The sequence below is a fragment of the Veillonella atypica KON genome, assembly GCF_002959915.1.
GTDB lineage: Bacteria > Bacillota > Negativicutes > Veillonellales > Veillonellaceae > Veillonella > Veillonella atypica.
This window is the reverse complement of sequence record NZ_PPDE01000003.1, coordinates 115,343-173,013: the sequence shown is the minus strand read 5'-3', so window position 1 is coordinate 173,013 and position 57,671 is coordinate 115,343. Positions and strand designations below refer to the sequence as shown.

Genomic DNA, 57,671 nt, shown 5'->3' with positions numbered 1-57,671 from the left:
CGCCTCATGGAAATTCCTCTCGCCGAAGAACTCGGTGTGAGCAGAACCCCTATCCGCGAAGCTATTCGCAAACTCGAACTTGAAGGATTTGTCGTTATGGTTCCACGCCGTGGTACCTATGTGGCGAATATTTCATTAAAGGATATTACACAAGTATTCGAAATTCGTTCCGCCCTTGAAGAATTGGCCGCTGGCCTTGCAGCAGAGCGCATTACAAGCGATGAAATAGAAACGCTAGAGCGCATGCTCGTAGAAATCGGCGACCACATGGAAAATAAAGATATGGATAGTGTAGTGGCTGCAGACGTAGCATTTCATGAAGTTCTCTACAAGGCTTCTCGTAATGAACGTTTAGCAGACATCGTTCACAACTTGCGAGAACAAACATACCGCTTCCGCAGTTTTTCCATGAACCAACCAGGTCGTTTACGGAAAACTTGGGAGGAACATCGACTCTTGGTCGAAGCCATCGCATCCCATAATGCGGTACAAGCGCGCAAACTAGCACGCGTCCATATGGAACATTCTGAACAAACCTTATTACAAGGTATGGAGGATGCCAAATCCTTTAGTACAGAGAATATATAACATATAATAATCACATAATTGGATACCTGTTACACGCATACATAGATATAAATTGTATTTATGTATGCGTGTTTGTTATATTCTATAGAAGAATATCGCATTTTTTGGTACAATAGATACAAATTCTATAGTGTTATTAAAGAAAGGTGAGTTTTATGGAAGCCCTACTCAATGATGCAGTCTCCACGGTCAATACGTACCTGTGGAACTACTTGATCATCTTTATTCTCATCGGTGCTGGTCTATTCTTTACGATGACCACTGGTGCCGTCCAAATCCGCATGTTTAAGGAAATGGTTCGCCTTGTCGCTTCTGGCGCTGGTTCTAAAACAGAAAAGAACCATGTATCCTCATTCCAAGCATTCTGCGTTAGTACCGCATCTCGCGTAGGTGTTGGTAACATCGCTGGTATCGCTATCGCCGTTGTACTTGGCGGTCCTGGCGCCGTGTTCTGGATGTGGGTTATCGCCCTTATCGGTGCTGCTACTGGCTTTATTGAAAGTACACTCGCTCAAATTTACAAGGAACCTGTTGCTAAAGGCGGTTTCTACGGCGGTCCAGCCTACTATATCCGCTACGGTCTTAACAACAAATTCCTAGCTGTTTTATTCGCTATTTTAATCAGCATTACCTATGGTTGGATTTACAATTCTGTACAAGCCAACACATTGGCTGCATCCCTTCAAATTTTCAACTTTGATGTAGCCTATACTGGTGTTGTTGTAGCCGTACTTGTTGGTCTTATCATCTTTGGTGGTATCAGCCGCGTTGCCAAAGCATCTGAAATCATCGTTCCAATCATGGCTGTTCTTTACATTGCGACTGCCTTATTCGTAGTCATCTCCAATATCAGCCAATTCCCTCATGTAATCTATACAATCGTTACATCTGCATTTGAACCATCTGCAGCCGGTGGTGGTCTATTAGGTGCTACTGTAATGAACGGTATTAAACGTGGTCTATTCTCCAACGAAGCCGGTGAAGGTTCTGTACCAAACGCAGCTGCAACAGCCGCTGTTAATCACCCTGTAGAACAAGGTCTTGTTCAAGCATTCGGTGTATTCCTTGATACATTTATTATCTGTACAGCATCCGCGTTTATCGTTCTCATGGTTGGCGACTATAGCACAACAGGTCTTACTGGTGTAGCACTTGTGCAACATAACCTAGCTCAAGAGCTCGGTTCCTGGGCACCTACTGCTGTTGCTGTATTCATCGTAATGTTCTCCTTTAGTTCCCTTATCGGTAACTACTATTATGGTGAAATCAACATCAGCCACTTAACAGACAAAAAATATTGTCTCCATTTATTCCGTATCGGCGTAGTCCTAATGACATTCATCGGCTCTATCGCATCTCTTGATCTCGTGTGGAACTTAGCCGACTTATTCATGGCGTTCTTAGTGTTAACAAACATTAGCTCCATCGTTCGCATGGGACGCACCGCAGGTCTTGCGCTTGATGATTACATCAAACAGCGTAAAGCCGGTATCGATACGCCTGTATTTAACCGTTCCGTTCTTAATCATACATTCGGTGTTGTATGGTGGGGTGAAGGTCAAACTACAGATTCCTCTGTACCTGCTACACCTGTAGAAGATACAATCGAAAAATAATATATACCGATTCTTAGGGTCTTTATTCTTTGGAATAAGGACCCTATTTTTTGTGAAAGCTCTAACTATTTACAATCATATCCAACTATAGAATATAGTTAACATTGTATGTAGGGTATTCATTCGTCCATGTCGAATACAATAAATAGCAAGACATTTAAACGATCCATTGATTCTGAATTATCAGGAGGACTTGTATATGCAAAACTATAATCCTTATGAAAACATGTTAAACACACTCGATGTAGCGGCCGAAAAACTGGGCTATACTAGAAATGATTATGAAGTACTACGCCATCCAGAGCGGGAACTAAAGGTATCCGTTCCACTACAATTAGATAATGGTGAAGTTCGCGTATATGAAGGCTATCGTTGCCAACACTCCACATTGCGAGGCAGTGCCAAGGGCGGTCTCCGTTTCCATCCAGATTCCGATGAAAACGAAGTGCGTGCATTAGCAGCTTGGATGACTATAAAAAATGCTATCGCTAACATCCCTTATGGTGGTGGTAAAGGCGGTATCAAGGTTGACCCTAAAACATTGAACCCTCGTGAATTAGAACGGTTAACGCGTAACTTTGTACGTCGCATTGCACCTATTATCGGTGTTAACACCGACGTTCCTGCGCCAGATGTAAATACGAATGCCCAAATTATGAGCTGGATTGTTGACGAATATAGCACATTAAAAGGCGAATGGAGCCCAGGCATCGTTACGGGCAAACCTATCGAAGTAGGCGGTTCCCTAGGCCGTAATGAAGCCACAGGTCGCGGTTGCCTTATCGCATTGCAATGCTATTTAGCTAAAAAAGGCTTAGACATTAAAAATATGACTGTTGCTGTGCAAGGTTTTGGTAATGTCGGCTCCGTAGGTGCTCGCCTTATTGCAGAAGCAGGTGCTAAGGTCGTAGCTATCGGCGATGTAGCTGTTAATCTATACAATCCAAATGGACTCGATGTTGAAAAAGCTTATGAATACGCTAATTCTCATGGTCGTTCCTTAGTTGGTTACTCCGAACCAGGTATGACTACGATTACGGGACAAGAATTATTAGCACAAGACGTAGATATTCTCTATCTAGCAGCCCTTGAAAATCAACTTAACAAGGACAATATGGAACATGTACGCGCTAAGATTATCTTAGAAGGTGCTAATGGACCAACCACCAATGATGCGGACAAATACTTCTTTGAAAAAGGTATCGATATCATTCCTGACGTACTTGCTAATGGTGGTGGTGTAGTTGTATCCTACTATGAATGGGTACAAAACAAAGCAGGCTTCTACTGGTCCCTCGAAGAGGTAAATGAACGTCTAACTAGAAATATGCAAAACAGCTTTGAAGCAGTATGGCAAATGCAACAAAAATACAATGTGGCACCTCGCCTAGCTGCATACATGATAGCTCTCGAACGACTTGTCATCGAAGCGACACTTCGTGGCTACAATTGCTAAGGTTATTCTCCAACAATTTCATATAGCAAAAGGACTGGCTTTCCATTGTGAAAGTCAGTCCTTTTATGTTACATGCTATGTAGTTATTTAATGGCGTTCATCAAAGCGGCTACTGTACGGCGAGATGCGAGAGCTTTCACCAATGTAGCACCTACGACACCAGGAATCGTTTGACCAATCAATAAATTGATCACCAACGCCCAGTACGGCACGCCTACGAGTGGGCTAAGCCACAATGGTACACATAATGCAGGAACTAAGATGATTGGCAGCATCGCCCACCACGCGCTAAGTCCAGCACGGCGCATCAATACGATGATACCGGTCGTCAAAATACCAACACCAAAGCCCCCTACCATATCAAGGATACCAAGGCCACCGAACAAGAAATTAGAAATGAGGTTACCTATGCCCATAGGAACAATTAAGAACGGAAAGGCATAAGCAAGTGCATATAAAGATGTGGCTATACGAATTTGGTACGCACCAAAGGAAATACCTTGGGTGAGATAAATAAGAACAATGTACAATGCTACTACCATAGCAGAAATAGTCAATTTTCGTGTAGAGATCATGCACTCACCTCCTTTTCAATAAAAAAGAGCATGGCAAAACTACCATGCTCGAATGTGCTTATGATTTCCGTAGTTTTGTTTAGAGACAGGATGGTTGCAAACTGTCTTATGTAGTTGTTCGCCGTTTGGCTCGATATTTATCATAACATAAATCATTTGTTACGGCTAGGTGTTATTGTGGTGATAGAATTGATTGCTTTCGCACCCGCTCCAGCTAGCTTAACGGTCTTCGGCCGAGGGCCTTGACCTACTAAAGTCGCTCTGCAAAAGCAATCAATTCTACTGCATAACGGTTTATGCTCAATTGCATTCTTTACATTATGCTAACATCCGCCACCAAACGGCGAACATCTAATTTGACGAGTTTTCGGATGAGGGCCTCGACCTACTAAAGTCGCTCTGCGAAAGCAATCAATTCTATTGCATAACGGTTTATGCTCAATTGCATTCTTTACGTTATGCTAACATTGGTCCGCCAAACGGCGCTCAACTAATATGATGGGTCTTCTATACCGTTTGCTCGGAAGGCTTCTTGGCGGTCGATGCAGGTGCCGCAATGGCCACATGGGCGGTCACCGCCTTCGTAGCAGGACCAGGTGAGTTGGTATGGTACGCCAAGGCGTAGGCCTTCGCGGACTACGTCGGCTTTGTTGCTATTGATGAATGGTGCTTCAAGGGAGCATTCTTTGCCGGAGCCTTCAAAGATGGCATCGCCCATGGATTTATAGAAGGTTTCGGTGCAGTCTGGGTATGCATTGCCGGCCGCATCGTCGGCATGGGCGCCGTAGTAGATATAGCCACAATCGAGGGATAGTGCTAAGGATGCTGCAGCGGATAGGAACAGACCATTTCTAAATGGCACATAGGTGCTAACAGGTCCTTCCCCATGTTCGTCTTGTTGTTCTTTATAGGAACCAGTAGGAACGGCCTCTGTAGACTGCGTCAATAGGGATGAGTTACTGAATGCAAACAGTTTTGTTACATCCATCGTCTTTCCTTCTATGCCATAGTATGCTAGTACGTTGGCCGCTGCCTCTAATTCCTTGCTATGTTTTTGGCCGTATTGTATGGATAAGGGCACTACGTTTTCTTTGCCAAATCGCTCAATGGCGAGCGCCAAACATGTTGTGCTATCTACGCCGCCGCTAAATAATACAACGGCTTTTTGCTTTTGTGCCATCGTTCCTCCTTATGAAAGCCTCATCCGAAGATGAGGCTTTGTTCGTTAATATAGATATATGGATCTAAGCTTTCACCATATGACATATTATAATTCAATATCGAGTTCTACAGGACAGTGGTCACTGCCGAAGATTTGTTGATGGATTTTAGCCTCTTTAATCTTATCATCTAAGCGTTTAGATGTAATAAAGTAATCAATTCTCCATCCTACGTTTCTATCACGGGCCTTGCCCATGTAAGACCACCAGCTATATTCATCAACCGCATCAGGATACAAGTAACGGAATGTATCGGTAAAACCAGATTCCAACAATTCTGTCATCTTAGCCCGTTCTTCGTCAGAGAAGCCTGCGTTCTTACGGTTTGTTTTAGGGTTTTTCAAATCGATTTCATTGTGAGCCACATTGAGGTCGCCACAGAGAATAACCGGTTTCTTCTTATCCAATTCTAATAGGTATGCACGGAACGCATCTTCCCAAGTCATACGATAATCTAAACGCGCCAATTCACGTTGACTATTCGGCGTGTAGCAGCAAACGAGATAGAAATTATCGTATTCAGCAGTAATGACACGGCCTTCTTGGTCATGTTCTTCAATGCCGATACCATTTGTCACCGCAATCGGTTTAATACGTGTAAATACAGCGGTTCCACTATAGCCTTTTTTCACTGCGCTATTCCAAAATTGTTCATAACCTGGTAATTCTAATTCAATTTGATGGGGTTGTAATTTTGTTTCTTGCAAGCAGAAAATATCTGCATCTAATTCGTTAAAGGAATCGATAAAGCCTTTTGTTACGGCTGCACGCAATCCATTTACATTCCAAGATATTACTTTCATTGATACTCCTTATAAGGCATTTATATACAATATTATTTGTGAAAGCTAGCTTTCACGAGCATGTTTATGTTTTCGATCATGCTTAGCTTGAGCGCGTGCTTGTCGCGATGCTTCATTGGCTTTCATTTCGTTTTCCTTACGATATCTAAAGTAATTCGCCACAACGGATAACAAAAAGATAATCATAACCGTTACATTGAATAGACCAGCGCCGTAGGTATACAAATGATAGCATAAATAAGCAAATGCAACGACCGATAAAATATGATTTAACATTCTCATAATGTTTCAACCCCCGTTTGAATTGGGAATTCATCATAGGTTACCCAATCACTAGAACTACCTACATACAACGCAGAGTTAAGTCCCGCTTCACTCATAACAAGTAAAGCATTACATGCGGTAACACCTGATCCACAATAGGTAACAACAGGTTTTTGTTGATAGATTTCATTGTAGAACTCATTTTCTAATTCCTTAATAGACCGAGGACCTTCCGAAGTATAGCCACTTTCATAAAAATGGTTAACAGCCCTCGGAATATGTCCTGTCATGCCATCCATAACATCGACCACCGAACCATCATAACGTTCTGGGGCGCGGGCATCGATGATAACATGAGAACCAGACTTACTCGCCTCTAATACCTCGTTACGACTCATGGTCATATCCGTTTGCAATGTATAGTTAAATGTCGTTGGTTCTGTAGGCAAAGGGGTAGGATCCTTAGTCAACAAGTGACCTTCTTTCACCCATCTTTCAATACCGCCAGATAGAACGCGGACATCTTTAAGGCCCATGTAGCGCAAGGTCCACCAAAGGCGACCAGCCAAGAAAATCCAAGAATCATAGACAACGACCTTAGAGTTTTCATTAATACCAAATGTCTCGAAGGTTTTCGCCAATTGCTCCATATCCGGCAACGGATGACGTCCCCCATGTTCACCGATAGGGCCGGTCAAATCCTTATCTATATCGACGGGAAAAGCGCCTTTAATATGACCTCGTTTATAATCTTGAAACCCTCTTGCATCGAGGATGATAACCTCATCCATGATAGGTAATAATTCGTTAGGAGTAATGAAATTAGACATAATGACTCCTTTCATGTGATTATATCGAAAAATACAAATCTGTTAATACCATTATATACGAGAGGAGTATAGAATACAATCAGCAACGGTTATTATACAAAAAAGAGGCTATAAAAGCCTCTTTAATATTATATCTTATCTATTTTTTGTAACTCATCGCCAATGCGCTTTACGATACCTGTTACCAAAGCATTACCCATAAAGAACATTCTCATCCGATCTGATACTTCTTCAACCTCACCCTTTGCATTGAGTTTAAATTTTGTCCAATCATCAGGAAAGTCTTGTAAACGCTCTGCTTCAATAGGTGTAATCAAGCGATAATTTCCATTGATTTTTAATAGATGAGTTGAGCGATTGACACTACCTTCCGATGTAAGCATTGTTCGACCTGGCAAATCTAAGGAATCATATTCACTCATGCCCCCCTCTGCATAGGTATACTCATGACCATCTGCTGAGGTGCGTGTCAACTTTTTAGGCCCCCGGAGATATTTGAACTTTTCAAGTTTATCTCCAGTAATATAATACTTAGCATCAACCGCTTCTTCTGGAACAACGATTTTCCCCATTGTAATTGGTGGCTCAACAATTGGATTGGTTTCAATAGTATAGTAATATCCATTAGTCATCAATCCAGAATTCCAAAATTTACCATCATTGAAAGTTTCGGAAACCTCGGCAATATCGCCTACTAACTGATTCGCATGAATTCGTTTTTTAACAGCTGTTCCTTCTACTGGGAACTGACGACCAAATAAACCATCTTTAAAAATATAGTTTTGATACTGTGCTAATCGTTCTTCTATATTTGTATCTTTAGAGAATTTTGCTTCATATGTTGTATGTAAACGTTTACCCCATTTTGTATCATTTCTAAATACAAAGAAGAAAACCCGACGACGTCGCTGTGCACGACCATAATCAGCAGCATTAATAACACGCCATTCAACAGAATAACCTAGTTCATTAAACGCGGCTAACATAACTGCAAAATCTCTTCCTCGTTGACTAGATGGAGCCTTTAGTAGTCTATCTACATTTTCGAGAACTAAATATTTTGGTTTAATAACCTCGGTAGCACGAATTATTTCCCAAAAAAGGACCCCTTTTTTACCTTCAATACCGAGTTCATTCTTTTTACTTCTTGCTACAGAATAATCTTGACATGGGAATCCACCTACAATCATATCAACACCATTTTGCTTCATCTCTTCAAACTTCTCATTTGGAATGAGTGCAACATCGGTCCCGATATGTTCCATATTAGGAAATCTATATAAACCTACTTCGTAAGCATCTTGTATCTTTCTCGATGGTTCATACTGATTAGAATATAGTGTTTGAAAGACCTCTTTACTTGAGTTCTCAAGGCCTACTATAAACCCACCTACACCATCAAACATAGAAAATATCTTCATTATAACCCCTTATCAATAAAATACTTCGAACATATTATATCAGATTCTAGAGAAGAGATCAAGATCAAATTTCTATTTCTTATCTAAATTTATAAGTTCTTTTCTCGTTACCAACCAATGCGATGTAGCTAAATCTTCTAATTGATTCCTATAAAGTATTATATTTAAAGGTTGCTCAGATAATATATTCCTACCAGTTAAATACCACTTAGGATATGTCTCTTTCCCTACAGGTTCATCAATTTTATCAAGTGCTTTTTGCAAGATTTTTTCTTCTAAACTTGCTCTTTTATCAGAAGCTACAGTATGAAACTTTACAATATCTGTATCAGCAGTGACTATATTTATAATGTATTCTTGAATGTCGGTCTTTTCAAAAAACATAGCTTCTATTTGCACAATGTCATCATACTTTAAGCGGCTTTTATTGGTCCCAGCCTGTACCCATAACCAACATAATAAATATCGCTGTGTTTCATTATATTTTGGATTAGTCAGCCAACCCTCTTTTAATTGCCCATTATACATATAAGACACTTCAAAGGCGAATGTAGGCATAGCTTTTTCCTTTAAATTAGTTTTTGCATAATGGATAGCGGCCTTTTCATCTACAACAATTTTCTTTCCACTCTTAAGAATAAGAACAGTATCGCTGCCTGCATGCTGCTTATTTAACTCTCTAGAGACCTCAAAATCGATAATATATCCTTTTTCTTTGAATTTTTCATAGAGAAAATCAACCAAAAACTTATTTACCGCCTGCTCTCCCAACAAATCATCTTCAAAATTATATTTGGTTCTCTCACTATAATCCATAAATTATAACTCTCTCACTATTTCTGCAATATACTCTCTATTTAACCAATATGTCTGCTTTGTAATCATTTGGCCATCTGGTAATTGAACTTTATCAGCAGCATTAGAAGCTTTTGGTCTAATATGGCAAACACCATTAAACTTAACTCCTGGCAAATTATTTTTTACCCCTCTTGGCGTTTGTGTTAATTCAACACCAACTGCTAATATGTCATGCACCGTTTGCCATAGATTTTTTAATTCGGTCTCAATAATTTGCTCCGGCATATTCCACAGCTTAATGCCTTTCAAATAAGGTACTCTGTTAGGGTTCTCTCGTTCAGTCTCAGTAAATTGAAATACAACAAATAAGAACTTTGTATTTTCAAATGTTTCATATACTTGGGATTCTTCCCAAGATGCATTGAGCCATCTATCAAAGTCAATTTGTTCAAATGACATATGTTCACGAGGAACACCATTTGGTTCTAAACGGATAGTCTTAAATTTGATATTCGCCTTAGCGAATTCCTCAGTATCATCAAGACTAGTGCCTTTTATACCAAGTAGATCACTGACTAGATTTGCATACATCGCTTTATTCTTGTTTTCTGCAAAGTTAATGTGACGCTTTAATTCATATAATGTACGCCCAATATAAGGTGCAAATCTTTCATGTAATAACTCATCAACTGATTTAGACTTTAATTCTTCTGGTTTGAAAACTGAGATTACGTCTTCATTCATAAGAATTCGTCTTACATAAGTAGTCATATATGAGTTCTTTAACGAATAGGCTCTCTGTTTTGCAGGAATATCAGAAAAAGGTTGCTTTCGCATGCTCTTTGCATTAGCACCTTTTGTACAAGCAGCAAGATACATGGTATCCCCCTCAGAAATTTCATGAGCCTTACCCGCTTTGATTTTATCTATAATAATTTGCCAATCTTGCTTAACAATAGCTAAATCCGATTCAGAAAATTGATGGATAACGGATTTAAGAATAGGAAATTCCCCTTTATTCACACCATCAATCCATTTATAAAACATAAGCAAGATTTTTTTATTCTTATGCCACAACGATGATTCTTCAAAAGTACGCTTATACTCTTCCATATAATCAATAATATTGAGAACCAATCTTTCCTTTGCTGAGAAGGATGTCTGCTTTGCATTTGTTTTGATGCCAGTAACCTTTAATTCAAGATCTAGGTTAGCAAAATCAGCTTCTGCACGACTATTGGGAGCCATATGAAATAAGCCTTCTTCAATGATTTGACCTATGCCTCCCTTATTTTTCTTCGTCTCAAGTCGATTAGTTACATCATACTCCTTTACAAGCTTACCTTCTGCAGACTTTGCTACATCTAAAACTTCTTCAATAGAATCATAGCGACGTTCAAAATCCATTCCAATCACCTCCCATTTGTTAATTTAATTATACCAACTTATAAATATGAAATAAACATACACTGCATTGCATATCAATAAATATATTACTTACTCAAATAGCTATTAATGCTTTATAATATTTAATATTTATTTAATAATTATCAGTTATATGTATCTTTTTTGCCCCTTTAATCTATGCTATAATAATACTGATATCAACTGTATAGAATATAAAGTATAGATATTTTTTCACAAACGCGTTTTACAAGGAGTATTGGCAATTGAAAAAGGGTTATATTAAATTAATCTTAGCCGTAATTCTAGGGATTGCTGTTATTGGTGGTGGGATTTATTGCGCTTATCACTTCCTATCCAATAAAGCAACTACAATATTATATCGCTCTACAATTGAGGACAAGATCAATGCCTTACGACCTTATATCGAGGCAGCTGATACATTTAATTTAAATAGTGTTGCCTATACCTATCAAATACAACCAACCCTTGAAGAATTGCGCAATCATACACATAATACGTCTGTAACATTACCTGACTATAAGAAATTAAAATCTCAGCTTGAAGCAGCTAAAGAAGAAAGTTCTACACCATATGAGGATGTAAATAAAGCGACGGATGAATTACTTACCATCTTATCGCAATTAATTCCTGTAGCCGACCAACTTCAAAACTACTACACAGATAGAACTTTTGAAAAAGATAATTTTGTAGGTAGTGATAACTTAGCTAGCCAATATGTACCATTAGCGGATCAATTCAATGCGGCCTATAATGCATACGATTTAGCACTTGAAAATCGTAATAACGAATTGTATACAGAACGCATGAAAGAATTCACTGATGAAAACAGAGTCAATGCAGTTAATTTCATTCAATTAAATATACTATTATCTCAAACCATAGATATTATCGATCCTGACGGTAATACAGATACACAAAAGGTCGAAACTAATCTACAAGAAATTACAAAACGCTTGAATGACTTGCAACCTGGTACAAAACCAGAAACGCAAGCTGCGGTTAAACAATATCAAGATGCTGTAAAAGAATTTATTGCAGAAGCAAGAAATTACATCATTATCAACTCCTCCTATGGCGAAGCATATACGCAATTATATGTAAAATACAATCGCATGATTGGCCGTGCCAACGAGGTGGATATGAATGACCTCGATGCAGTAGACAGCAAAAAATAATAATTGAACAACACAAAGGACCAGCCTTATAGCTGGTCCTTTTATTGTGTCTAAATCAATACTACTTATTCCTTTTTCAAATCTTTCGTGATTACATAGTATTCACTAGGTGATGTGTGAATCCCCTTTAGATAGCTTTTACCAATCATATTAATCTTAGGATAGCCAAGGAATATGGTAACATTTTCATCGAGCAAAATTTGTTGGGCATTGATGATAGCATTGCGTGCGATTGTAGCATCTAGCGTAGAACCTGCCAGTGCTATAAGTTCATCAATCATCGTATAATCGACAATTTTAATCTGTACGTCAATACCAATTTTCTTATAATCCGCCTGCATTGCCTCTGCATATAGCGTCAATTCAGGTCTTGATGTATAAGTATATAAAACTAGCGAGAGATTTTGACCATTTTTATCTACAAGGCCATCCCCATTGGTATCTGTCCAACTAGACTTAGCTAATAAAGTTTTAGCCTTATTAGGATCATATGGATTGGTATCCTTTAATTGTTTATATCCATAATCAAGGCTAGGCGGCAATGGCGCCTACTCGTAAAATATCTTTATCATATCCTATTTATCGAAAGTTCTCAATCATCTAATATATATTTAGCAAATAGAAAAGATAAAAGCCTTCGCATACGCGAAGGCTTTCACCAATAAGATTATATATTTGTATCATTAGTAACGGTATCCATCGATAATGGATTGTGTGGTTTACCAATTTCAAAAATAGAACTCAATAACACCTTTGTATATGGATGTTTTGCATCTGCTAGATGGAACGCATCTAGTTCTTCAACGATAGCCCCTTTATACATGACTACAACCTTATGGCACATAGTACGAATGAAAGCAATATCATGAGCGATAAACAAATATGTTAAATTCCGTTTCTTTTGCAATCTAGCGAGTAGATAGGCAATAGAGTCTTGCACAGATACATCAAGGGCACTCGTTGCCTCATCGAATACGAGGATTTCAGGTTCCAAAACGATAGCTCGTGCGATAGCTACACGTTGACGTTGACCACCAGACATCTCATGAGGGAATCGATGCATGAACTCGCGCGGTAAATCTACCATTTCAAGATAATCACCAGCGATTTGTTCTTCTTTTCCCTTTTCAAGAAGCCCAAAATTATATAGTGGTTCAAGGATAATATCCTTAACCTTCATGCGTGGGTTAAATGCAGCAGATGGATCTTGGAATACCATTTGAATTTTTTTACGGTATTCCTTTGTTTGTTCTGCATTCATATGTTGAATTTCAACACCATCGACATAGATTTCACCTTCTGTAATAGGCAACATTTTCATAATCATACGAACCAATGTTGTTTTACCAGAGCCGGATTCACCTACAATACCAAGAGATTCCCCTTTTTCAAGGGTGATATTGATATTTTTACATGCCTCAAGTTCGCCACCAGTAGGAAGTGGGAATCGTTTATATACATTTTTAATTTCTACTGCGTAGTTAGTCAATGTAACGACCTCCTTCCAATGTTGGTACCGCATCTTTTAGTTGTTTTGTGTATTCATTAGATGGGTTTTCTAAGATTTCTTGTGGCGTACCTGCATCTACAACACGGCCCTTTTTCATAACGATGATGTAATCGGACATATACGCCGCCACACCAAGGTTATGGGTTACCATAACGATAGCGGAATTATGCACTTTAGATAATTCCATCATTTGCATAACAACTTGAGATTGTGTTGTCACGTCTAGAGCAGATGTTGGTTCATCACCGATGAGTAATGCTGGGTCTAATGCTAATGCCATGGCAATACCAACACGTTGGCGTTGACCGCCAGACAGCTCATGTGGATAGCGGCGAAGGATATCTGCGCAATTAGGTAACGCAACAGACTCTAATAATTCAATAGCACGACGATCACATTCGTCATTGGAGATTTCAATGTGAGCTTTGAATAGTTCTCTAAATTGTTTACCAATGCGTACAATCGGATCGAGTGCACTACCGCTATCTTGGAAAATCATGGCCATGTCTTTGCCACGTATGGATCTCCATTCTGACTTAGATAGGGTGCGAAGGTCTTGACCATTAAAGATCATTGTACCATCTGTGACCTCACCACCTGCAGGCAACAAACCCATAAGGGCCCGGATCACGGTAGTTTTACCGGATCCAGATTCCCCTACAATGGTCAATACCTTACCGCGTTCCAAGGTAAAGTTTACATCCATAACAGCAGGCACACCTTGGTACGCGATGTTAAGGTTCTCTACAGTTAGTATGTTTTCTGCCATTATAGCTCCTTATTATTTTGTAATTTTATTAGTAATCCAGTAGTAGTCACTTGGGTACATGACAGCACCTTTCAAGTAAGAACCAGTAACGATATTAGTTTTAGGGTAACCTAAGAACAATGCAGCGCCATCATTCATCAATAATTGTTGAATTTGAATTGCATAGTCACGACGTTTTGCAGGATCAAATTCAGTTTCAGCAGCATCTAACAATTGGTCAACTTGAGGATTGGAGTAACCAGAACCGTTTTGAGGGTTGGAACCATCGATATTAGTATGCCAGTAGTTAGACAAGAACCAGATTGGGTCACCTGTATTAGCAGTTACGATATTGGAGATAAGCATATCATAGTCGCCATCTTGACCCATTTTATCAATCAAGTTATAGTCAACTGTTTTGATTTTCATGTCGATACCCACTTTTTTAAGGTCTGCTTGAACAGCTTCGGCATAAAGTGGTAATTCTGCACGAGAGTTATATACAACGAAGTCAAATGTCAACGGTTTGCCATCTTTATCAAGGATGCCGTCCCCATCAGTATCTTTCCAGCCATCTTCTGCTAACAATTGTTTAGCACGATCTACATTATATGCATTAGGATCTTTCAAATCTTTGAAGCCATAGTCCATGGATGGTGGAATTGGTGCGGAACCAGGAATGAATGTGCCTTTTAGCAATACATCGGCATAGTTTTTACGATCTGTTGCGGAAATAACAGCTGCACGAACTTTGTCATCACCAAGAACACCTTTTTGGTTAATACGAGCCAATACTACGCGAAGAGATGCGATTTCATCAACCTTGAACTTATCGTTATTTTGGAATAAGCCGATTTCACCAGCACCGATGTTAACAGCCATATCTACGTCGCCAGATTGTAAGCTCATAGCGCGAGTATTAGGGTCATCGATGGAAGGAATTTCTACAGTTTTAAATGGTACTGCACCATCCCAATAGTTTTCGTTAGCAGCCATTTCAGCGCGTTCTTTAGTGAAAGATTTAACTACGTATGGGCCTGTACCGATAGGGCCTTCTTTCGCAAAGTTGCGTCCGTCTTTTTCAGATTGTACATCAACGATTAGGAACAATGGATCCGCTAAAAGCCCAGGCATATTAGGATATTCTTTTGTTGTATGAATAACTAATTGTTGACCATTAGCTTCCATAGAGTCATATTCGAAGAATGTTTTTGCACGGTTAGATTTTTCAAAAGCCCGTTCGATAGATGCTTTAACTGCTGCAGCATCAACTTTTTTACCATTGGAGAACTTTACCTTATCGTTGATTGTGAAAGTCCATGTTTTATGGTCTGGGGATACTTCCCATTTGGATGCAATCCATGGTTGAGGTTTCATTTGTTCATCAAATTTAGCCAATGTTTCGCCTACACCATAGCGCATTACAACCCAAGCGAAGAAGTTTTCAGTAGGTTCTAAAGTAGAAGCGAAGTTAGTTACGCCTACTTTCAATACGTCTTTATTTGCAGAGCCGTTGTTATCGGAGCCACAACCTGCGATGAAGGAACCCATCATCACAACACTAAGACCTGCTAAAAGAGCCTTTTTCCAAGATTTTTTCATTTAAAATCTCCTTGTTAACACAATATACAAAGCTTATATATCATTATTACGCCGCAAAGGCCTAATAAAGATTCCAAATACTAAGATTAACCTTGGTTCTTAGGATCCACTACATCACGTAAAGAATCAGACCAAAGATTGAAAATAGATACTACGATTAAAATAGACAAACCAGGGAACGCCATGAGCCATGGACTCGTTTGCAAGTATTGACGACCTTCATTAAGCATAAGACCCCATTCAGGTGTTGGTGGTTGCGCACCAAAACCAAGGAATGATAAACCGGCAACTTCGATCATAATAGCCCCAATATCAAGAGCACCTGTGGTTACAACGAGAGGCAAAATATTAGGAATAATATGACGACGTAAAATCGTCCATGTAGAGGCCCCCATCATAACGGCAGCCGTTACATATTCTTCACCGCGTACTTTCAACGTCATAGAACGAACAAGTCGCGCATATTTAGCCCACCCTACAACCGATAATGCTAAGATGGTATTTACAATACTACCACCTAAGATACCGGCGATGGCAATGGCGAGCACTACCCCTGGGAAAGATAACATGATATCCGCCAAGCGCATAAGAACCATTTCAACCTTGCCACCAAAGTAACCTGCTACGGCACCGATGACTGTACCAATGCTCACCATAATCACTACGATGGATACACCCATGAACAAGGATAATTGAGTACCATAAATGATACGAGACAATACGTCACGGCCCAATTTGTCGGTACCAAACCAATGTTGAGCACTAGGTGCTTGTAATGCTTTGGACATATCCGATGTGAAAGCATCGCCCGGAGCAAGCCATGGTGCAAAGATAGCAATGAATACAATGACGAGCATCAATGCAGTATAGAAAGAGAACAATTTATGTTTCTGAATAAATTCTTTCATTATGCTCTCTCCCTTTTCAATCTAGGGTCCAATAGAACATAGGATGCATCAACTAAAGCATTGATACACATGTATGCAATAGCAACCCATAACACAAAACCTTCAATCAATGGATAGTCACGCATAGTGATGGCGTAAATGGCCATATTCCCGAGGCCAGGCCAGGAGAATACCATTTCAACTACCGCTACACCACCTAATAACCAACCAATAAGAACACCTAAAATAGTGATCAATGGCAATACGGCATTAGGCAAAATGTGACCGAATAAAATCTTCATTTCGCTCACGCCACGGGCACGGGCACCGATAACGTAATCCTTTTGCATCTCTTCAAGGATAACGAGTCGAACTTGACGCATGTATTTAGATCCAACGACAACGGCCAATGTAACGGCTGGCAAAATAACGCCTGTCGCTGTTACACGAGATGAAGCGATTGGAACCAAGCCGAGCTTTAAGCCAAAAATGTAAATTAATACAAGGCCTAACCAGAATGACGGCATAGATACGCCTATAAAAGAAAGGCTTCTCAGTACATAGTCTATCCATTTATTCCGATTATACGCACTCAGTATACCTGCCGGTAATGCATAGATAATCGTAAATACCAATGCGGTTCCTGACAATGCAAGCGTACCAGGTAATGCTTCTAACATGCGATCTACTACAGGTTTTTTAGCAGAGTAACTCATTCCTAAGTCACCTTGTGCTGCATTGACTACCCAGTTTGCATACTGTACGATAAACGGCTTATCCAAGCCTAATTGTGCTCGAGTTTCATCAATCATTTCTTGAGACACGATAGTATCCGCCGTTTCCAGTAGCATCGTAACTGGGTCCCCTGGAGCTAAATAGGTGAGACAAAATGTCAAAAATGTGATGCCAAACAAGGTAACAATAAATTGTCCTAATTGCTTGGCAAAGCGTTTGCCCATAGGCACCTCCTATACCCTTTTTAAATAAAAACACATAATAGTGAATAAACATAGAAAGTAAACATGTAATATGATGCTGTGTAATAAGATCTATGAAATAACCATAAAAAAAGATTAGCCTGCCTGACTAACCTAAATTAAAACACCGTGTTCTAGCACAATGTTCCTCAAGATCGAGCAGGCTTTCTGACTTTTGATTCATCACAATATTTCAGCCTTCCCAGTTTCCCAGTGACCCTAATACGAAATATTGCTCCTCATAACAGCTATTTTCATAGTATAGGATTTACACCCATTTTCCTCTTTTACGCTCGGTAAAACCGACACTCAGTTTATTCACTTTTATTAATTATAAATATACTATATTTATAATTCACTAACAATACATATACCCCTTAGTGTATATTCGTCAATCCATCATAATTATTCATAAAAACAATATTCATTATTATTTACATGCATTACTTCGTATATTATGCCCCATTTCTTGAAATAATTGCTTTATTTACTTTTCTTTTCTGTATATAAACGTATATATTTACATTTGTAGTTTAATTTAATTTACATATAAAATATTTTGCTATGCATATAACCAAAAGAGGCTATCACCGAAGTGACAGCCTCTATAAGACGAGAGAGTATTCAATTAATCGATACTTTGTTGGAATCGTTGTGCACGATACGCTAACCAACCTTTGCGTATCATATAAATGCAAATGCCAATAGTTACTGCAACAGCACTACCGAGCATGGCATCGATACCGCACGCATATACTGCATATGAGCAGTATAAAACACCTGCAACAGCAACGAAATAGAAACGATCAATACGACGTTTTTCCAATCCAGACATGTGCATCATAGTTGGTACTGCAAGAATGCAGAGAATATAAGGCACTACATTAGTTACAACCGCAAGGTTTACCAATGTCTCGAATTGATCGCGTAAAGAATCATTAGCTGTGAACAATGTAAGAATTGTTTCAATCGCTAATAAGATAAATACGCCACGCACTGGTGCATCCTTGCTGTTTACACGAGCAAACACCTTAGGGAAATAACCTGCCTCTGCTGCATTCTTGAATACGCGAGACAATGTAAATTGCCAGCAAAGTAAAGCACCACAGCAAGAGATAATCATGAGCGCCATGATAACATTTGCAATTGTGTCATTGAACATATACGCAAATGTAAGGCCAAATGGTGCATTGGAATTTAATAATTCTGTGTTAGGCACGATACCGGCCATAACGTTTGTAGACAAGATGTAAATCACCGCCACTGCTAATGTACCTGCAAATGTTGCAATTGGCACGTTTTTCTTTGGATTTTCTACAGCATCTGCATTTGCTGCTGCCGATTCAAACCCTAGGAATCCCCACAATGTTAAAGCAATAGATTGTTTAATTGCTTCAAAGAACGGCAAGTCGTTTGGATTCCATGCCGCCAAATACGTATCTGGGCTAAACCAGAACCAACCAATTGTACCGATTAGAAGAACCGGCACAACACAACCCCAAATCGTAATATTGCTGAGCTGACCTGTAAAGCGATTTCCTCTAAAATTCAAAATCGCTGCAAACCATAACAAAACGATTGTTACTTGACTTGTTTGCGTTGCATTTAAATCAACACCAAAGAATTCTGAGCCATAGCCAACTGCAGACACTGCAATAGCTATATTAGCAATGATGAGAGATATGCTGTAAGCATAGCTCGCCATAAAATGTCCAGTCTTACCGAAGCGGTGTTCTGCATAACCGCCCATGCCTCCTTTAATTTGAGAGAACATACCCGCTTGAGCAAAAATATACGCTAGCAAAAGCGCACCCACAGCCGTCACGAGCCAAGATAACACTGAAATAGTACCAACTTGAGCCAAATTGGTTGGTAACATAATGATCCCAGCTCCTAGCATATTGGCTGCTACCATTGTGGTTAGCTGGAATACAGACATTTTTTTAGCGGTGGTTTTCATGTATCAATCCCCTTTCGTAAGGTGAATTTTTTCTCGTCCATAATTCACGTAACTATATTAAAACCGCTAAGTACATTCAGTTCCTGCTGTAATGGGCGGGAATGTGAAGGTACCGTTTTTATTTGTTTTTCGAATTAATAATAACACCATAGGTGGTAAATTAAAAGTATTTTATTAGTGGACAAAGCATATTACACGAATTGAATAAAAATATAGTAATTATATATTATTTTTGATTAGAAACGGTATGATGAATGTAAGAGTATCATTTTATTTTAGTTTAATCAATTAAATGTGTGAAAAATCACTATCTATTCAGATTATAGTATTGTTCCACAAGACCATTATCCGCTACGAGTCCACCCATTATAGACAAAAATTGACCCCACCTAAAGGTGGAGCCAATTTTATAAACTAAGAAAGCATCTATGATTCTAATAAAAAGGAATTACTCTTGTACAGAGTTTACGATAGATTTCCAGCTATCGATTTGTGCTTCTTCGTTAGCAATGATTTGCTTCCCATTATTACGTTGTCTTTCCACACATTCTGGAGCCGTACCAGAATAGTTGTTACGACCTGCTACACAAGCTTCAATGGAAATAGCATCTAGAATGTCCGCATCAAAATATGGAGAAATTGCTTTGAAATCCTCAACGGATAAGTCAAGCAATACACAACCTTTTTCGATACAATGATGTACAGCATTGCCTACAATTTCATGCGCTTCACGGAATGGAACGCCTTTTTTCGCAAGGTAATCGGCCATATCTGTAGCATTCGAGAAATCGTCATCGAGGACAGCTTTCATATGAGCCCCATTGACCTTCATACCGCGAATCATCGCCGCATTGATGGACAATGCAAAGTGTACTGTATCGATAGCATCAAAAATGCCCTCTTTATCCTCTTGCATATCTTTATTATATGTAAGTGGCAAGCCTTTTAATGTAGTTAATAAACCTAACAAGTGGCCATAGGTACGACCTGTTTTGCCACGAACGAGTTCGCATACGTCAGGATTTTTCTTTTGTGGCATGATGCTAGATCCTGTACAATGCGCATCATCAAGTTCAATAAAACTAAACTCATTGGTAGACCACAAAATTAATTCTTCACTAAGACGACTCAAATGCATCATCACAAGAGATGCAAAGGACAAGAATTCAACTACATAGTCACGGTCGGATACGGCATCCATACTATTTTCGTAAATACGAGAGAAGCCGAGTAGCTTTTGCGTATAGGTTTGATCAATACCGTATGTAGAACCAGCTAAGGCCCCTGCACCAAGTGGCATGATGTCTGCGTGTTTGAAGACCATCAACAAACGGTCAAAGTCGCGCTCTAGCATAGAGAAGTACGCCATCATATGATGACCAAACAATACAGGTTGCGCCCGTTGTAAATGCGTATAGCCAGGCATGATAACATCGCTGTATTTTTCAGCCGTTTCGATGAGGGCTTTTTGCATATCTACGATAAGCTCGCCCATTTCTACTACGGCTTTACGGACGTACATGTGTAAATCAACTGCGCATTGGTCATTACGGCTACGGCCTGTATGTAAACGACCACCTGCTTCACCAATGTCATCTGTTAGACGCTTTTCAATATTCATATGAATATCTTCAAGAGCCACGGAGAATGGGAACTCACCCTTATCAATTTGGCCTTTTATCTTTGTTAAGCCCTCAACAATAGCGTCCCGATCTGCGTCGGAGATAATATTTTGTTTTGCCAGCATTGTAGCATGTGCTTTACTACCTGCAATATCTTCGGCGTACATCCGCGCATCAAAAGCGATAGAGGATGTAAAATCCTCTACCGCTTTATCTGTGCCTTTTGTGAAACGCCCGCCCCACAATTTAGCCATTATTTACCTGCCTTTTCTTTCATTAATGCATTAATTTTAAGAGGTAAACCGAACAAGTTGATGAAACCAGCCGCATCAGCTTGGTTGTATACATCATCTTCTTCGAATGTTACGAAATCTTCGCTGTACAAGGAGTATGGAGAAGTTGCACCAGCAGAAATAATGTTGCCTTTGTACAATTTAAGTTTTACTTCACCAGTTACAGTTTTTTGAGTTTCATCAACGAATGCTTGCAAAGCGTTCATCAATGGTGCGAACCACATGCCATCGTATACAAGTTCAGCGTATTTGTTAGCAATAAGTTCTTTGTAGTGGTATGTAGCTCTGTCAAGGCAAAGATATTCAAGTTCTCTGTGAGCATACATGATGATGGATCCACCTGGGTTTTCATAAACGCCACGGGATTTCATGCCTACTAATCTATTTTCAACGATATCTACAACGCCTACGCCATAGTGTGCACCGATTTCGTTGAGTTTTTCTAACAATTGTAATGGAGTACCTTCTTGGCCATCTACTGCTACAGGTACGCCATCTTTGAAGGATACAGTTACATAACCAGCTTCATCTGGAGCTTGTTCAGGCGTATGTGTTACCAAGTACACATCATCTTTAGGCGCATTTGCTGGATTTTCAAGATCGCCGCCTTCATGGGACAAATGCCATACGTTTTGGTCCATGGAATATGGATGGGATTTCGTAGCTACAACTGGAATATCATGTTTAGCTGCATATTCCATGCAGTCTGTTCTGGATTTCAAATCCCATTCTCTCCAAGGAGCGATGATTTTCATATTAGGAGCCAATGCTTTGATAGCAAGTTCAAAACGAACTTGGTCATTACCTTTACCAGTCGCACCGTGAGCGATAGCATCAGCGCCTTCTTTTTTAGCAATATCTACGAGGATTTTACCGATTAAAGGTCTAGCGAAGGATGTACCTAATAAATACTTGCCTTCATAAACTGCACCAGCTTTTACTGTTGGCCATACATAATCTTTTACGAACTCTTCTTTAGCATCAACGATGTACGCTTTAGAAGCACCAGATTTGATTGCTTTTTTCTCAACTGCATCATAATCCTCAGGTTGGCCTAAGTCTACGCACACAGCGATAACTTCAGCGCCATAGTTTTCTTTTAACCAAGGAATGATAACAGATGTGTCTAAACCGCCAGAATATGCGAGTACTACTTTATTTGCTTTACCCATGATAACACCTCATAAACTAAATTATACTAGGTATGATTCATACCATTTATTATTATACTACGAATTCATTATGAATTCTTCATGTCTTATCGACTACAGGTGTTAGTATATCACTGCATATTTATAAATGCAAGTAGAAATTTTATTCAATTATATAATATATTTCGCTTACGAATATTATATCTTATTCTATACCAAGTTCTTGCTTATATGCATAGTCCGCCTCTGCTTGAGATATCATACCTTGATCTACCATTTGAGCGAGAACTAATTTTTGCCGAGCTTTAGCACCTTTATAATTTTCATAAGGATCCAAATAGGTTGGTGCATTGGGCAATGCCGCTAACATTGCACATTGACCTAAGGTCAATCGACTAGGGCTAGTACCAAAATACCCCTCGGCAGCCTCTTTTATACCATAATAATTATGTCCATAATAGACCGTATTCAAATACATGGTTAAAATTTCATCTTTACTATAGTAATGCTCCATCTCTACCGCTAGAATAGCTTCCTCCGCTTTACGGGACATCGTCCGTTTAGACGATAGAAATAGATTTTTTACCAATTGTTGTGTGATAGTACTCCCCCCCTCAACAGTTTCACCAGCAACGCTGTTAACATAAAAAGCGCGTGTTACACCGAGCACATCGATAGCACCATGCTTGTAATAGCGTTTATCTTCAATGGCCACTAGAGCTCGTTTCGCATTGTCTGGAATGTTTTCAGATTTCACCCATTTATCCCTTGGCACACGTTGATGAAGCGCGGCTTCAACCTTTTCTCGGAAGGTAAAAATACGATGCATGCGTTCCCACCGACTTAATGTATCTTCATTTTCTTCAATTGTCTGTTCTACAGTTGTATGAGCCTTACTAACGCGATTTGTTCCTTGATAGCTTTGATATGTATCATATACATATATAGCCCCTAGCAATATACAAATGATAAGAACTAATCGGCGCACTATTCGAAATATAAACATAGATTCACCTATATCTACCTTACAGCAGACTTCTAAGTATATAAACTTTCACTAATAACATCCCTATAATACAACTATCATATATTGATTGTATTGTATCATAAGTTATCTATTTTTAGCATACTTGTATATATTGTATTTGTTAACCATATTGTCGTATAATAAATAGGATGATGAAGCATGCCCAAATTGGAGGAGTATTATGAAACAGTGTATGGATTCAGACAATCTACATCGTCGATTGCGTAAAATTTTAGGTCAAGTACAAGCTATTGATCGAATGATTGAAGAAGACATTCCTTGTGAAGATGTACTAGCCCAAATCAATGCAGCCAAATCCGCGTTGCATAAGGTTGGCCAAGTGGTCCTCGAAGGACATATCAACCATTGTGTACGCGATGGTATACAACATGGTGATGTAGATAAAACAATTAATGACTTTACAGTTGCTGTAGAGCGCTTTGCCAATATGGGAAAATAAAAAGAGGCAATATCCTAATGATCAGGGTATTGCCTCTTTTGCGTATTAGTCGTGGTTCGTTGTTAAGAACTCGCTAAGTGCTGCTAATGCATCATCTTCATCAGCACCATCAGCAGTTAATACTACGGATGTGCCTTTTGTTGCACCCAATGTTAATACAGTCAAAATGGATTTAGCATCTGCGGTTTTACCATTTGCTGCGATTGTCAATTTGGACGCAAATTTTGCAGCCAATTGTGTAAATGCAGTCGCTGGACGAGCATGTAAACCAGATTCGTTTGTGATTTCTACTGTTACTTCTTTCATGAGTTACCTCTTTCTACGGAGCGCACAAAAACGCTAATATCTTTGCTATTAATATAGGTATTGTATCAGTTTACCCCTATCAAATTCAAGTTTGTTTTTATGAAAGCTATGGTCTATGCCAAACCTTTTTCAGCGAGTAATGATTTTGCATAGGCTGTGATTTCTTCAGCTGTATCCATAGTCAATGCTTTTTGAGCAAATGCTTCACATTCTGCTTTTGTAACAGAGCGTAAAATATTTTTAATCAATGGAATGGATGATGCAGTCATAGAGAATTCATCAAGTCCTAATCCCAATAAAATCATAGTTGCAACTGGATCACCAGCCAACTCACCACACATACCGGTAAATTTACCTTGTTCGTGACTCGCATCAATTACGTGTTTGATAAGGCGTAATACAGCGGGATGCAATGGTTGATATAAATTGCCGATGGCCTCATTCATACGGTCAACCGCCAACGTGTATTGGCAAAGGTCATTGGTACCGATACTAAAGAAATCTACATATTTAGCCAAAATCGGAGAAATAACGGCTGCCGCTGGCACCTCAATCATAATACCTACTTTGATATCTGTATTGAAAGCTATGCCTTCAGTAATCAATTCTTTCTTGCATTCGTCGAGCATAGCGTTTGCCGCTTTAACCTCTTCTACAGATGCAATCATAGGATACATAATATGAATGTCCCCAAATGCACTGGCCCGAAGGAGTGCACGTAATTGGACTTTAAAAATATCCGGACGGTTCAAGGAAATACGAATGGCACGATACCCGAGGAATGGATTCATTTCTTCTGGTAAGTCTAGACATTTTAATTCCTTGTCACCACCGATATCCATGGTACGGATGATGACAGGTTGGCCCTTCATACTTTCTGCTACTTGTTTATATTGTTCAAACTGTACATCTTCTGTAGGCAGTTCATCATTTTCCATGTAAAGGAATTCGGTGCGATATAGGCCAATACCTTGAGCGCCCATGGTCAACGCATGGTCCGCATCTTTGGATTTACCAATATTACCGAATAAATCAACATGATGTCCGTCCTTTGTAACGGCTTCTAAATTAGCAGAGTCCTTTAAACGTTTCAACTCGTCTTGGAAATCTGCAGCTTCTTTTGTATAACGTTCCCACTCTTCATCGGATGGTTCTGTAATAACTTCACCATCAGTGCCAAGTACAACAGCACGCACATCGTCAGTAAAGCTTTCAATATCACCAACGCCCATAACGGCAGGAATTTCTAAGGTACGCGCCATGATAGCCGCATGAGATGTCGGACCACCAGCAGCTGTTACGATACCTTTTACAACATTTTTATCTAGTGAAGCCGTATCAGATGGAGCCAAATCGTGAGCCACGATAATAACCTCACCGGAAATATGAGATAAACCACGAGGGTTCATGCCAAGCATGTTACGCATCAAACGATCGCCAATATCTTTAATATCCGCACCACGTTCACGCATATATGGATCATCCATGCCGATGAAAATAGCCGCAAAGGTTTCTATCGTTTGCGCCGTAGCAGCTACGACGTTCATTTTTGAATTTTCTACAAGGGACTTGATACCATCAGACAAGGATGGGTCTTGTGCGATTTGCATATGAGCTTCAAAAATAGCAGCCTCATCTGCCCCCATATCAACCAATGCTTTTTGACGAATCGTATCTAATTGTTTAAGGGTTGCAGCCATAGCGCTAGCAAATTTGCCAATTTCAGCCTCTATTTGGTCATCAGTCACCTCATAATCAGGTATTACGATTTCTTCTTGTATATATTTGTACACATTGCCAACAGCAACGCCTCGAGATCCAGAAATCCCTTGAATTCGCATGTGTGTTCCTCTTTCTATATCCGATAAACTACATTACATTATATTTTAACATTTTTACATTGAACAATAAAGAGAGACCCTATTCTGTGATATAATGTTATATTATATATAGTTAACCGTAGACTTTCACGAGTATCATAGTGAAAGTCTACTCTATTGTAAGGAATAGTCTCATTTATCTAGTGTGACATCGAATAGGAGTATGTATGAAATTAACAAAAATGCATGGCCTCGGCAACGATTTTATCCTCTTTTCTGACTCACAAGGGGCCAATAAAGATTATACAGATCTCGCCATCCGCCTCTGCGACCGTCGTACAGGTATCGGCGCCGATGGTCTTGTAATCGTTGTACCATCTAATACATGCGATGTACGCATGCGCATCATCAACTCAGACGGCAGCGAAGCAGAAATGTGTGGTAATGGCATTCGTTGCTTTGCCAAATATGCCTATGAACACGGTGAAATTACAAAAGATACTTTCACCATCGAAACATTAGCAGGCGTTATGAAACCAACGTTAACCATTGAAAATGGCATTGTTACACAAGTGACAGTAGACATGGGCAAACCTTTCTTTAACAGCAAAGACATTCCCATGAATGTAACCATGGATAAGGTCATCGATGTGGACCTCGATGTAAATGGCGAAACAGTAACAGTAAGTTCCGTTCTTCTCGGTGTACCGCACACAGAGGTTTTTGTGGACGACATCACGAAAGCACCGGTTACAACACAAGGTCCAATTCTTGAAAAACACGATGCATTCCCATCCAATACAAACGTGAACTATGTCGAGGTCGTAAACGACCACCATATTAAGGTCCGCACTTGGGAACGCGGTGCTGGCGCCACGCTTGCATGCGGTACAGGTTCCTGCGCATCTGCTGTTATGTCCCATAAAAAAGGTCTTACAGGACGCGAGGTCGATGTAGAATTATATCTTGGCACATTACACATCAGTTATTTGGAGGATGGCACGGTTCTTATGACGGGCCCTGCTGAGGAAGTATTCGAAACAGAACTTCCTATCGAATAATATGAAGTGGTTACAATTACTATTACAGGCATACCTAAGATATAAACAAGGGCGCACCATGATGCCAAATAATATGGGACTATTGATATCATTAATCGTTTCTATCATCATTATTCTCGCATCTGTCATGTTTAGTGTTCCCATCGGCTACGCATTAATCCTCGTATGGTTGTGCTTCGCTTACGCTCTATATCGACAAGGATATAATCCAAAAGACTTACTCCGCATGTCTTGGACGAATGCTAAAACCTCAATCGTGGTTATGCAAATCTTTTTGCTCATCGGCTGGCTCATAGCCATGTGGCAAGCATCGGGGATTATTCCCATGATTATTGCGTCTGGTATTGAATTGATTAATCCAAATCTTTTCATAATCTGCGCATTTTTAATTACATCCTGCGTGAGTATGTTACTTGGCACATCGCTAGGAACAATAGGCACCATCGGTATTGTACTAATTACAATTGCCAAAGCTGGTAATCTACCTATTGATATTGTAGCCGGTGCCATTATGGCAGGCGCCTATTTAGGAGACAGAAACTCACCTCTATCCTCTAGCGCCTCTCTCGTAGCGGCTCTAACGCACACCAAAGTAAATAGCAATATACCAATCATGTTGAAAGATAGCTTACCTGCTCTCATCATCAGCTGTATATTGTATCTACTCTTATCCCTATGGTTTCCACTAGACTACACTAACAGTTATCTACCGGATACGATTCATTTCGTGTTCAATATCCATTGGACATTATGGATACCAGTTCTTATCATTATTGGTTTGTTACCAACAAAGCTATCTATACGTTGGCCTATTGGTATTAGTGCACTGGCGGCAACCATCCTCGCAGTTATCCATCAAAATTATACAGTAATGGATATGTTACAATTTACCGTATTGGGGTTCCATCTGCCGGATTATAATCCGTTATCGGATATTATCCACGGCGGAGGCCTACAAACGATGTGGATACCAACCCTATCTATATTCATGGCTTGTTCCATTTCCGGCATGCTTGAAGGCGTTGGTTTTTGGAATGATATTCGCAGCCTTTTACAACACGTATCAGGTCGCGCCAAACTCTTTGCGTCGAATGTACTAATTGCATTTATTACAGGTGCTCTAGGTTGTAGTCAAGCAATTGCGGTAATCATGACGCATTCGATTATGCGTACCACCTATGCAAAAGAACGCATTCATGATGAAGATGTCATGCTAGACTTTGAAAACAGCGGCATCCTTATTGCAGCCTTACAACCATGGAATATCGCGGCACTCGTACCTGTCATTATGATGGATGTCTCGCCTGCCGGTTACGTACCATTTGCGTTCTTCTTATACTTAGTACCACTGATCTACTGGTATCGCTTGCGACGCAAGGAACAACAACTCCATTAATACATTCTATTTATACGAAATATAGAGGAAAACTTATGATTTATACGATTACTTTCAATCCTGCATTGGATTATATCGTTCGCTTAGACCACTTAACCACGGGTACAATCAATCGCACTGAACAAGAATATGTGCTGGGCGGTGGCAAGGGCATCAATGTATCCATCGTCCTCAATAACCTAGGCATGGATACGACGGCACTCGGTTTTATCGCTGGCTTTACAGGTGATGAAATTGTGCGTCAGCTCAATGAATTTGGTGTCCGTGAAAGCTTTATCCGTCTTAGAGAGGGTTTAACCCGCATCAATGTTAAAGTAAAAGCATCCGATGAAGAAACGGAAATCAATGGTCGTGGTCCTATCATAGCCGATGATGAACTACAGGCCTTATACGCCCAAATTGATACATTAACAGAGCAAGATACATTAATCTTAGCAGGCAGCATTCCGTCTAGCCTCCCAAGTGATATGTACGAAATCATTATGAAGCGCTTAGCTAATAAACATATTCGTATCGTCGTAGACGCAACTAAGGATCTATTAACTCGTGTATTGCCATACAAACCATTTTTAATCAAACCAAACAATCACGAATTAAGCGAAATCTTCGGACGTACATTGTCTACAAAAGATGATTTAGTCACTGCAGCTAAAAAATTACAGTCCCAAGGTGCACAACATGTACTCATCTCCATGGCTGGAGACGGTGCTATCTTGGTATCCGCTGATGGTACAGTCTATACAAGTCCTGCACCTAAAGGAACGCTTATTAACTCCGTTGGTGCCGGCGATTCTATGGTAGCTGGTTTCATGACTGGATACCTCAACACCCAAGATTTACAACAAGCCCTCTATTGGGGTATTGCAACAGGCTCTGCTTCAGCCTTTTCGGAGAATCTAGCCACCAAGGACGAGGTCCTCGCCTTGCTTAACACCATTCGTTAATTATATTATTCATTATATATGTACAGTAAGGAGTACACACATGAAGATTACTGATTTATTAAAGCCCCAATCAATCCTGCTGAATGCATCACCAACTAACAAAGCGGATGCCATTTACACTCTAGGTGATTTAATGGATAAAGGCGGCAACCTATCTGACAAGGCAGAATACTTAGAAGCTGTCTTTGCCCGCGAAAAATCCGGTTCTACTGGCCTTGGCGACGGTATCGCCACACCACATGCTAAATCAGCAGGTGTAAAGGAAGCTGGCCTTGCTGCTATGGTCGTTCCTAACGGTGTTGATTTCGAGGCCCTCGATGGACAACCATCTCGCCTATTCTTCATGATTGCAGCACCAGAAGGCGCTGCAGACACTCATGTAGAAGTATTGAGCAAATTAGCCACTATGGTAATTGATCCGGACTTCAAAAACGCTCTCATCCAAGCTGCTACAGTGGACCGTTTCTTAGAACTTATCACCGCCAAAGAAGAAGGCAACTTTGATCCATCTGTAGAAGGCTATATCAAGACGGAAGATGAAAAAGCACCAAGCATTACCGAAGCTATCGAAGCAAAAGCTACAGAGGCTATCGAAAAAGTGGTTCCTAAGGTATCTGTAGATAATCCACATTACGAAGTATTAGCTGTTACAGGCTGTCCTACTGGCATTGCTCATACATACATGGCTGCAGAATCCTTGGAACGTAAAGCTAAAGAAATGGGCATCTCTTTAAAAGTAGAAAAGAATGGTGCTTCTGGCATTAAAGATGCACTTACAGCAGAAGAAATCGAGCATGCTAAATGCATCATCGTCGCTTCTGACCGCCAAGTTGAAATGGCTCGATTTGATGGCAAGCCAATGATTCAAACTAAGGTAGCAAACGGCATTAATAAAGCAGAAGAATTATTGCGTGAAGCTATGTCTGGCACAGCACCGGTATACCATGCCTCACAGGCAGATAAAGATAGCGCAAATTCGGCTATCGATGCAAAAGATAGCTTTGGTCGTCAAATTTACAAGCATTTGATGAATGGCGTATCTCACATGTTGCCATTCGTTATCGGCGGTGGCATTCTAATCGCTCTCGCATTCCTATTTGACACATTCGATCCAGCTAATGCCAAAAACTTTGGTTCTGGTACACCATTATCTGCATTCCTAATGAAAATCGGCGGTGCTTCCTTCGGATTTATGTTACCTGTTCTAGCGGGTTACATCGCTATGAGTATTGCAGACCGTCCAGGTCTTGTAGCTGGTTTTGTTGGGGGCTTGCTAGCAAACCAAGGTGGTTCTGGTTTCCTCGGGGCCTTGATTGCAGGCTTTGCAGCAGGTTACTTAGTACTGTTAGTTAAGAAACTCGTATCCGGATTACCTCCAGCATTAGAAGGTACAAAACCAGTACTCTTCTACCCTGTACTGGGCGTATTGTTCATTGGTATCGCGATTACATTTATCATCAATCCACCAGTATCTGCTTTGAACGAATGGCTTATGAATTCCTTGCAAACAATGGGCACTACTAGCCGCGTATTATTAGGTCTTGTCTTCGGTGCTATGATGTCTGTTGATATGGGTGGCCCTGTCAACAAAGCAGCCTATGTTATCGGTACAGGCGCTCTAGCAACTGGTGAATATGGTATTATGGCCGCTGTTATGGCTGGTGGTATGGTTCCTCCATTGGCGATTGCCCTTTGTACAACATTCTTCCCTAGCCGCTTCACAGAAGCAGAACGTAAATCTGGTATTACTAACTACATCATGGGGCTTTCCTTCATCACAGAAGGTGCTATCCCATTTGCCGCAGCTGATCCTATCCGCGTATTGCCTTCTTGCATCATCGGTGCTGGTACAGCTGGTGCATTATCCATGTTCTTTGAATGTACATTACGTGCACCTCACGGTGGTATCTTCGTAGTACCAACAATCGGCAACCCACTTCTTTACCTTGCATCCATTGCAATCGGTTCCGTTGTAGCTTGCATTATCTTGGCTATCGTAAAACCAAAACTCAAAAAATAATATCATCATTAGACTAATTAGTTTAATAATTATAAATAACTGACTAATAACTAATGTATGCAAAACACCCTATGTCACAACACTGACATAGGGTGTTTGTATTTATAACTTATATCTTCGATCCGCTCATCGGATTACATCATCATAAAATGTACCATATACCATTTTAAATACGCGATTAGCAACATGATAGCTTTCAAAATCAAAGTCCGTAGGTGTTAAGAATGTAACATTCTCATAGCCTTTAAGAGGTGGTTGTGTTGGTTTACTTTCACCATTGAGAGTGTAATCCTGTTGATTTAGTACCGTCCCTACAATACCAGATTCCATCATTTTTATATTCCATAATTCATTTAAAGAAAAATCTGGTAGCCTTGTTTTTAGCTCTGGTGCCTTAGCTACCATATTAGCAAAGGAACGGTTTAAGTCATAGTCATAACGAACCTTATATTCCCTAATTAAATCAGATGAAGGCAATACAACATATATCTTAGCCTCTATATTTTTTGTATGCGCATCTGTAGAATTATCTCGGATAGTACTTAATTCAATATATTTACCATCTCCACCACCTGTATCACCTTTAGATATAATTCGTGCAAAACGACTAGTATCTTGCAACTCAGTATTGGACACAGCCTTCACAGGATTTAAAGAAGCACACAAAACACATACCAGCGCCACAAGAAATACAAAATGTTTCATAAGGCACCTCATTTCACTACAATGTCATCAAAATGCTGCTGATACGCTACAGCAAACATAGCGTCTGCTACAGCAAATAAGTCTTCATCAAACCGTCCACGATCTATAGGACGTAATTGATGCACTAAAGGAGCTTTACTAGTAACCTCTGTACCGTCCCCATTATATCGTTTCACCTCTTGTAACTCGACTTGTATCCCTGATTCATCCTGTGCAGCCTTAATCACAGCGTACATAGATGGTGATGGCTTTACAACATTCATAGCTTGTATTAAGGACCCTAATGAGTAATTCGTATCATAGGTAGTAGTTAATTCATATTCTGTAATAGATGCACTTCGAGGAGTTTCATAAACAGCATAAAAAGTACCTTTTAATTTATAGTGTGGTGCTGCGTATTCTAGAGACTCTACAGAATATGTATTTAAATAACTTATCAGCTTATTTTGTATAGAACCGCCTTCATAAGGATACGATTTTTGATACACATTTTTAAACTGCGATGAACTATTTAATTCATTAATTGAAATAGCTTGAATTTGCATGGTAAAAGTAGCCATCACCATACATGCTAATAAGAATTTTCTAAACATGTTCTCTCCTTTAAAACAAAACTCGATTAAATTACCCAAAGCATACCATATTTTATTGAGAAATGTATACATAAGTCTAATATTCTCTCGACTTCAAATTGTCAGCATTAATACCTGTATTACCATCAATTATTATAGTAGTATTACCTTCTGCTACAGTTTTTTTCTTACCGCTATTTTTACAAATTTAGAAATAACTACATAACCAGTCTTAACCTTATTCCAAATTACTTGATATACTTTATCTTCTCAACATTTAGATGATTTAGTTTCTCTTCTGTTTTATATAATCAGCTATTATGCCTCTATAACATATGATTTTAAATTTAATTCTAAATTTCTAATTTCCTGTAATACCATTTTCACTTGATATAGCCTATATTTTTGGAAATTGTACAATTAGCCATATTTATGATAAACTATATAAATATAAATAATTTTTAAAATTATAAATTATTATTTGAAATCTAGTTCGGAGAATAATTCATGAAATCATCTAAGAAACGTCAAGTGACTGCTGCGTTTTTTGCAGCAGCAGCATTGGGTGGCGTTGCTCACGCAGCTCCGGTCCTTAACATGAATGATTTAGTAGGATCTAAAACTACTTCTGAATCAACGACAGAAACTATTAATAATGTAGCGACTCCAGTCGTACGACCAATGGATACTCAACCTATGGTCCCTCGTGTGCGCCCAGTGCCAGTTCCAGATACAGCTAAAGCTTTAGAGGAACAATATAGAGCCGTTTCACAACCACAATACGTTGTTAATAAAAAAACGAATACTATGATGGAGCCGACATTGGCTATGCATAGTTTAATCAACATACAACGCAAAACTGAGCCTGTTACCGTACAAAAGCAAGTAGATGGCAAGCAGCAAATGCAAACAACGCAAGTACAACGTACACCGATCATTGTGCAGGAACAATCTACTACACCATTAGTAGTTGCTAATACAACCACGACTAAATCAGTTATTGCCAAACGTACACTAACCATTCGTGATATTCAACGTGCTGAACGTGAGCGTTTAGCTAAATTAGCGGAAGAACAAGCTGCACAACAAGAAGCAATGCAACAACAAAGCAGTGAACAAGCGCAAGCAGTGCGCCAAATGGCAGCTGAACGAGCTGCCGAAGCACAACGCCAAGCCGCATTATTAGCACAACAACAAGAGGCACAGCGCCAAGCGGAGTTATTAGCTCAGCAACAAGAAGCTCAACGCCAAACTGCTATCAAAGCGGAACAAGAGCGTATTGCAACTCAACAAGCTGAGGCTCAACGCCAAGCTGTTATCAAAGCGGAACAAGAGCGTATTGCGGCAGAGCAAGCTGAGGCTCAACGTCAAGCTGCTATTAAAGCGGAACAAGATCGCATCGCTGCAGAGCAAGCTGAGGCCCAACGTCAAGCTGCTATTAAAGCGGAACAAGATCGCATCGCTGCAGAGCAAGCTGAGGCACAACGTCAAGCTGCTATTAAAGCAGAACAAGAACGCATCGCGGCAGAGCAAGCCGAGGCACAACGTCAAGCCGCTATTAAAGCAGAACAAGAACGCATCGCTGCAGAACAAGCTGAAGCTCAACGCCAAGCGGCTATTAAAGCGGAACAAGAGCGTATTGCAGCAGAACAAGCTAAAGCAGAGCAGGAAGCAAAAGCTAAGGCTCAAGCGGAAGCTGAGGCTCAGCGCCAAGCCGCTATTAAAGCGGAACAAGAACGTATTGCCGCAGAGCAAGCAAAAGCAGCACAAGAGGCAAAGATTAAAGCAGAACAAGAAGCTAAGACTAAAGCCGAGGCGGAGGCTAAGGCTCAGGCCGAAGCAAAAGCTCGAGCGGAAGCGGAAGCAAAACAAGCTCAAGAGCCTAAATTGCCTGAATCGTATGTTAATGAACGTAATCAAGCTTCTACAAAAGGTTCTACTACAACAGGTGAAAAAAATATACTTTCACAGCCAATCGATCCCCCATTACAAGCTGACACATCTGCAAAGATTACCCTCACCTTTGATATCAATAATTACGAGTCAATGACGGGAACGGTGGATAATAAAGAGATTAAATATCGCGCATTTGAATATATCCCATATGTATCAAATCCTATCGATATTGATCAGCAGTACATAAACATTTACATACCTGAAGAGTATTTCAATAATGGCACTGTAAATGGTTATAATACACAAACAGCACCAATCTTTATGCCAAATAATGTTGGCGGTTATATGCCAAGCCAACCTATGGCACCAAAGGTAGAAAATAATAAGCCAAATAGTGCTCTCTATGCATTGTCTAGAGGTTATGTTGTTGCATCCCCTGCTACACGTGGCCGTACAAATAAAGCTTCTGATGGTAACTTCATCGGCAAAGCACCAGCAGTCATTGTAGACTTACAAGCGGCTACAGCTTATTTACACGCTAATGATGCGACTATGCCAGGTAACGCAAAACGTATTATTACGAATGGCACTAGTGCAGGCGGTGCCGTTTCCTTATTACAAGGTGCAACAGGGAATACATCTGATTACCAACCATATCTACAGGCTCTCGGCGCTGCTACTGCATCTACCGATGTATATGCATCCTCTGCTTACGCACCGATTACAAACCTAGATGCTGCAGATATGGCTTACGAATGGAGCTATAACGGTATCACATCATTTAACAAAGTATCTATGGGACAAGGTGAATTACCTCAAGCGAATGTAGGCGGTGCACCAGCGCCAATGCAACGTAGTGTACAACGTGTGAACTTAACGAATAATGATGTAGCATACTCAGATTTACTTAAGAGCCACTTCCCTGACTATGTAAACAACTTACAATTACGCGATAGAACCGGCGTTATTTTAAAACTCGATAAGAAAGGTAATGGCACATTCAAGCAATATGTAAAATCTTTCATCATCGATGCCGCTAATAAAGCTAAATCTAATGGCGCTGATTTGTCTCGCTATTCTTTCTTACTATTAGATAAGAATACAGGTCTGGTGAAAGACATTGATTGGGATGCTTATAATAGTTTTACTAGTCGTTCTAAGGTACCAGGTGCATTTGACTCTAGATCTAATGATTCTGGTGAAAACAGCTTATTCGGTACAAGCACCAGCGATACTAATCACTTCACGATTACAGCGGCACTACATGATACAACGCCTAATAACGATGTATATGTAGAAAACGCTAAAATCGTTACTATGATGAACCCTATGAACTATCTTGGTTCTCCTAGTGCAACAAACGCTAAATATTATCGAATTCGCTATGGTACAACAGATAGCAATACATCTGTTGCCATTCCATTAATCGTAGGCACTCGTGCACAAAATCTCGGATATAGTGTAGACATGGCTACACCATTTGGTGTGGATCACTCTGGCGATTACGATTTACAAGATTTATTCAACTGGATGGATTCTATTGTAAAAAACGGTAGATAATCTATCTCGATTATAAACTTATTCCATAACGTAACAAGTCTGTAATAGCCTTCATACATGATGCTATTACAGACTTGTTTGTTATTTTTATCTTATATCGACAACAAAGGCGTCCTAAACAAGCAGGACGCCTTTATTACTAATATTATATTGAAATGCTATTAATCTTCAGGGAATAAAGCAGTAGACAAGTAACGTTCACCTGTATCTGGAAGAATAACTACAATATTCTTACCTTTGTTTTCAGGGCGTTTTGCCAATTCTGCAGCGGCCCACAATGCAGCACCGGAGGAAATACCTACCAAGATACCTTGTGTATGACCAAAGTCTTGTGCTGTTTTAAAAGCATCTTCGTTAGCAACTTGAATAACTTCATCATAAATTTTAGTATCCAATGTTTCAGGAATAAAACCTGCACCTAAACCTTGGATTTTATGAGGACCTGGTTTACCGTTAGATAATACAGCAGAGTCTTTAGGTTCTACAGCTACGACCTTAACATTAGGATTTTGTTCTTTCAAGAAACGACCTGTACCAGTTAATGTACCACCTGTACCAACACCAGCTACGAAGATATCTACAGCACCATCTGTGTCACCCCAGATTTCAGGGCCTGTAGTTTTATAGTGAATTGCAGGATTAGCTTGGTTTACGAATTGGCCTGCTTCTACAGCACCAGCAGTAGCTGTTACGATTTCTTTTGCCTTTGCAATCGCGCCTTTCATACCAAGTGCACCATCAGTTAACACGAGTTGTGCACCATAGCCAAGCATTAATTTACGGCGTTCGATAGACATTGTTTCAGGCATTACGATAACAACCTTATAACCAAGCGCAGCGCCTACAGCGGATAAACCAATACCTGTATTACCAGATGTAGCTTCTACGATAGTACCGCCTGGTTGTAATTCACCAGATGCAACAGCAGCTTGAATGATAGCAGCAACGATACGATCCTTTACGGAACCACCTGGGTTAAAGTATTCAAGTTTAGCTAAAATATTAGCATCAGCACCTACGCTTTCACCAAAACGAGTAGCTGCCAACAATGGTGTTTTACCAATTAATTCAACAAAAGATTTTGCGATTTTAGACATAATCAACACTCCTTATATTCGGATATTATGGATACTATAAATGGTATGTAATATATAATTATGTGTCTCTTAAATAGAGCCATCCCAATTATCATATTTTGTATCTAGTTTTGCGTATGTACCATCGATAACGTCTTGTAAGGTCACACTTTCTAGATAATCGTGAATGTAATTTTGTAACCCCGCCCAGAATCCAACGGTGCGTTCATTAATGACATCATCCGTAGATACACCTTCATCTAGAGATGCAATAATAGCCATTGATTCCTCTGTAGCCATCAAAATTTCAATGATTGTATATTCACTAGGTTTTTTAGATAAACGATAGCCGCCGTATTTACCACGAATGCTATCAACTAAACTGGCCGCTCCTAATCGAGCCACAATACCTTCTAAATATTTCTCAGATATGCCTTGTCGTTCTGCAACAGAACGTAATGACACTGGTTTTCCCTGACCTTGCTCAGCTAGATCGATGAGAACCATCAAAGCATATCTTCCTTTTGTAGAAATTCTCATGTATATTGCCTTCCTTTTTAAAAGCTAGCGTCCCTTGAACAAACATTTTATATACCTTCTATGCGAATGTATAAAACCTTGTACATCGCTAGGAATTAATTTCATTATAGAATACTAACTGTAAAAATGCAAGAGTTTATTTCCTACTTTGTCAAAAGGTTTTACGAATAACAGTATTTACCTATACTAAATGGATACACTGCGACAAAAAGACCAGCCAAAAGGCTGGTCTTTTTGCGTATAGTTTGTAGTTTGTTATATGAGGTTTACATTAGTGAATTGGAGAGTGTTTCACCATGTAATGGGGCTTACCGGTATCGTTGGAGATACGATCCGTGCCCAAGAGTTGTCATTTGAGGAGGTTGTTGGTATATCTAATACTCTTAGATTTTACCTACTAGGTCAAGACCTGGTGTTAATGTATCTTTACCTGGTTTCCAACGTGCAGGGCACACTTGGTCACCATGTTTAGCTACGAATTGAGCTGCTTGTACTTTACGAACAAGTTCTTCTGCGGAACGGCCAATACCCATATCGTGAATTTCCGCTGTGCGGATAATACCTTCTGGGTCAACCACGAATGTACCGCGGTATGCCATAGCAGATTCAGGATCGAATACATCGAAGAAATCAGCTAATTCATGTTTCTTATCAGCTAACATGTAGTATTCGATTTTATTAATACTTGGAGAAGCATCAGACCATGCTTTATGAACATATTCAGAATCAGTGGATACGGAATAAACTTCGCAACCCAATTCTTTTAACTCTGCATAAGATTCTTGTACGTCTTCTAATTCAGTAGGGCATACAAATGTAAAATCTGCTGGATAGAATACGAATACAGACCATTTACCTAAAACGTCTGCAGTGCTTACCTTTACCAATTCAGGTTTCTTGAAAGCATCAAGTGTAAATTCAGGGAGCTTCTTACCAATAATAGACATTGTGTCCTCCTTTATATTTCTAAATAACGATTACTATATGTTCTATTGATGTACCTACATCAAATCTATATCTATCTTTGTCTATATAATAACACTAATCATTTAAAATAGCAAGCATTATTTTTAAATTTATCGATATATTTTTGCAAGTTTTTTCGATACAGCAAAAAAAGAAGGAAGATACTCATTTCTGAGTATCTTCCTTCTTTTTACGTACCACAACGGACTTACTACTTATAGCGTGATCAAAAGCAATAAGTCCTGCTATATTAGCAATACCACGCCGCGTCACATGTCCAGTTGTAGACTGTTGTTTCCCCGATTTACCATATACGAACTGCTCTAATTTAAGTGCAGCTAATATAAAGATACCTATAATAGATAAAATGGATCCCATTTCTATTCTCTACTTTTTAAGTTCCAAAATCGCATCTACAAATCCACGGAATAATGGATGTGCATTATTCGGACGAGATTTTAATTCTGGATGCGCTTGTGTACCCACGAAGAATGGATGACCCTTAACTTCGATGCTTTCAACAAGACGACCATCTGGAGATGTACCAGAAATAACAAGGCCTGCATCACTCAATTGTTGACGATATTCATTGTTGAATTCATAACGATGACGATGACGTTCGTATACAAGGTCTTCGCCATATACTTCACGCGCTTTTGTACCCGCTTCTAATTTACATGGATAGATGCCAAGGCGCATTGTGCCACCTTTTTTATCTACATCCACTTGATCACTCATCAAGTCGATAACTTTGTATTTTGCATCTTCATCAAATTCGCTAGATGTAGCACCTTCCATGCCACATACATTACGAGCAAATTCCATTACAGCAGATTGCATGCCAAGGCATAAACCGAGGAATGGAACTTTATTTTCACGAGCATAATTGATAGTACGGATTTTTCCTTCTACGCCACGGGAACCAAAGCCACCAGGAACAACGATACCATCAATGCCCTCAAATACTTCTTTAGGATCTACAGAAATATCATCAAGTTCTTCGGAATCAATCCAACGAATGTTCACCTTAGTATCAGTCTCGATACCAGCATGGCTCAATGCTTCTGCTACAGAAAGATACGCATCGTGCAAAGCTACATATTTACCTACGATAGCTACTGTAATATCTTTGCTAGGATTCAAAATTTTATGAACCATTTCTTTCCATGCAGTCATATCGCAAGGACGTTCTTCAAGGCCCAATTTCTTAATGACAATATCATCAAGCCCTTGATCTTGCATCATCAATGGTACTTCATAGATAGAATCACACGTTTGGTTTTCAATTACGGCCGCTGGTTCTACATCGCAGAACAGTGCCAACTTTTCCTTCATTTCATCGGAAATATGTTTTTCACTGCGGCATACCAAAATATCTGGTTGAATACCAATACCGCGCAATTCTTTTACGCTATGTTGGGTAGGTTTTGTTTTTAATTCACCTGCTGCGTTGATATATGGTACTAATGTAACGTGAATATACAATACATCGTTACGACCTACATCTTTTTTGACTTGGCGAATTGCTTCCATAAATGGCAAGCTTTCAATATCGCCGACAGTACCACCGATTTCAGTGATAACTACATCAGCATTATCTTCTTTACCTACGCGGTATACATTTTGTTTAATTTCATTTGTAACGTGAGGAATAACTTGTACAGTGCTACCTAAATAGTCACCCTTACGTTCTTTATTGATAACGGACCAATATACTTTACCAGCAGTAATATTGGAACGCTTGCTAAGATTAATATCGATAAAGCGTTCATAGTGACCCAAGTCCAAGTCTGTTTCAGCACCATCATCGGTTACAAATACTTCGCCATGTTGGTAAGGACTCATTGTACCAGGATCGATATTGATATATGGGTCAAATTTTTGAATCGTTACATTAAAACCACGGTTTTTCAATAATCGGCCCAAAGATGCAGCTGTAATCCCTTTTCCCAAGGAAGAAACTACGCCGCCTGTTACGAAAATATACTTAGTTGCCATGATGCCTCCCACCTACTACATTTTTTCCGGAGCGGAAATACCTAAAATACCCAAGCCTTGACGAAGTACAAGGGCAATCGCTGTGATTAACCCAAGACGAGCTTGTTGCAATGATGGATCTACGCCAATGATACGACCTTGACGATAGAAGGAGTGGAACATACTTGCCAAATCGTATAAGTAACGAGCAATACGATGAGGTGCACGATGTTCGGCAGATTGAACAACCTCTTCTGGATATTCAGCTAATTTTTTAATTAATTCTAATTCCATTTCACTTGTAAGCGTTGTGAAATCAGTTTCACTATAATCACCAAATGCAATGCCTGCTTCACGCACTTGGTTATAAATACTGTGAATACGGGCATGAGCATATTGGATATAATACACAGGATTATCATTGCTACGAGATTTTGCCAAGTTAATATCGAAATCAAGTTGACTATCTAGCGAACGCATCAAGAAGAAGTAACGAGATGCATCTACGCCAACCTCTTCAATCAATTCATCTAATGTAACGCTATCGCCGCTACGCTTAGATAATTTAACGAGTTGTCCATCGCGGAATAACGCTACCATTTGTAACAACAATACAGTCAATTTATCTGGGTCATAACCAAAGGCTGCCATAGCCGCTTTTACACGACACACATAACCATGATGGTCAGCGCCCCAAATGTCGATCATTTCTTTAAAGCCACGATCATATTTATTGCGATGGTATGCAATATCTGCTGCCAAATATGTAGGCACACCATTGTCACGGATGACTACGCGGTCTTTATCATCGCCATAATCAGTGGATTTCAACCACAAAGCGCCATTCTTTTCATACACCTTGCCAAGAGCTTTCAAAGCCTCTACGGAGTGATGAATTTCATCAGTTTCATGAACCGTACGTTCAGAGAACCAATTATCGAAAGTAACACGGAAATTGCTTAATGTTTCCTCTAAGCGAGCTAATTTTTCTTTTAAGCCCTCTTCTTTAAACAATGCTACACGATCAACTTCGTTCATAGCATTTAATGTATCGAAGCCTTCGCGTTCTGCAATAGCTTTTGCAGTCTCGATAATATCAGGACCACGGTAGCCATTTTCAGGGAATACGAGAGCCCCTTCTGGAATATCGAATTCAGGCATGGAACCATCTTCGTTGCGCTTAGGTGGGAATACCAATGTAGCGCCTTGCAATTCTTGGAAACGGTACTCAATGGAGATAGCCATATTATCGATTTGGTTACCTGCATCATTGATGTAGTACTCGGATTGTACATTATAACCTGCTGCACGTAACAAGTTTACAAGTGCACTACCATACGCAGCACCACGACCATGACCGACATGTAACGGACCTGTTGGGTTCGCACTTACGTACTCTACTTGAATCGTATCGCGTGCACGCAATGGTTGCACACCGTATTGATCACCAGCATTCAAGATAGCTTTCAAGGTATCATACACCATATCGGATTTTAAGAAGAAGTTGATAAAACCTGCACCAGCTACTTCAGCACGTTCAAGCCAATCAAAATCCATATGACTAATCAAAGCCTCTGCAATAGCACGAGGGTTTTGACGAGCCACACGAGCGGATTGCATAGCAATGTTCGTAGAAAAATCGCCGAATTCCTTTTGAGGTGGCACTTCTAGAACGATTTCTGGATATTCCCCAGCTGGCAAACCACCACTATTAATCGTTTCTTGTAATGCCTGTTCAATCCCCGATTTCAGGATTTCCTTCATGTCCATGCTCTGTATCCTCCCGCACGTCTATATCTAACTGATTATAAAATTGCCATTCACCTTCTATGGAAATATCATATCCGAGATGAACACGACCCGTTCCATTGTGAAAGTCTACTGTTAATTCATGTGTTTTTACGGCCATGTGAAGATCGCCTAATGGCGTTTCATATGTGGACTGACGTTCCTCACCGCGAATGTATTGATGTCGCATATTCACAGCACCAGTACGCAAAAGAACAATGGAATCTTCGTAAATCTTGATGGTCGTCTTAACCCCTTCAAGACCTGTTACGCTCGATTCTTCATAGCGAATATATTGGACTCCGTTCTTTTCATGTGAAGTACCTGGAGAAATTAATTCCACCACGGTATCCTGCCCATCTATGTCTCGTTGTACACTTTTTACGGATACTAGAACCCGCTTCATGTTTTTCTCCTCCATGGTCATAACATATCAATATATTATAGCACAAACAAGGGTCGTTTTGAATGTTTTGTACACTCTATTTCAATAGATTTATACGTTCAATTTCTCTATTCTCACCTGACGCAATAAGCTGTAATTTTTGTATCCTATTGAGTCGTTTAATAGCATATTCTCGCGACTGTGCTTCTTGTTTACTTTGAAAGCTTTCATGATAAACCAAATACACCGGTCTACGACATTTTGTATACTTAGCCCCGCCTTTTATCACACCATTATGAGCATCTAAGCGTTTTTTTATATCCGTTGTCCAACCACAATACAAGCTTTCATCAGCACATCGCACAATATACGTAAAAAATTGTTCCTGATCCATCTTATTTACTAGCGTCATCCTTAATCGGTTCAATAGTAATCGAATTAATGGTCACAGGATCAACAGGCTTATCATTTTTATCTGTTTTTACCTTACCAATCTTTTCGACCACATCCATACCTTGTACAACTATACCAAAAATGGTGTGTTTATTATCGAGATGCGGCGTAGGTCCCAAGGTAATAAAGAACTGCGAACCACCTGTATTCGGCCCACGATTTGCCATGGCAAGAATCCCCATTTTATTAAAATGAAGGTCATTAGAAAATTCATCTGGAATCTCATAACCAGGGCCACCTGCACCTGTCCCTGTTGGGTCGCCACCTTGAATCATAAATCCATCGATAACACGATGGAACGTAACGCCATTATAAAAGCCTTTTTTTACAAGGTAGTCAAAGTTTTTAACGGTAATAGGCGCTTTAGAGCCATACAAACGAATTTTAATTTGTCCATAATTTGTATCAAAAACAGCATATTCATCTGCAATTGGAGCATTTGTAAAATTAGGCATCTTATTAACCGTTTCAGCTTGTGCAACAGGTGTAATCGTTTTATCTGCACTATTATTGCCACACGCTGCGGTTACTACCATCATGCCCCCCAATAGAGCACAACCTAATATTCTTTTAACATTCATGATAATCCCTCACAAAATATAGAATTTCCCCAAATTATATATACATAGAAAAACCGCTCAACCCATGAGCGGCTCTTTATTAGTATATCATGTTTTCACTATGAATTTCTTTAAAATTCTATAAAAATTTATAATCTAAAAGGTCTTATGCCAACGATTAATCAATCCATCCGAAATGCTTACATGCATTGTAAATACCATCCTTATCACAGTCAGTTGTAACATAATCGGCCTCTAATTTAAGCTCCGGACGAGCATTTCCCATGGCAATGTTTAACCACTCCGGTCTAAACATAGACAAATCATTATAGCCATCACCAAAAACGACAACTTGATTTGGCTTCATATTGAAATGTCCAATCATATTGCGAATCCCCAATGCTTTTTCCATAGGTTCATATAAAACGCACCCATCGCCATAGCGAATAAGCTTATGCGTCATATGCTCGATATCTTTTTCCTCTTCTTCTCCATCTTTGAAAAATACATAGATTTTATAGAAATCTTCTACACTGTGAAAGTCGAACTCTGGATCCACTATGGTTTTAAACACGTCCCAATCAGGATGCCATTCTAATATTTCTTTATACGGTGTAATGCGCCCCAATTTATTGCGGTCTGTTACAGCCCATGGAATATGCTTTGACTCAAGATATTCTAAATATTGAATACACATATCTCGATTCATGCCAATCATAGATACCAATTTCCCATCAATGGTTATACTATGACCTCCATCAGCAACTACATTTGTAATTCTAGCTTGCTCGGCAAAACGCATAGCATCAACTTGTATTCTACCTGTTGCAATCGATACTAAATGGCCACGCCGTTGCAATTCATCTATACAATACTGAGCACTATTGGGAATTTTTCCTTCAGGCCATACAGCCAATGTGTTATCAATATCAAAAAAGAAAAATATTTGTTCCACAAGTCCTCCTATCTGTCGCTATATACGAGTTCATATACAAACTATTAACTCTACCTAGTCCGGTAAACACTATTCATCTCGTCCACTCATTAATTGAAAGCGTTTTTGTTGTTTCACATCAGGATATTTATCTCGATCTACATCGCTACAAAACATGTCTAAGGGACGTACATACAAATCGCGGTCATCATATAATTTTTGATATACCACCAATTTTTCACCCGTTTCAGAATGTGTAGCCACATCTATCACGTAATAATACATACCTTTAAAATGACGATACAAACCACCTTTTACGATTTCGTTCATAACTACCTCGGCTTACTAAAAACGATCTTTCATTTCTTATTAAACATTATACTAGGAAATACTATTTGAAAAAAGATTTTTATCACTATAAACAAAACACTCGCATCCCCCTTTTCTTTTACTGTAATCCTTCTAAGAAGGACTGCGCCAATAGAGTATAAAAGGAGAATGCGAGTAACATTCTACATTTATTTAGTTGTATCTGAAACCAAGCCTTTATGAATAAGACCTATGATAAAGCCAAGGATTGCAAAACTTACCCAGCCCATACCAATACCTTGGAACGGAATATATTGGGTAAACAAACCTTCGATGGCATCAGGTGCCCAACCAGCAGTTTCAAGACCGCTCATTAAGGCAGAAATCATGGTCAATCCAATAGTCCAACCATATACGCAACGACGACCGCCAAAAATAGTATCACTTAAGGCTAACAAGATAATAACAATCGTCAACGGATACAATAACATCAACACTGGAATAGCTGCATTAATGATTGTTTTCAATCCGAACAGCCCAAGTGCAAATGCAGCCACAGAGAATATGACAACATACATTTTATAGCTAATTTTGCTATATAGTTTGTGGAAATATGTACTACAAGAAGTAATAAGACCAATACTTGTACTCAAGCAAGCTAATAGAACGATGATAGCCAAAATAATTTGACCAGTTCCCCCAAAGAGGAAGTCCGCACTAGCTGTTAACACCGGTGCACCTGTATCAAACAAACCAAATCGCTCTACGCTTGTAGCGCCGATATTCGCAATGAATATATACACAATGCCGAGTAATGCTACCGCAATAGCACCAACCTCCATCACAGTTTTCGTAATAATATCGCGAGATGTAGCACCTGTAAGACGTACAAAATCGATGACGAGAATAGCAAACACCACAGAAGCCAATGCATCCATTGTATTATAGCCATCGAGGAAGCCTTGCAATACGGCTGTACCATTAGTCGCGTAAGCTGGTTGAGGCACCGCATATGCCCCAATCGGTGTAACAAAAGATTTGATAATCAATAATAAAATAACAAGCAATAATGCAGGTGTCAAAATATTGCCAATACGATTAACAAGCTTTTGAGGACTAATCGATAGCCACAAAGAAACGCCAAAAAATATAGCAAGGAACAGTGGTTGCATATCCAAAGTCATGCCTTGTAAAAATGGCTTGATCGCAATTTCATACGCAACGGTACCCGTTCTTGGTGTCGCAAACATAGGACCAATACTTAAATATAAGGCCACTGTATAAATAAGACCATATATAGGATGCGCACGACCTGCTAGTTCCTCAACGTCTTTACATCCGGAATAGCCCATGGCCATAACGCCAAGTAACGGTAATCCTACGCCAGTTAATACAAAACCAGCTAATGCCCATCCTACATTAGACCCTGCGTGTTGACCTAATGCGGCCGGGAAAATAAGATTTCCCGCACCAAAGAATAGGGCGAATAACATCATGCCTATAGCTAAATAGGCGCGCAGTGATAGATTTTCTTTTCCATCCATAAGGTTATCTCCCTTCGTACTACACTATCATATTAGATAACATTATATATGATATGGTAATCTGATTCAACAGCAAAATCGAATTATATCGAACTTTCATTACACCTTACGAATATTAACTTGTACGTCATAGAATGTACTCCCCCATGCTTCATCAGTCGGTCTAGATGCAGTTACAACATTGATTCCTACCTTAGCGTCACTGGACTGAGATTGCCACCATACACCAAGGGTCACAAGTGTACCTCGTTGTACCGTATCATCTAGATATACTTTAATACGAACAGCCCCTCGATTATTATAAATTTCCACAGCATCACCATTATTAATGTTATATAATGCAGCATCATCTGGATGCATTCGTAGCTTCATCAATTCAGAATCATCAAATTCTAGTTCACAAAAACTAGAATCTAATATACGTATATCATTACCGATAATCAACCAGAATGGTTCATCATCACCATAAGGTTCTGTATAGGTAATCAACGGAATGGATTCTCGATGATTTAAGATTTCGATTTTGCCTGACGGCGTTTTAAAATCCATCTTATAATTGTCTGGCAATGCTACTTCAACCAAGTCGCCACGTAAAATGGCATCTTGTTCGTCTTGTGAAAGTTTAGACGAATTGCGAACCATATGCTCAATTAGTTCTCGTTCTGTCATGGTAAAGAAAGGATCATCTAAACCCATACGCTGAGCAAGTTCAGAAATAACTTGCCAATTAGATTTCGATTCACCAACCGGAGGAATAGCTTGGTAACTGGCCGCAATTGTATAGTGTCCGTAAGAGTTAAAAATATCATCGGATTCAGCAGAGCTCGTGGCTGGTAAGATAATATCTGCATATGCACATGTATCTGTAAAGAAGCGTTCATGCACAACAGTAAATAAATCATCTCTCATAAGACCTTGTCTAACGAGATTTTGATTTGGTGCCGTTATAGCTGGATTTGATGAAAAGATATATAGACTATGAACGGGCACCCCGCCACTAGTATCCTCTAATCCATGCTCTAGAAGCGCTTTTGGATTTGTCAACAAATCCCCTAATAATATCATCGGCATCATCCGTTTAGATGGCGTTGGTGTATTAGGTTGTTGCATGAATGATTTATTAAAATATTGGCTACTACTAGAACTAGATAATAAGCCGCCACCTAAATGTTGCCATGCACCTACTACAGCCGGAAGTGCATTGATACACCGGCAACTCATTGCTCCATTACCATAGCGGGATACACCACTACCGAGACGGATAAATGGAGCCTTTGCTTTTGCATAGGCATGAGCTAGTTCTTCTATGATTTCAACCGGTACACCACATATAGAGGAAACATATTCTGGAGTAAATGTAGGCAATACATCTCGTACTAGCTCATCATAACCTTGCACATATGCTTGAATAAATGTAGTATCCTCAAGACCATCCCGATGTATGATATGCATCATACCAAGTGCTAATGCACCATCAGAACCGGGTTTTACATACACATGATGTGTGCCTTGATCATAAGTATATGTTTTATGGGTATCTATAATCCATACAAAAGCGCCGTTTCGTTTTGCTACATTCACATCGTGTAATATATGTACATCTGTAGCCGTCGCATTAAGGCTCCATAATATAATCAAATCACTATGTTGTGCTTCTTGTGGTTTGATAGCTACTGTGTCTCCATAAACAGACTTAAATGCTGCTTGTTTCGCAGGAGAACAAATCCCTCTGTCTTGACTAGTAGCGCCAATACAACGGAAGAAATAATCCGCTGCAGGACTATTTACAGCCCCCATGGTCCCCGCATAGGAATAACGAAGAATACTTTCACTACCATAGGTATTAATAGTATGGTTAAAATTTTCTACAATTCGCTCTAAGGCCTCATCCCTTGAAATGGGTGTAAATTGATCTGGACCAATACCTTTTTTACCAATTCGGCGTAATGGTGTCATTAAACGTTTAGGCGAATGAATAACACGCTCATAATGAGCCATCTTAGGACATAATGTGCCCCGTGTGAAAGCGTGCTCTTTATTACCGCGAACCTTTGTCACTTTATTGTCATCTACTGTAAGTATAAGTCCACAAGCATCAGGACAATCATAGGGACATACACTTTTATATTCTTTCATATAAGCACCTCGCTTATTATCGTCTCTCTAGTAATAATAATTCTATATGTATATTTATAGTATCATACATAAGCCACTCAATCTGTAATAAAATTAACGAATATCGATATTTTTCAAACTTCGTATCAATGAATACATTGTATATCAATGCATATAGCAAAATCACTTATCAAAATAAGTGTGTGATGTTATAACTTTTATTAATGTATACCATGTAGATACACAATAAATATCGATACTTTTCAGTATTTATTTATAGTTTCTCCCCTACAATACAAACAGATAAGCAACGCATAAAAGTACCATTTTTTACGTTCAGGAATGTATCTATTACCAAAAGTCATAATTTATAATTTCAAGGTATTATCGATTATTTCAGCGCTTTTTGTCAACCTGTGTAATAAATTTCACGTAAGTTATGCAAATTATGTAATGTATTAAGTTATGTAAAACTATTCAATAACTCAACTTTGTGTGCTATACTGACATTGTCATTTGAGAGGATATAGAACTCACCGGACATCATATCACATTCATTGATATAACGGAGTGGAGTCAACTATATCAGGTCATATTTTCTGAAAAGAGGTTTTAACAATGGCAGAAGCTAAAAACACTGTACTTTTCCCTTATGAAACACTTCACAAACTTTGCATGGATGCTTTCCAAAAATTCGGTTTTTCCGAAAAAGAAGCTGACATCATTCAAGACGTACTTTTGACTTCCGACTTATTCGGTATTCAAAGCCATGGTATGCAACGTATGGTACGTTACCACAAAGGTATCTCCAACGGCTTGATTAAAATCGATGCAAAACCTGAAATCGTAAAAGAAACTCCAATCTCCGCAGTTATCGACGGTCATGACGGCATGGGCCAATTGTTGGGTCACAAAGCTATGGAAATGGCTATCGAAAAAGCTAAAAAATCCGGTGTTGGTATCGTATCCGTACGTAACTCCAACCACTATGGTATCGCTGGTTACTATGCTAAAATGGCATCCGACCAAGGCTTAATCGGTTTCTCTTGTACAAACTCCGAAGCAATCATGGTTCCTGTATATGCTCGTAAAGCTATGCTTGGTTCCAACCCTATCGCTTGGACTGTACCAGCTGATCCTGTTGACTTCTTCTTCGATTGCTCCACTACAGTAGTAACTCGTGGTAAACTTGAAATGTACAACAAAATGGGCAAAGCTACTCCAGATGGCTGGGCTGTTAACAAAGACGGCGTTCCTTCCACTGACGCAGCTGAAGTATTGGGCAACATTTCCCGTCATGAAGGCGGCGGTATCCTTCCTTTAGGTGGTGCTACAGAAGTTCTTGGCGGCCACAAAGGTTATGGTAACGGCATGATTGCTGAATTGTTCTCCTCCATCCTTTCCCAAGGTGGTACTTCCAATAAATGTATGGTTGGCGGCAAATCCAATATCTGCCACGGCTTCATGGCTATCAACCCTGAATTCTTCGGTGACCCAGCTGAAATCAAAAAACACTTCTCTCAATTCTTACAAGAATTACGTGAAGCTCCTAAAGCTCAAGGTCAAGACCGCATCTATACTCATGGCGAAAAAGAACATGAATCTGTTGCTAAAGTTAAAGCTGAAGGCATCCCTGTACTTAACGGTACAATGCTTGAAGTTCAAGATCTTTGCAATGAATTAGGTTTAGACTTCAAATCCTACTTCGGCGATTATGTACCAGAAGCTCCTGCTACAATGTTCAAAGGTAACTACTAATATCTAATTAGTGTTGGCCCTAACACGGACATGTAGTTAGTACAGAGGGGGACATAAACACTGTTTATGTCCCCTCTCTTATATTTTTTTAACCTCATAAACTATGAGGTTAAAAAATTTTAAGAGATATATCACTTTTTCTGATAAGTATATCTGTTATTTTATTGTAATCTTTTATTATTACTGAACTTTTACAACTCAATCCAATAGCGAATTACTCATCAATTAAATTGATTATTGCTACATCGTCCTGTTAAGCATATATTTTTATTTTTCTTGAAAGGATGATTTTAGAAATGAGTGCTCTCACCGTTCTATTAGCGCTATCTCCAATCATTTGGTTGATTGTAGCGTTATCCATCTTGAAATTACCTGCATGGCAAGCAACAAGTGTTGCTGCAATCGGTTCTTTCATCATCGCTATTACAGCATTCCAATCCGACCCATTTATTATGGTCACTGGTGCCCTTGAAGGTGCCGCATTGGCAATTTGGCCTATCCTATTAGTTATTACAGCAGCTATCTTCGTTTACAACTTGGTAGTACATACGAAAGCTATGGAAACTATTAAAACCATGCTTTCCTCTGTAACATCTGATACTCGTGTACTTGCATTATTACTTGCATGGGGCTTCGGTGCTTTCATGGAAGGTATGGCTGGCTTCGGTACTGCCGTTGCAATTCCTGCAGCTATGATGGTTGCCGTAGGTTTTGACCCACTAAAATCTATCATCGCATGTCTCGTTGCAAACTCCGTACCAACAACATTCGGCTCCATTGGTATCCCAACAACTACATTGGCTTCCTTAACAAGCCTTGATCCAAGCCATTTAGGTACATTCATTTCCGTACAATTATTCTTGCTTAACCTTATCGCTCCTTTCTTCGTAGTTATGATTATCGGTGGCGGTATCAAAGCATTAAAAGGCGTATTCCTTGTAACATTACTTTCTGGTTTAGCATTAGCTATTCCTGAAACTGTAATCAATGCTGTAATGGGTCCTGAATTATCCGTAATTTCTGCATCCATCGTAATCATGGCAGTGATCATCGGTTGTGCAAAAATTATGCCTCCTAATGATCCTCAATACGCAGTTAAACAAACTGGCGAAGTTCCTAAAGTTTCTGGTGGCGAAGGCCTTGTGGCTGCAATGCCATTCATCTTAATCTTCGTATTATTATTATTAACCTCTAAATTGTTCCCAGCAATCAATGGTCCTCTTGCATCCATTAAAACATCTGTACCTATTTACCAAGGTGCTGGTGCAAAACCTTACACATTCGTATGGATTGCAACTCCTGGTATCATGATTTTCATCGCTGGTATCGTTGGTGGTTTCATCCAAAAAGCAAAAGCTGGTGAAATCTTCGGTACATTAGGTTCCACGGTTAAAAACTTGAAGTTCACATACCTTACAATCATCACAGTTGTTATGACTGCTAAATTGATGACATACTCCGGTATGACTGCAGATATTGCGAAAGCAATGGTTGCTGGTACAGGTTCCTTATACCCTCTATTCGCTCCTATCGTAGGTGCATTGGGTGCGTTCTTAACAGGTTCCGGTACAAACTCCAACGTATTGTTTGGACCACTTCAAATCGCTGCAGCTCAAGGTTTAAATCCTACAAACTTCGAAGATCTTGGCTTCTGGTTAGCAGCTGTTAACTCCGGTGCAGCTGGTATCGGCAAAATGTTGTCCCCACAATCCATTGCAATTTCTATTGGTGCCGTAGGTCCTGCTTTGAAAGCATACTTAGAAAACCACAAAGAAATCAATGCAGAAGAAGCTCACAACTTAGAACATGAAATCGAAGCAAGTGTTATCATGAACAGCGCGTTCAAATACTTCATCATCTTCATCATCATGCATGGTTGTATCTCCTTCTTCGGTCAACATTTCATCCATGAAATTCACCACATCTTCTTCTAAGAATTGGTAATATAAACGAACAGCTCATTCGTGAGCTGTTCTTTTTATTTCAAATACTAATAAGCAATACCCTTGTTACTCATACATAAACCTATAGCTTTTTCTTATTAATCATGTTACAATACCCTTGTTAAATAGATAAAATTAAATGCAGTCTGCGAAGTGCGATTCGCAGACTTTTATTTTTCCCTTTTTTTAATATAGGAGATTTTATGGAGTCTACAAAGAAAATATCTTTATTCATTGTCGTATTTCTAGGACTTCTTACGGCTATCACGCCACTTGGTACTGATTTATATCTACCAGCATTACCAATCATGCCTCATGAACTTAATACAAATGCGTCCCTCATTCAGATGACAATTGGTATTATGACTTTTGGTATCGCTATTGGTCAATTGATTGGCGGTCCTCTTAGTGACTCATTGGGGCGGAAAAAACCACTCATCATTGGCAATATCCTCTGTGTAATCGCTAGTATACTCTGTGCTATTGCGCCCAATATTGAGATTTTACTAGTTGCACGATTTTTACAAGGTTTAACAGGTTCTATCGGAGTTGTTATTGCTAAGGCCATCTCCCGAGATTTTGCATCTGGTAAAGAATTAATGCGACTCATGTCTCTACTGATGCTCGTCAACGGATTAGCTCCTGTTATTGCACCGCTTATAGGTGGTCAGCTTTTATTATTTTCTACATGGCGCTTTATTTTTATTGTCCTCGCCGTTTTCTCTGCAGTGTTACTTATGGGCTCTTTCATTTTTACTGAAAGCCTACCATCAGAAAAGCGTATTTCCGGTGGTATAACAACAGCATTTAAAAACTACGGTGTTCTACTAAAAGATAACTCTTTCTTAGGCCAGACTCTAGTTCAGCTATTCGCCTTTGGTGGTTTCTTTGCCTATATTTCGGGTTCATCCTTTGTATATCAAAATATATTCAATTTATCTGCACAAGAGTTTAGTTATATGTTCGGGATTAATAGTTGCGGTATTATCCTCGCTAGCGTAATCAGTGCCAAAGTAAGTAATGTTGTAAAAATAAAAACCATTTTACATACTAGTCTATTGCAATTAACGATTGGTTCTATCCTATTTCTTTGTGCAATGTACTTTAATTGGTCCTTTATTATAACTAGTATCATCCTGTTCTGTACAGTTTGTACCGTATCTGTATTTGGATCAACAGGGTTCTCTATGGCAATGGCGAAATATGGACACAAAGCAGGTAGCGCCTCTGCTATTTTAGGATTTGCAGGCATGTTTTCAGCTGGTTTTGTAACACCATTAGTCGGTATTGGTGGAAGTCATACTGGTATCCCTATGGGGATTGTTATGGTTGTATGTGCTGTATTAGCATTAGTATGCTTCTATACAATGATTAAAGAAGATTCATCAATTTCATAAAAAAGCGTCCCTCATATGGCCCCTCTTTACCGGTTGCTCAGTAAAGAGGGGCCATATCGCTAGAGACGCTTTTTTTATATTCAGTAATTATATAATTGATTATTACATTATCATTCAAACATTGTTGCTAACAACAATTTCAATCGATTTGCTTGGTTTACCGCACTTGAACCTGGGTCATAGTCGATGGCTGCAATGCGCACATCAGGATATGCTTCGGATAATGTTTTTACCATGCCTTTACCACTAACGTGGTTAGGTAAGCAGCCAAATGGTTGCAAGCAAACTACTTGTTTCGCACCTTTTTCGATAAGATCAATCATATCACCTGTAAGGAACCAACCTTCACCGCATTGATTACCAAGGTCAATATAATGAGCCGCTTCTTTTGCAACCTTCGTCATCCGTTGCAATGGATCAAAATGCTTAGATGCTGCAACAGCTTTTGCATATGGTAAGCGGTATAATTCTAACGCTTCGCGAGCCAAGGATCCAAAGAATCCGGAAAGCCATGTACCATCTAAGTGTTTAGCACGATATGTACTATCCATAGCACAGTACAAGAAAAAGTCTAGTAGACCAGAGGTTACAACCTCGCCACCTTCCTTCTCTATAAGTTCATTAATATGGTTGTTCGCACTTGGATGGAATTTAACGTAGATTTCACCTACCACGCCAACCCGAGGTTTCGGCTTAGATTTATCGACTGGTAAATTGTCAAAGTCTTCAATGATGTTCTTAATATATTTACTATATTGGAATATATTAGCTTTTGTAATACGTTCCCGTAATTTTTTAACCCAATAATCGCACAATGCATCTGCAGATCCTGGATTAATTTCATAAGGGCGCGTAGCCAATACACATTGCATCAACGCATCGCCGTATACTACGGCTTGAATCATGCGATGTAAGAAGGATTTAGTCAATTTAAAGCCTGGTTGACGTTCCATATCACTCGCATTAAGTGACAAGATTGGAACTTGTTTCATACCTGCATCGATGAGGGCTTTACGCAAATAACCAATATAGTTGGTAGCACGACAACCGCCACCGGTTTGAGAGATAATAACAGCTGTCTTATTAACATCGTATTTACCAGACAATAAGGCGCTCATCAATTGGCCTACAACGATGATAGCAGGATAACATGCATCATTATTGATATATTTTAGACCTATCTCTACATCTTCACGCGTAGGTGCTGGTAACATGTCAAAGTCATAACCTTCAGACTTAAGCACTGGCTCCAATAGTTGGAAATGAAGAGGTGACATTTGAGGCACCAAAATCTTATAGGTTTTACGCATTTCTTCAGTAAAGACAACACGTTCATAATCATATGCTGGTGTATCATCAATAACGGTCTCTATAGGAGCTTCTGGATTATGGTGTTTACGCATACTCCGTTCCATTACGGATTGCAAGGAACGTAAGCGAATAGTGACAGCGCCTAAGTTTGTACCTTCATCAATTTTAAGCAATGTATGAATCTTATGCTTTGCAGATAAGATATCCTTTACTTGGTCTGCCACAATGGAATCAAGACCACAACCGAAAGAGTTCAACTCAACAATTTGGAAGCCTTCCGTACGACTTACAAATTCGGCTGCATGATATAGACGACTATGGTATGACCATTGATCTACAACGCGAAGATGTTTAATATCCTTACCTAATGGTGCTACACCATCTTCGGTAAGAACCGCCATACCAAGAGAGGTAATGAGCTCAGGGATACCATGATTAATACCGGAGTCTAAGTGATATGGACGACCAGCCAATACGATGGTAGGCACTTGTTCTGCTACGAGACGAGATACAGTTTTCTTTGTCATCTCGCGATAGTCAGCCTTACATTTTTCTTGTTCGGCCCAAGCGGTCTCAACGGCATTAGAAATTTCAGATTTAGAGAATGGCAAATCTTTTAAGGCTTTCACCAAAGCAGGCACCAATGATTTCTTATCTGCTAGTGGTAAGAATGGCGCATAAAATGGCGTTTTTCCCATCACATCTTGCATATTGTTTCGAATCAATTCTGGGTAAGAAATAACCATAGGGCAATGGTAATTATTGTCATGGCTAAATTCCTTTGGACCATGTTGAATACATGGGTACCAGATTAAATCAACTTGGGCTTGGGCAAGATCACGAATATGACCATGAACGGCCTTAGCAGGATAACATGCTGTATCAGATGGGATGGTATCAATCGCCTTATTATATTGATCCTTTGTCGTATAATCGGACAATACCACTTCGCAACCTAATTGATTGAAGAATGTAAACCAGAATGGGAAATCTTCGTACATATTGAGGACGCGAGGAATACCTATACGCAATTTACCTTCAAACTCAGGAATATTTTTCTTGAGGAAGTAATCAAAATAACGGCGTAATTTTACGTCTACCATATTGGGAACAGGCTTATGTTTCTCTTGAATCATATCACCGGCACCACGGTCGCAACGATTACCCGTTACATAGGTACGGCCATCGGAGAATGCATTGATGGTAAGCATACAATTATTAGAGCACAATCCGCAATTACGCATGGATGTAGACACTTGCAAGGATTTCAAACCGTCACTATCAAGCAATGTGCTATGTTGATTTTGTAACTCTTCTGCCGCTTCAGAAGCGAGCAATGCCATACCATAAGCACCCATCAAGCCGGATACATCAGGGCGAATTACTTCGACGCCCATTAATTTTTCAAAGGCACGAAGCACCGCTTCATTATAGAATGTACCGCCTTGTACGACGATGTGGTCACCTAATTCCTTAGGATCTTTTACCTTAAGCACCTTATACAATGCATTCTTGATAACAGAATATGCAAGGCCAGCGGCGATATCTGGTACAGTAGCCCCTTCTTTTTGCGCCTGTTTTACCTTGGAATTCATAAATACGGTACAGCGAGACCCCAAGTCGATTGGCATAGGTGCCAATAAACCTTCCTTGGCAAATTGCTCAATCGGCAAACGCAAGGATGTAGCAAAGGTATCAATAAAGGAACCACAACCAGAGGAGCAGGCTTCATTCAATACGATGTCTTCAATGTATCCATCGCGCACCTTTGTACATTTCATATCTTGACCGCCAATATCCAAGATGAAGGATACATCAGGGCAGAAGAATTGAGCAGCACGATAATGGGCAATTGTTTCTACTTCCCCAATATCGATACCAAGAGCTCGTTTCAAGAAGGCTTCGCCATATCCAGTTACACCAG

Annotated in this window: 49 protein-coding genes and 1 riboswitch (2 of these 50 running past the window's edge); of the genes, 13 read left to right on the top strand and 36 right to left on the bottom strand. The window is 39.6% G+C overall.

Annotated features, from left to right (window positions below; all coding sequences use genetic code 11):
• From VAHSUH02_RS01700 to VAHSUH02_RS01690, 3 genes are all read left to right on the top strand, one after another.
• Positions 1-588, top strand: partial view of a GntR family transcriptional regulator gene (locus VAHSUH02_RS01700; protein ID WP_005383974.1) — the 3' portion only. 111 nt of this gene lie to the left of the window's left edge; the window shows 588 of its 699 coding nt (coding positions 112-699); the start codon falls outside the window, past its left edge; the stop codon is at positions 586-588.
• 155 nt (positions 589-743) lie between these two features.
• Positions 744-2,204, top strand: coding sequence for an alanine/glycine:cation symporter family protein (locus tag VAHSUH02_RS01695; RefSeq protein ID WP_005383979.1), 1,461 nt, complete (start codon positions 744-746; stop codon positions 2,202-2,204).
• A gap of 199 nt (positions 2,205-2,403) precedes the next feature.
• Positions 2,404-3,660: a Glu/Leu/Phe/Val family dehydrogenase gene (locus VAHSUH02_RS01690; protein ID WP_005383980.1), complete on the top strand. Its 1,257-nt coding sequence runs from the start codon at positions 2,404-2,406 to the stop codon at positions 3,658-3,660.
• Positions 3,661-3,743: 83 nt separating this feature from the next.
• Here VAHSUH02_RS01690 and VAHSUH02_RS01685 read toward each other — a convergent pair whose 3' ends face one another.
• From VAHSUH02_RS01685 to VAHSUH02_RS01650, 8 genes are all read right to left on the bottom strand, one after another.
• A complete protein-coding gene (locus tag VAHSUH02_RS01685) occupies positions 3,744-4,235 on the bottom strand; it encodes a QueT transporter family protein (RefSeq protein ID WP_005383982.1) in 492 nt (163 codons plus the stop codon).
• Between the two features lie 490 nt (positions 4,236-4,725).
• Positions 4,726-5,415, bottom strand: a complete 690-nt coding sequence (queC, locus tag VAHSUH02_RS01680; protein ID WP_005383984.1) for a 7-cyano-7-deazaguanine synthase QueC — start codon at positions 5,413-5,415, stop codon at positions 4,726-4,728.
• A gap of 87 nt (positions 5,416-5,502) precedes the next feature.
• Positions 5,503-6,258, bottom strand: coding sequence for an exodeoxyribonuclease III (locus tag VAHSUH02_RS01675; RefSeq protein ID WP_005383986.1), 756 nt, complete (start codon positions 6,256-6,258; stop codon positions 5,503-5,505).
• 45 nt (positions 6,259-6,303) lie between these two features.
• Positions 6,304-6,540, bottom strand: coding sequence for a hypothetical protein (locus tag VAHSUH02_RS01670; RefSeq protein ID WP_005383988.1), 237 nt, complete (start codon positions 6,538-6,540; stop codon positions 6,304-6,306).
• Positions 6,537-7,352: a sulfurtransferase gene (locus VAHSUH02_RS01665; RefSeq protein WP_038148940.1), complete on the bottom strand. Its 816-nt coding sequence runs from the start codon at positions 7,350-7,352 to the stop codon at positions 6,537-6,539. The genes VAHSUH02_RS01670 and VAHSUH02_RS01665 overlap by 4 nt, the downstream gene beginning before the upstream one ends.
• A 128-nt stretch (positions 7,353-7,480) precedes the next feature.
• Complete coding sequence (gene dcm, locus VAHSUH02_RS01660) at positions 7,481-8,773, bottom strand: DNA (cytosine-5-)-methyltransferase (RefSeq protein ID WP_005383992.1); 1,293 nt, start codon at positions 8,771-8,773, stop codon at positions 7,481-7,483.
• Between the two features lie 72 nt (positions 8,774-8,845).
• Positions 8,846-9,589, bottom strand: a complete 744-nt coding sequence (locus VAHSUH02_RS01655) for a hypothetical protein (protein WP_005383994.1) — start codon at positions 9,587-9,589, stop codon at positions 8,846-8,848.
• Positions 9,590-9,592: 3 nt separating this feature from the next.
• Complete coding sequence (locus VAHSUH02_RS01650; RefSeq protein WP_005383995.1) at positions 9,593-10,978, bottom strand: Sau3AI family type II restriction endonuclease; 1,386 nt, start codon at positions 10,976-10,978, stop codon at positions 9,593-9,595.
• A gap of 263 nt (positions 10,979-11,241) precedes the next feature.
• On the opposite strand from VAHSUH02_RS01650, the gene VAHSUH02_RS01645 reads away from it, so the two are divergent.
• A complete protein-coding gene (locus VAHSUH02_RS01645; protein WP_005383996.1) occupies positions 11,242-12,174 on the top strand; it encodes a YiiG family protein in 933 nt (310 codons plus the stop codon).
• Between the two features lie 65 nt (positions 12,175-12,239).
• Here VAHSUH02_RS01645 and VAHSUH02_RS01640 read toward each other — a convergent pair whose 3' ends face one another.
• From VAHSUH02_RS01640 to VAHSUH02_RS01595, 10 genes are all read right to left on the bottom strand, one after another.
• Positions 12,240-12,716 (bottom strand): ABC transporter substrate-binding protein, encoded by a 477-nt coding sequence (locus tag VAHSUH02_RS01640; RefSeq protein ID WP_005383998.1) that lies wholly within the window; start codon positions 12,714-12,716, stop codon positions 12,240-12,242.
• A 125-nt stretch (positions 12,717-12,841) separates the two neighbouring features.
• Positions 12,842-13,663 (bottom strand): ABC transporter ATP-binding protein, encoded by an 822-nt coding sequence (locus VAHSUH02_RS01635; protein WP_005384000.1) that lies wholly within the window; start codon positions 13,661-13,663, stop codon positions 12,842-12,844.
• Positions 13,656-14,453, bottom strand: coding sequence for an ABC transporter ATP-binding protein (locus VAHSUH02_RS01630; protein WP_005384001.1), 798 nt, complete (start codon positions 14,451-14,453; stop codon positions 13,656-13,658). Before VAHSUH02_RS01630 ends, VAHSUH02_RS01635 begins: the two co-directional genes overlap by 8 nt.
• Positions 14,454-14,465: 12 nt before the next feature.
• The gene (locus tag VAHSUH02_RS01625; protein ID WP_005384004.1) at positions 14,466-16,034 is read right to left on the bottom strand and encodes an ABC transporter substrate-binding protein; all 1,569 of its coding nucleotides are present in this window, start codon (positions 16,032-16,034) and stop codon (positions 14,466-14,468) included.
• A gap of 86 nt (positions 16,035-16,120) precedes the next feature.
• Positions 16,121-16,942, bottom strand: coding sequence for a nickel transporter permease (gene nikC, locus VAHSUH02_RS01620; RefSeq protein WP_005381279.1), 822 nt, complete (start codon positions 16,940-16,942; stop codon positions 16,121-16,123).
• Positions 16,942-17,880 (bottom strand): nickel ABC transporter permease, encoded by a 939-nt coding sequence (nikB, locus tag VAHSUH02_RS01615; protein WP_005384009.1) that lies wholly within the window; start codon positions 17,878-17,880, stop codon positions 16,942-16,944. The genes nikC and nikB overlap by 1 nt, the downstream gene beginning before the upstream one ends.
• Positions 17,881-18,039: 159 nt before the next feature.
• Positions 18,040-18,226, bottom strand: a riboswitch (cobalamin riboswitch).
• Between the two features lie 300 nt (positions 18,227-18,526).
• Entirely contained in the window at positions 18,527-19,858 is a 1,332-nt protein-coding gene (potE, locus tag VAHSUH02_RS01610) for a putrescine-ornithine antiporter (RefSeq protein WP_005384010.1), read from the bottom strand.
• 448 nt (positions 19,859-20,306) lie between these two features.
• Positions 20,307-21,734, bottom strand: a complete 1,428-nt coding sequence (gene argH / locus VAHSUH02_RS01605) for an argininosuccinate lyase (protein ID WP_005384013.1) — start codon at positions 21,732-21,734, stop codon at positions 20,307-20,309.
• Entirely contained in the window at positions 21,734-22,945 is a 1,212-nt protein-coding gene (locus VAHSUH02_RS01600) for an argininosuccinate synthase (protein ID WP_005381291.1), read from the bottom strand. Before VAHSUH02_RS01600 ends, argH begins: the two co-directional genes overlap by 1 nt.
• A gap of 184 nt (positions 22,946-23,129) precedes the next feature.
• Positions 23,130-23,930 (bottom strand): transglycosylase domain-containing protein, encoded by an 801-nt coding sequence (locus VAHSUH02_RS01595; RefSeq protein WP_005384015.1) that lies wholly within the window; start codon positions 23,928-23,930, stop codon positions 23,130-23,132.
• Between the two features lie 202 nt (positions 23,931-24,132).
• Between VAHSUH02_RS01595 and VAHSUH02_RS01590 the strand changes: the two genes are divergently transcribed.
• On the top strand, positions 24,133-24,411 hold the full coding sequence (locus tag VAHSUH02_RS01590; RefSeq protein WP_005377006.1) for a metal-sensing transcriptional repressor: 279 nt from the start codon (positions 24,133-24,135) through the stop codon (positions 24,409-24,411).
• Positions 24,412-24,456: 45 nt separating this feature from the next.
• Here the strand turns inward: VAHSUH02_RS01590 and VAHSUH02_RS01585 are convergent, their stop codons facing one another.
• Positions 24,457-24,717: an HPr family phosphocarrier protein gene (locus tag VAHSUH02_RS01585; protein ID WP_005377050.1), complete on the bottom strand. Its 261-nt coding sequence runs from the start codon at positions 24,715-24,717 to the stop codon at positions 24,457-24,459.
• A 113-nt stretch (positions 24,718-24,830) separates the two neighbouring features.
• On the bottom strand, positions 24,831-26,558 hold the full coding sequence (gene ptsP, locus VAHSUH02_RS01580) for a phosphoenolpyruvate--protein phosphotransferase (RefSeq protein ID WP_005384017.1): 1,728 nt from the start codon (positions 26,556-26,558) through the stop codon (positions 24,831-24,833).
• A gap of 206 nt (positions 26,559-26,764) precedes the next feature.
• Here ptsP and dapF point away from each other — a divergent pair, with 206 nt between their 5' ends.
• The 4 genes from dapF to VAHSUH02_RS01560 are packed head-to-tail and all read left to right on the top strand — an operon-like array spanning position 26,765 to position 31,958.
• A complete protein-coding gene (dapF, locus tag VAHSUH02_RS01575; RefSeq protein WP_005381293.1) occupies positions 26,765-27,598 on the top strand; it encodes a diaminopimelate epimerase in 834 nt (277 codons plus the stop codon).
• 58 nt (positions 27,599-27,656) lie between these two features.
• Complete coding sequence (locus tag VAHSUH02_RS01570; protein WP_038148976.1) at positions 27,657-28,994, top strand: Na+/H+ antiporter NhaC family protein; 1,338 nt, start codon at positions 27,657-27,659, stop codon at positions 28,992-28,994.
• A gap of 35 nt (positions 28,995-29,029) precedes the next feature.
• Complete coding sequence (pfkB, locus tag VAHSUH02_RS01565) at positions 29,030-29,938, top strand: 1-phosphofructokinase (protein ID WP_005384022.1); 909 nt, start codon at positions 29,030-29,032, stop codon at positions 29,936-29,938.
• 40 nt (positions 29,939-29,978) lie between these two features.
• Positions 29,979-31,958 (top strand): PTS fructose transporter subunit IIABC, encoded by a 1,980-nt coding sequence (locus tag VAHSUH02_RS01560; RefSeq protein ID WP_005384023.1) that lies wholly within the window; start codon positions 29,979-29,981, stop codon positions 31,956-31,958.
• A gap of 126 nt (positions 31,959-32,084) precedes the next feature.
• Here the strand turns inward: VAHSUH02_RS01560 and VAHSUH02_RS01555 are convergent, their stop codons facing one another.
• Together VAHSUH02_RS01555 and VAHSUH02_RS01550 are read right to left on the bottom strand one after the other, a co-directional pair.
• Positions 32,085-32,663: a hypothetical protein gene (locus VAHSUH02_RS01555; protein ID WP_105112033.1), complete on the bottom strand. Its 579-nt coding sequence runs from the start codon at positions 32,661-32,663 to the stop codon at positions 32,085-32,087.
• Positions 32,664-32,671: 8 nt separating this feature from the next.
• Positions 32,672-33,256 carry a hypothetical protein gene (locus VAHSUH02_RS01550; protein ID WP_038148944.1) on the bottom strand — a complete coding sequence of 195 codons (585 nt, stop codon included), beginning with the start codon at positions 33,254-33,256 and terminating at the stop codon, positions 32,672-32,674.
• Positions 33,257-33,742: 486 nt separating this feature from the next.
• On the opposite strand from VAHSUH02_RS01550, the gene VAHSUH02_RS01545 reads away from it, so the two are divergent.
• On the top strand, positions 33,743-36,691 hold the full coding sequence (locus tag VAHSUH02_RS01545; protein ID WP_105112032.1) for a subtype B tannase: 2,949 nt from the start codon (positions 33,743-33,745) through the stop codon (positions 36,689-36,691).
• A 161-nt stretch (positions 36,692-36,852) separates the two neighbouring features.
• Here VAHSUH02_RS01545 and cysK read toward each other — a convergent pair whose 3' ends face one another.
• From cysK to VAHSUH02_RS01480, 13 genes are all read right to left on the bottom strand, one after another.
• Positions 36,853-37,788: a cysteine synthase A gene (gene cysK, locus VAHSUH02_RS01540; RefSeq protein ID WP_005384028.1), complete on the bottom strand. Its 936-nt coding sequence runs from the start codon at positions 37,786-37,788 to the stop codon at positions 36,853-36,855.
• A gap of 69 nt (positions 37,789-37,857) precedes the next feature.
• Positions 37,858-38,307 carry an RrF2 family transcriptional regulator gene (locus tag VAHSUH02_RS01535; RefSeq protein WP_005384030.1) on the bottom strand — a complete coding sequence of 150 codons (450 nt, stop codon included), beginning with the start codon at positions 38,305-38,307 and terminating at the stop codon, positions 37,858-37,860.
• Between the two features lie 383 nt (positions 38,308-38,690).
• On the bottom strand, positions 38,691-39,254 hold the full coding sequence (ahpC, locus tag VAHSUH02_RS01530) for an alkyl hydroperoxide reductase subunit C (RefSeq protein ID WP_005384032.1): 564 nt from the start codon (positions 39,252-39,254) through the stop codon (positions 38,691-38,693).
• Between the two features lie 184 nt (positions 39,255-39,438).
• A complete protein-coding gene (locus VAHSUH02_RS01525) occupies positions 39,439-39,651 on the bottom strand; it encodes a hypothetical protein (RefSeq protein ID WP_005384033.1) in 213 nt (70 codons plus the stop codon).
• Between the two features lie 9 nt (positions 39,652-39,660).
• On the bottom strand, positions 39,661-41,271 hold the full coding sequence (locus tag VAHSUH02_RS01520; protein WP_005384034.1) for a CTP synthase: 1,611 nt from the start codon (positions 41,269-41,271) through the stop codon (positions 39,661-39,663).
• A gap of 15 nt (positions 41,272-41,286) precedes the next feature.
• On the bottom strand, positions 41,287-43,020 hold the full coding sequence (argS, locus tag VAHSUH02_RS01515) for an arginine--tRNA ligase (protein ID WP_038148946.1): 1,734 nt from the start codon (positions 43,018-43,020) through the stop codon (positions 41,287-41,289).
• Positions 42,986-43,444 carry a YwiB family protein gene (locus tag VAHSUH02_RS01510; RefSeq protein WP_005375605.1) on the bottom strand — a complete coding sequence of 153 codons (459 nt, stop codon included), beginning with the start codon at positions 43,442-43,444 and terminating at the stop codon, positions 42,986-42,988. Before VAHSUH02_RS01510 ends, argS begins: the two co-directional genes overlap by 35 nt.
• 76 nt (positions 43,445-43,520) lie before the next feature.
• Positions 43,521-43,817, bottom strand: a complete 297-nt coding sequence (locus VAHSUH02_RS01505; RefSeq protein ID WP_248841638.1) for a GIY-YIG nuclease family protein — start codon at positions 43,815-43,817, stop codon at positions 43,521-43,523.
• A 1-nt stretch (position 43,818) separates the two neighbouring features.
• A complete protein-coding gene (locus VAHSUH02_RS01500; RefSeq protein WP_005384039.1) occupies positions 43,819-44,457 on the bottom strand; it encodes a peptidylprolyl isomerase in 639 nt (212 codons plus the stop codon).
• Positions 44,458-44,614: 157 nt separating this feature from the next.
• Entirely contained in the window at positions 44,615-45,391 is a 777-nt protein-coding gene (locus VAHSUH02_RS01495; RefSeq protein WP_005384040.1) for an HAD-IIB family hydrolase, read from the bottom strand.
• Between the two features lie 69 nt (positions 45,392-45,460).
• Positions 45,461-45,700, bottom strand: coding sequence for a DUF1653 domain-containing protein (locus tag VAHSUH02_RS01490; protein ID WP_005384041.1), 240 nt, complete (start codon positions 45,698-45,700; stop codon positions 45,461-45,463).
• A gap of 188 nt (positions 45,701-45,888) precedes the next feature.
• Positions 45,889-47,223: a branched-chain amino acid transport system II carrier protein gene (brnQ, locus tag VAHSUH02_RS01485; RefSeq protein ID WP_005384042.1), complete on the bottom strand. Its 1,335-nt coding sequence runs from the start codon at positions 47,221-47,223 to the stop codon at positions 45,889-45,891.
• A gap of 99 nt (positions 47,224-47,322) precedes the next feature.
• Positions 47,323-49,359, bottom strand: coding sequence for a molybdopterin-dependent oxidoreductase (locus VAHSUH02_RS01480; protein WP_005384044.1), 2,037 nt, complete (start codon positions 49,357-49,359; stop codon positions 47,323-47,325).
• A gap of 597 nt (positions 49,360-49,956) precedes the next feature.
• On the opposite strand from VAHSUH02_RS01480, the gene VAHSUH02_RS01475 reads away from it, so the two are divergent.
• The 3 genes from VAHSUH02_RS01475 (at position 49,957) to VAHSUH02_RS01465 (ending at position 54,436) form a co-directional block, all read left to right on the top strand.
• Complete coding sequence (locus VAHSUH02_RS01475; RefSeq protein ID WP_005384047.1) at positions 49,957-51,096, top strand: Ldh family oxidoreductase; 1,140 nt, start codon at positions 49,957-49,959, stop codon at positions 51,094-51,096.
• 296 nt (positions 51,097-51,392) lie between these two features.
• Positions 51,393-53,030: an L-lactate permease gene (locus VAHSUH02_RS01470; protein ID WP_005375607.1), complete on the top strand. Its 1,638-nt coding sequence runs from the start codon at positions 51,393-51,395 to the stop codon at positions 53,028-53,030.
• 212 nt (positions 53,031-53,242) lie between these two features.
• Positions 53,243-54,436: a multidrug effflux MFS transporter gene (locus VAHSUH02_RS01465; RefSeq protein ID WP_105112031.1), complete on the top strand. Its 1,194-nt coding sequence runs from the start codon at positions 53,243-53,245 to the stop codon at positions 54,434-54,436.
• Positions 54,437-54,546: 110 nt separating this feature from the next.
• Here the strand turns inward: VAHSUH02_RS01465 and VAHSUH02_RS01460 are convergent, their stop codons facing one another.
• Positions 54,547-57,671, bottom strand: partial view of a 2-hydroxyacyl-CoA dehydratase gene (locus VAHSUH02_RS01460; RefSeq protein WP_038148948.1) — the 3' portion only. The gene runs 1,132 nt beyond the window's last position; 3,125 of the gene's 4,257 nt are visible here — the last part of the coding sequence; its start codon lies beyond the right edge, outside the window; the stop codon is at positions 54,547-54,549.

Coding starts and splice junctions, on each gene's coding strand:
- VAHSUH02_RS01695 (WP_005383979.1), top strand. CDS start 744: ATGGAAGCCCTACTCAATGATGCAGTCTCCACGGTCAATACGTACCTG.
- VAHSUH02_RS01690 (WP_005383980.1), top strand. CDS start 2,404: ATGCAAAACTATAATCCTTATGAAAACATGTTAAACACACTCGATGTA.
- VAHSUH02_RS01685 (WP_005383982.1), bottom strand. CDS start 4,235: ATGATCTCTACACGAAAATTGACTATTTCTGCTATGGTAGTAGCATTG.
- queC (WP_005383984.1), bottom strand. CDS start 5,415: ATGGCACAAAAGCAAAAAGCCGTTGTATTATTTAGCGGCGGCGTAGAT.
- VAHSUH02_RS01675 (WP_005383986.1), bottom strand. CDS start 6,258: ATGAAAGTAATATCTTGGAATGTAAATGGATTGCGTGCAGCCGTAACA.
- VAHSUH02_RS01670 (WP_005383988.1), bottom strand. CDS start 6,540: ATGAGAATGTTAAATCATATTTTATCGGTCGTTGCATTTGCTTATTTA.
- VAHSUH02_RS01665 (WP_038148940.1), bottom strand. CDS start 7,352: ATGTCTAATTTCATTACTCCTAACGAATTATTACCTATCATGGATGAG.
- dcm (WP_005383992.1), bottom strand. CDS start 8,773: ATGAAGATATTTTCTATGTTTGATGGTGTAGGTGGGTTTATAGTAGGC.
- VAHSUH02_RS01655 (WP_005383994.1), bottom strand. CDS start 9,589: ATGGATTATAGTGAGAGAACCAAATATAATTTTGAAGATGATTTGTTG.
- VAHSUH02_RS01650 (WP_005383995.1), bottom strand. CDS start 10,978: ATGGATTTTGAACGTCGCTATGATTCTATTGAAGAAGTTTTAGATGTA.
- VAHSUH02_RS01630 (WP_005384001.1), bottom strand. CDS start 14,453: ATGGCAGAAAACATACTAACTGTAGAGAACCTTAACATCGCGTACCAA.
- VAHSUH02_RS01625 (WP_005384004.1), bottom strand. CDS start 16,034: ATGAAAAAATCTTGGAAAAAGGCTCTTTTAGCAGGTCTTAGTGTTGTG.
- nikC (WP_005381279.1), bottom strand. CDS start 16,942: ATGAAAGAATTTATTCAGAAACATAAATTGTTCTCTTTCTATACTGCA.
- nikB (WP_005384009.1), bottom strand. CDS start 17,880: ATGGGCAAACGCTTTGCCAAGCAATTAGGACAATTTATTGTTACCTTG.
- potE (WP_005384010.1), bottom strand. CDS start 19,858: ATGAAAACCACCGCTAAAAAAATGTCTGTATTCCAGCTAACCACAATG.
- argH (WP_005384013.1), bottom strand. CDS start 21,734: ATGGCTAAATTGTGGGGCGGGCGTTTCACAAAAGGCACAGATAAAGCG.
- VAHSUH02_RS01600 (WP_005381291.1), bottom strand. CDS start 22,945: ATGGGTAAAGCAAATAAAGTAGTACTCGCATATTCTGGCGGTTTAGAC.
- VAHSUH02_RS01595 (WP_005384015.1), bottom strand. CDS start 23,930: ATGTTTATATTTCGAATAGTGCGCCGATTAGTTCTTATCATTTGTATA.
- VAHSUH02_RS01590 (WP_005377006.1), top strand. CDS start 24,133: ATGAAACAGTGTATGGATTCAGACAATCTACATCGTCGATTGCGTAAA.
- VAHSUH02_RS01585 (WP_005377050.1), bottom strand. CDS start 24,717: ATGAAAGAAGTAACAGTAGAAATCACAAACGAATCTGGTTTACATGCT.
- ptsP (WP_005384017.1), bottom strand. CDS start 26,558: ATGCGAATTCAAGGGATTTCTGGATCTCGAGGCGTTGCTGTTGGCAAT.
- dapF (WP_005381293.1), top strand. CDS start 26,765: ATGAAATTAACAAAAATGCATGGCCTCGGCAACGATTTTATCCTCTTT.
- VAHSUH02_RS01570 (WP_038148976.1), top strand. CDS start 27,657: ATGATGCCAAATAATATGGGACTATTGATATCATTAATCGTTTCTATC.
- pfkB (WP_005384022.1), top strand. CDS start 29,030: ATGATTTATACGATTACTTTCAATCCTGCATTGGATTATATCGTTCGC.
- VAHSUH02_RS01560 (WP_005384023.1), top strand. CDS start 29,979: ATGAAGATTACTGATTTATTAAAGCCCCAATCAATCCTGCTGAATGCA.
- VAHSUH02_RS01555 (WP_105112033.1), bottom strand. CDS start 32,663: ATGAAACATTTTGTATTTCTTGTGGCGCTGGTATGTGTTTTGTGTGCT.
- VAHSUH02_RS01550 (WP_038148944.1), bottom strand. CDS start 33,256: ATGTTTAGAAAATTCTTATTAGCATGTATGGTGATGGCTACTTTTACC.
- VAHSUH02_RS01545 (WP_105112032.1), top strand. CDS start 33,743: ATGAAATCATCTAAGAAACGTCAAGTGACTGCTGCGTTTTTTGCAGCA.
- cysK (WP_005384028.1), bottom strand. CDS start 37,788: ATGTCTAAAATCGCAAAATCTTTTGTTGAATTAATTGGTAAAACACCA.
- VAHSUH02_RS01535 (WP_005384030.1), bottom strand. CDS start 38,307: ATGAGAATTTCTACAAAAGGAAGATATGCTTTGATGGTTCTCATCGAT.
- ahpC (WP_005384032.1), bottom strand. CDS start 39,254: ATGTCTATTATTGGTAAGAAGCTCCCTGAATTTACACTTGATGCTTTC.
- VAHSUH02_RS01525 (WP_005384033.1), bottom strand. CDS start 39,651: ATGGGATCCATTTTATCTATTATAGGTATCTTTATATTAGCTGCACTT.
- VAHSUH02_RS01520 (WP_005384034.1), bottom strand. CDS start 41,271: ATGGCAACTAAGTATATTTTCGTAACAGGCGGCGTAGTTTCTTCCTTG.
- argS (WP_038148946.1), bottom strand. CDS start 43,020: ATGGACATGAAGGAAATCCTGAAATCGGGGATTGAACAGGCATTACAA.
- VAHSUH02_RS01510 (WP_005375605.1), bottom strand. CDS start 43,444: ATGAAGCGGGTTCTAGTATCCGTAAAAAGTGTACAACGAGACATAGAT.
- VAHSUH02_RS01505 (WP_248841638.1), bottom strand. CDS start 43,817: ATGGATCAGGAACAATTTTTTACGTATATTGTGCGATGTGCTGATGAA.
- VAHSUH02_RS01500 (WP_005384039.1), bottom strand. CDS start 44,457: ATGAATGTTAAAAGAATATTAGGTTGTGCTCTATTGGGGGGCATGATG.
- VAHSUH02_RS01490 (WP_005384041.1), bottom strand. CDS start 45,700: ATGAACGAAATCGTAAAAGGTGGTTTGTATCGTCATTTTAAAGGTATG.
- brnQ (WP_005384042.1), bottom strand. CDS start 47,223: ATGGATGGAAAAGAAAATCTATCACTGCGCGCCTATTTAGCTATAGGC.
- VAHSUH02_RS01480 (WP_005384044.1), bottom strand. CDS start 49,359: ATGAAAGAATATAAAAGTGTATGTCCCTATGATTGTCCTGATGCTTGT.
- VAHSUH02_RS01475 (WP_005384047.1), top strand. CDS start 49,957: ATGGCAGAAGCTAAAAACACTGTACTTTTCCCTTATGAAACACTTCAC.
- VAHSUH02_RS01470 (WP_005375607.1), top strand. CDS start 51,393: ATGAGTGCTCTCACCGTTCTATTAGCGCTATCTCCAATCATTTGGTTG.
- VAHSUH02_RS01465 (WP_105112031.1), top strand. CDS start 53,243: ATGGAGTCTACAAAGAAAATATCTTTATTCATTGTCGTATTTCTAGGA.